The organism is Veillonella intestinalis, assembly GCF_943192895.1.
Classification (GTDB): domain Bacteria; phylum Bacillota; class Negativicutes; order Veillonellales; family Veillonellaceae; genus Veillonella_A; species Veillonella_A intestinalis.
In genome coordinates this window covers 115,343-173,013 of the sequence record NZ_CALPCB010000002.1, presented here as the reverse complement: position 1 = coordinate 173,013, position 57,671 = coordinate 115,343, and the positions used below count along the sequence as shown (strand labels likewise).

Here is a 57,671-nt window from a genome sequence, read left to right as displayed (position 1 = left end):
AGAGGCACTAAAAAAATAAGTACTCCTAATCCCGTAGCTACACCACGGCCTCCTTTAAAGCCCAAAAATACAGACCAATTATGACCAACCATTGCTAAAATACCACCTAAGAGCATTAAGTTTGGCTCTGGTGAAAAAATCGCTACCCCTGCCATACCTTTAGCCGCGTCACAAAGGAATACCGGTAAGGCTGCTTTCATGCCTAATACGCGATACGTATTAGTGGCACCAATATTCTTACTTCCATACTGACGCACATCAGTATTAAAAAATAACTTACCAATAATTAACCCACTAGGAATAGAGCCTAATAGATAGGCAACTAAAGCCAATAAAACCGTATACATTGTAAACATTAGTCGTCATCATTTCCCTTCTTGCCACGTAAAATTAAACGAATTGGCGTACCTTCAAAACCAAAGGATTCACGAAGACGATTTTCTAAGAATCGCATATAAGAGAAATGAATTAATTCTGGTTCATTAACAAATAATATAAATGTTGGCGGTTTTACGGAAGCTTGCGTCATATAATAAATCTTAGGCAAGCGTCCACTGCGAGATGGCACAGGATTTACATTTTGCGCATCAGATAACACTTGGTTGAGCACACTTGTAGAAATGCGCATATGCTGCTGTTCTGATACAAATTTAATCAAATCAGATAAGCGATGAATTCGTTGTTTAGTCAAAGCTGAAGCAAATAAAATAGGTGCATAACGCAAAAAGCCCATTTCATCATAAATATCTTCAGTATAGCGAATCGTAGTTTTATCATCTTTTTCAACTAAATCCCATTTATTGACTACGATAACAATACCTTTACCAGCTTCATGAGCATAACCAGCAATTTTTTTATCTTGCTCAGTCACTCCATCTACACCATCGAGTACAAGCACTACAATGTCAGCTCGATCAACAGAGCGCAAAGAACGTACAATACTATAGCGCTCTACTGGTGCATCAATTTTTGCTTTACGACGCATACCGGCTGTATCAATCAAAATAAATTTCTGACCATCATGTGTCCAATGTGTATCAATAGAGTCTCGTGTAGTACCGGCTACATCACTTACAATAACACGATCTTGCCCTAATAAGGCATTTGTTAAAGAAGATTTACCCACATTTGGTCGGCCAATCAAAGCAACGTGAATGGTATCTTCTTCTGATACTGCTGTGGCACCATCAGGAAAATGCTTAACTACATCATCTAGCAAATCCCCAAGATTCATTAAGTTTTTTGCAGAAATGCCAATAGGATCACCAATGCCTAAATTATAAAACTCATAAATATTTGCTTCTTGTGTTACACTATCAATCTTATTAACTACTAGAATAACAGGCTTGCCACTGGCTCGTAAAATATTGGCTACTTCTTCGTCTGCTGGTACTACCCCTTGTTTACCATCTACAACAAATAGAATAACATCAGCTTCTTCAATAGCCAATTGTGCCTGTAAACGCATCATTTTAGGAATTTCATGACTATCAGCGGTAATAAACTCTATTCCCCCTGTATCAATCATAGTAAATTCTCTATTTAGCCATTCTGCGTCAAAATAAATTCTATCCCGTGTTACACCGGGAATATCCTCTACAATGGAAATACGTTTATTTACTATGGCGTTAAACAACGTAGATTTTCCCACATTAGGACGCCCTACTACTGCTACTAATGGTTTTGCCATATTGTCACCTCAATCAAACATAAAATATCACTTTACATTGTAACATATTCAACGTAATCCATAAAGAACTTAGCCTTCACTATAAGCGTAAAAAACAAACTAATTGCTTTACTTCATCATAAAATAGACAAAAGGAGCTGTAAAGTGGAAATTCCACCTACAGCTCCTTTATAAAAGCACTATGTGCTAATTGCTAAAATTATTCAGCGTCAGAATCAGCAGATTCTACTGGTTCCATTAATTCAGTTAAAGCTAAACCCAATTTCTTTTCATCTTTGTTAAGAGAAATAACTTTAACTTCTACTTCACGACCACGAGTTAAGTAGTCTTCTACTTTAGCATTACGTTGTTTAGTAATTTGAGAAATGTGAAGTAAACCTTGGATGTCGTCGTTAACAGCTACGAATGCACCGTAAGCTACTAAACGAACAACTTTACCAGTTAATACATCACCCACGTTGATAGTTTCTTCAGCTACATCCCAAGGGCTCTTAGTTAATGCTTTTAAGGATAAGGAAAGTTTGTTGCTTTCTTCATCAAAGGATTGCAATTTAACTTCAATTTCTTGACCAACGGATAACACGTCTTCTACGCGTTTAATTTTGTGCCAAGAAATATCGGAGATGTGAAGCAAACCTTCAATACCACCGATATCAACGAACGCACCATAAGGCATAATTTTACGTACAATACCTTTATAGTTGTCGCCAACATTAATATTTTTCAAGGCTTCTTCTAATTTAGCCTGACGAGCTACTTCTAATACTGCACGACGGGAAAGAACCAAACGGTTTTTCTTTTCGTCGATTTCTAATACCTTAGCTTCAAATTCAGTACCTACTAAGCTATCAAGAGATTTAACGAAGTGTACATCCCCTTGGGAAAGTGGAATAAAACCACGAAGGGATTTTACAGTTACTACAAGACCAGCTGGAATTGCGTCCACACCTTTACAGATGATAGGTTCGTCTTTTTCCTGAGCTTCTTGTACATACTGCCAATCTTCGTCTTTAGCCAAACGAGTGATGGACAAGTAGATAGGATTATCTTCCTTGATGTGGTTCATGATTACGGCTTTGATGTGATCGCCATTTTTTAGCACGTCTTTTGCAGAGGCAGGTGCTGGATAAGCGATTTCAGTACGGTTCAAAGTTGCTTCTGTTTTATAACCGAAGGAAACGTACGCTTTGTCGTCGTCAACTTCTACTACAGTACCTTCTACTACAGTGCCTTTCTTAAAGTCTTCTGCCCAGTCAGCTTCTTTGGCTAACAATTCTTCAAATTCATTCATTGTGTCAATGACCTCCTTAATTATCCAGTCGGGTGTCGATGCACCGGCTGTAACCCCTACCGTGTTGACTTCGTTAAACCAAGCCAGTTCTAATTCAGCAGCGGTCTCTATATGATAAGTAGTACATCCAACGTCACGACAGACCTCTGCTAATCTGTTCGTATTACCGCTGTTTTTACCACCTACCACAATCATAAGGTCCACCGTTTTTGCCAAGTCTACTGCCGAATTTTGACGTTCTTGAGTAGCTGTGCAAATCGTTTTGAAAACCTTTAGATTTTGAGTTTTTTTCTCTAATATATCTATTATACTTTGAAATTTAAATTGTGAAAAGGTAGTTTGTACAACTACACCCCTATTTTCCACGAAAGGCAGAATTTCAGCTTCTTCTTCCGATTCTATGACTATGCCTTTGTTTTGCGCCCATAAATTGATACTAATTACTTCAGGATGCTTTTTTTCGCCCAAAATAACAAGTGACATTTCAGAGTCAATTACCGATTTAGCATCTTGTTGCGCTTTTTTTACATGCGGACAAGTAGCATCTACTACATGAAGGCCTTTATTAGTAGCTTCATCATAAATAGCAGGCCCTACCCCATGAGAACGAATAATGACAGTGCCTTTAGGAATTTCTTCCAAGGAATCCACAGCATATACACCATGATTTTCTAAATTGGCAACTACCTGAGGGTTATGAATAATAGGACCTAATGTATAACTACGGTCTAAATGGTTTGAGGTATCTTGTGCCATGCTTACAGCACGCTTTACACCATAACAAAAGCCACAATTTTCTGCAATACGTATTTCCACGTTTGTCTCCTTTATCGTTTAAAGTCAGGATGACTAGCTCTATACTCTTCCATTAGGCTTTCTAAGGCTGATTTAATTTCTTCATTTAAAGCAGCAATAGCTTCTGCTGTGGGCTTTGCTTTTTCTACAGGAATAGGCTTACCAATTATAGCCGCTACTTGTCCCCGTTGTATTGCATAGGAGCCCATAATTGCTACTGGCACTACTGGTACACCCGTGCGAAGAGCCATAGAAGCAACACCATCATGAAAACGGCCTAACATTTTATCTTTTTTTTGCCGTGTACCTTCTGGAAAAATACCTAATACCAAATTTTCTTTTAGCAAATTCATAGCATGTCGAATTGCGATTTTATCTACACCACCCCGTTTAAGCGGAAAAGCGCCTAACCAGCGGCAAAGAAAATTGGATATAGGATTTTTAAATAATTCTTCCTTAGCCATGAAACTTACATGTCTAGGCAAGGCATGCCCCACAATACAAGGATCATTATTGCTTTTATGATTTGGCGCTACTATTACAGGGCCTTCCTTAGGAAAATTCTCACGCCCTACTACATCTGTTTTGTATATCCAACCATATACAATTTGAAAGGCAGAACGCCATAAACATTCTGAAAATTTATCCATAAAGCAATACTCCTTTACTGTTCAGCTGCTGTTATTAATTGTACCATACGGTCTACAGTTTCATCAAAAGTTAAATTATCTGAATTCACCACAATCGCTTCTGGTACACAAACTAATGGAGACTCTTTACGATTGGTATCCATCTCATCACGCGCCATTACACTAGCTTTAATAGTTTCTAAGGAAATAGATTCTTTCTCTTTAGTTTCTAGCCAACGACGCTTAGCCCGCGCATCTACTGAGGCTGTCAAATAAATTTTTAATTCCGCCTGAGGCAACACAACCGAACCAATATCACGACCATCTAAAATAACGCCACCACCAGCAGCCATAGCACGTTGCTGAGCCACTAAAAATTGGCGTACCGTTTTAATGGATGCAATTTGAGATACAGAGTTATTGACCATTTGACTGCGAATAGCATCAGTCACATCTTCGCCATTAACAAATACTTTAAAAGCCTCAACAGTTGGTTCCAAACGCAAAGTTAAATTATCTAACAAAGTTGTTACAGCACTTTCATCAGTTGGATCAATTCCCTGCTGTAAAACTGCCCAAGTAACTGCGCGATACATAGCACCTGTATCAATATATAAATAGCCTAATTTTTTTGCTACTACTTTAGAGATACTACTTTTGCCTGCCCCAGCAGGTCCATCAACAGCTACAGCAATCCGCTTATTACTCATAATGCAAAACTCCTTGCCATGCAGTAAGCATGGACTTAAAAATACTATATTTCATCACTATACACAGCATGTTGAGCCGCCACATACGCAGTAGCAAAAGCGGCTTGTAAATTATAGCCTCCTGTAAAAGCATCAATATCTAATACCTCGCCAGCTGCATATAAGCCTTTTATTTTCTTTGACTCCATTGTCTTAGGCACAAACTCTTTAACGGAAATACCACCAGCCGTTACTATAGCTTCCGCAATCGGACGCATTTGTTTAAATGTTAATGGCATATGTTGTAAAACATGAACTAAGCGTAACCGTTCTTCCCGACTGATTTGATTGATAAATTTATCTGATTCTAGTTCCGCCAATTCTATTATGACAGGTATTAACCGCTGTGGTAATAAATCTTTCAAACCATTAGCTAATTGCTTCTTGGAATAGGTTACAAAATCACGTTGTATACGCTGATCTAATTGTTCTACTGTCAAAGCTGGTTTTAAATTAATCTCTAACAAAATCGTGCCTATATTCTTTTTCTTTAATAGCTTCCCTACGGTATGACTCAACGATAACACAATAGGGCCTGTAATACCGAAATGAGTAAACATCATTTCGCCAAATTGCTTACTCTGCACCTTGTCTTTAGCTACTACAGAAAGTTCAACATTACGTAAACTTAAACCCATTAAATCCTTTACCCATAGCTCTTTGGTTTCTAGAGGCACTAAAGATGGTCGCAAATCTGTAATCGTATGACCTACCGCTTCTGCCATTTTATAACCATCACCAGTAGAACCTGTCAAAGGATAGGATAAACCACCAGTAGCTAAAATAACAGCATCACCATAATAAGTCTCCTTATCGGTTACAACACCTTTTACTTCACCAGCTTCTACGATTATTTTTTTTACTGCTTCGTTCAAATGAAGTATACCGCCATACCCTTTAAAAACACGCATAAACATATTGCGTACTTCTAAGGCTGAGTCAGACTCTGGAAACACTCGGCCACCTCGTTCTACTTTAGTTGCTAGTTTCCAGCTATGTAATAAATCCAATAAATCACGATTATCAAATTGTTGATAGGCACTCATTAAAAACTTGCCATTACCAGGCGTTTTACCAATAAAATCAGCAATAGGTGCATCATTAGTAATATTACAACGCCCTTTGCCAGTAATACCCATTTTTTTGCCTACCATATTCATCTTCTCAATAAGCGTAACTTTGGCTCCTTCACGGGCTGCAATAGTTGCCGCCATGAGTCCTGCTGCGCCAGCACCTATCACAAGGATATGTTTCATTAACGGCCTCCTCTACTATGGCGTTGACTGCCACGATTAGCGCCACTACGACCAAATTGCTTTTTATTGTCTTTAGTTAATACACGTTTACCATTTGCATCATTATTACTAGTCTTGCCAAACGGTAATTTGCAAAAAGCTTTTAGTTGTCTTACTTCTTCGCCTTGTAATTTGCGATAAGCACCACGTTTTAAACCAGATAGAGTTAAACCACCATAAGCTATGCGTTTTAAATTGTACACACTGTATTTAAAATGTTCAAACATTCGACGCACTTGACGATTACGACCTTCATGAATAGTAATTTCTACCGTCGTAGTATTAGTTTTGCCATCAAATCCATAATCAACTAAATCTGCCGGCGAAGTTATACCATCTTCCAATGTAATCCCTTTACTCAAAGCCTCAAGATGTTCATCCAGAACTCGACCTTTTAGTTTAACTTCATAAGTCTTTGTAATACCTCGAGAAGGATGCATTAAAGCCTGTGCTAGGGCCCCATCATTAGTAAAAAGCAATAAGCCTTCTGTATTATAATCAAGTCGACCTACAGGATAAATTCGAGTTTTTATATCTTTTAAATAATCCATAACTGTCGCTCGGCCTTGAGGGTCACCTACTGAAGTGATACTTCCCTTTGGTTTATTAAAAATATAGTATTCCAATGCTTCAGGTTCAATCCGCTGCCCTTCAATCTTTACTCTATCAATGGCAGGATTAATTTTAACACCCAATTCTGTAACTAAGCGCCCATTAACTTGCACTTTGCCCGCTACAATTAGTTCTTCTGCTTTACGTCGGGATACATATCCACAACGGCTAATATATTTTTGCAAACGTTCTGTTTCCATCAGTATATCTTTACGCCTCCTTATGCTCAATTGCTATATCTTCAATTACTTCTTGCTTCAATGTCTCTACAGACTCAATCCCTACACTACGTAAGAAAGTATCCGTAGTGCCATATATAACAGGACGTCCTATACTTTCCTTCCGTCCTAATTCCATGACTAAATCCCGCGTGACTAGCTGTTTTAACACTTTTTCACAATTTACACCACGTATTTCTTCTATTTCACTCTTTGTCACAGGCTGCTTAAATGCAATCACTGCTAAAGTCTCCATTGCGGCTGGAGACAAACGATCTTCGCGCTGTCGAATTTGACTCACATAAGCGCTACTTTCAGGTGCACTTACCAATTCAGCACCTACACCGCTAATCTTAAGTCGCAGCCCGCGTTGATTCTTTACTAATTGCTCATTATAGAGTTGTAATAAGTGATCTAATTCATCTTCAGAGAGATTAAATAATTCACTTAAAAGAGCGAGTGGTACTGGTTTGGCCGCTGAAAATAAAACGGCCTCTACATGGGCCAATAACATCGCTTCCGTAGGCTGATTCACATCTGTCATACTCTATTTTCATACCTTTCTTTATACATAAACTGATTCAAAGGCTTAAATAACTTCACTAATTAGTGTTACATCTTGCAAAGAACCATCATTATTTCCCTCATTAGGAGCACTAATGCTAAAAATCTGTCGTTTCAGCAATTCGAGTACAGCAATAAACATAGTTACTTTCGCAGCTCTTACTGTAGTTTCTTCCAACAATGCGACAAAACTAAAACGACGTGTTTGTTTAGCTCGTAACAATAGGGAATCAATCATCTCCTCTAAACTATACGCTTCTTTTTCCACTTTAACCTTAGGCGGTTCAGGTACTACTTCTTGTGCCCGTTCATAGCAAGATTTAAAGATTGTATATAATTGAGCAATATCAAAACGAAATACAGATTCTTGTCCCCATTGACTTAACGCATCAGGACGACTAAAACTTTGACTACTTATTTCTGTCTTTGCAGTCAATGCATCGGTCAACTCTTTAATTTGTTTATACTCTAATAAATTAGCCACCAATTCATCACGAGGATCTTCCGTTTCCTCTGGATTTAAAGGGGCTGTTCGTGGCAATAGCATGCGAGATTTAATCTGTAATAAAGTCGCTGCCATGACTAAGAACTCACTACTATATTGAATATCAAAAGTTTGCCATAATTCAAGTTGTGCCATGTATTGTGAAGTAATTTCTACAATAGGAATATCATATATATCTATTTTATGCTTTTCAATTAAATGGAGTAATAAATCCAAAGGCCCTTCAAATACAGCCAACTTATATTCGTAGGATTTCATCCTGTCTCCTCACCTTATAGTCAAACAAATAAGAGGGGTTATAGGCCCCTCTTATTGCTATCACGAAGTCTCGATAACCTTTTTCTCATTGTATCATAGAAATTTACTATTTAACAACCTAAAGTATAGGTAAAATCCTATTATCTCCTTGTAATTTTGCCCTAATTCTGCTATCGTATTGATGATATTATATTACAAAGGACTTGACTATGAAACCACTTACTTTTTGGTGGCGCAACGCCATCTTACAGGCAGCCTTGTGGTGTATCCTCATCTTTGCCGTCTTTTACTATATTTACGAACCTATTACCTTGGGTTTTGATTGGGAAGATATAACTTTACTGGCTATCCCTTCCATCTTAGGTCTAGCTTTATTTCAGCAATTAATTCGTAGTACCTTGTGGCATCGTGTATTTTTAGGCCATGGTCTATTGGGCTTTAGCTGGGCCCTTACATATCCACTACTATATCACTGGTCGTATACAAAACCATTTTACTTTTATGAATTCTTTTCAGATTTCTTATTTGGCGCCTTGCTCTTTATGGGACTTAGCTTAATCCATTACTTTATAGCCTATCACTTACCCTATCGACGTAGGGTAAGCCTTATTATAGCGCTAATACAATGGAGCCTTTCTATAATACCTATAATTCAGATTGGCTACTACATAAAGACTTGGCATTGTTTAACGCCAGCAACCCTTATGGCATTATATCAAACGAATCCAGAAGAAGCATTTGGTTTCTTAAAAAGTGCTGGAGGAATCTGGGGCCTCATGGCTATGACCTTAGGAGCCATTCTTCTATTTTTATTCTACTACTGGTCAAATGAGGGCATGAGTAAACTTGCCCGCCGTCAAGCGATGAGTAAATTCCGCCTTGGTGGTTTAAGTATTATTTGTTTAAGTTGTGCTATCTATCTGCCCTTTGGCTTTTATCAAACTGATATAGTAAAAAACTGGTGTGATGTAGCCACATATATGAAAGAATTACAACAATATAGTGATAAACATCAGGCCATATATAATGAGTTACAATTAACAAATACAGATACAGCAGCGCAAAAAGTACCAGGTACCGTAATCTTAGTCATCGGTGAATCTTCTTCAAAAAATTATATGAAAGTATACAATCCTAATTTCGAATATGAAGATACCCCATGGCAAAGTGAAATGGCTGCCAATAATCCTAACTTTATCTTTTTCCGCAATGCCTATTCTTCATATGTGCAAACAGTGCCTACATTAGAAAGAGCACTTACAGAACGTAATCAATATGACGATAAGCCATTTTTAGAATCAGCCAGCATTTTGGATGTAGCTAAAAAAGCTGGTTACTTTACAAGTTGGTTTAGTAATCAAGGCGTATATGGCGAATATGATACGGCTATTTCACTGATTGCTAAAACAGCTGATCGCCCTCTCTGGGCCCATGAAGCATATATGTTCTCTGACAAATATGATGGCGTATTATTACCATTACTTGATCAAATAGAGCCTTATAAAAATAACTTTATTGTAATTCATATTATGGGCAGTCACATTTATTATAATGATCGCTATCCGCATGAATTCAGTAAATGGAAAGTTGGCGAAGTACCTCGTGGCAAAGAAGCCTATGCCAATAGTCAACTATACACAGATTGGCTCTTACAGCAAATCTATACCTATGGTAAAAACAAATTAAATTTACAAGCTATGATTTATTTCTCCGACCATGGTGAAAGTTTACATCATTCTCACAATCCAGATATTTTTGATTTTGATATGACACGTATCCCGCTCTGGGTATATGTATCCCCAGAATATGAAGCGGCCTTCCCTGAAACTACTTCAATTCTACGAGATCATGAACACAAATATTTTACTAATGATTTACTCTATGATTTTATATCAGGCATTCTACAAGCGCCTTCCAATCGATATGATCGAAGTCGTGACTTCTCCAATCCAAATTATCGCTTTGACAAGTATAATTTGACAACCTTATTGGGACAAGAGCCTTTGACGAATGATCCAGAAGCAGTAGATCCATAAACCACAAAAGCGAAGTAAGCTATAACAGCCTACTTCGCTTTTTTATTTCAAATTATAGACAACCCTCACTAGTAATGAATATACCAAGACTTCAGATTGAAAATTTTATGCCAATGGCAAGGATAAATGAACAACCGTACGTACAGGCTTTTTCACGTTTCTATCAGTACTCTTAAAACCTAATGCTTTATATAATTCCTTAGCGCTTTCTATGCTAGGCAAACTATCCAATAATAAAGTCTTGTAGCCTTTTTCTTTAGCTTCTTCTACAATAATATGAGCAATATTCATACCAAGGCCCGTACGACGAAATTCTGGACGTACATACAAGCGTTTCATTTCAGCTGTTTCATAGTTCACATGACGTAATGCTACACAACCAGCTGGTACATTGTCTACAAAGGCAATATATAAAGCTTCGCGTTCCCCTTTGTACTTATCTTCTAATCCTTCAAATTCCTTTATATCGGCCGCTACACCAAGGGACCGAACATAATCGACAAATAATTTTTTTACTTCATCAATATACTTGTGACCATCCCGAAGTTCAAAGTTCATACAAAATCCTCCTTTAGCTAGGCCTTACAGCTACTAAGCAATCCATTCCTAGCAATTACCTTTTAAAACTAACAGCTAAAGACTTAGCTGCTAAAATAATCATTTTATGGCTATGATTAATTCTTCATTTATATAGTTCGCTATGGAGGATTAAAACTCCTTCTTTTGAATTAAAACTTCTTAAAATAAAAATAGACTGAACACGAATGTTCAGTCTAAATGGTGCCGAGGACCGGAATCGAACCGGTACGGTTGTCTCCAACCGACGGATTTTAAGTCCGTTGCGTCTGCCTGTTCCGCCACCCCGGCATGGGTGGAATATATATGGAGGCGGCACCCAGAATCGAACTGGGGAATAAAGGTTTTGCAGACCTCTGCCTTACCGCTTGGCTATGCCGCCAAAAAAGTGGAGCGGAAAACGAGATTCGAACTCGCGACCCCCGCCTTGGCAAGGCGGTGCTCTACCACTGAGCTATTTCCGCACACATGGTGCCCCAGGACAGAATCGAACTGTCGACACAAGGATTTTCAGTCCTTTGCTCTACCGACTGAGCTACCGGGGCAAACGTGGCGACCCCGATCAGATTTGAACTGACGATCTTCGCCGTGACAGGGCGACATGTTAACCGCTACACCACGGGGCCGTTTACGTTACTTTGTTATTATAGGGGTTTCAGCAGTAAATGTCAAGCAACTTTTTTAAAAGATTTTTAAGCTTCTTTTTCCTACTTACATAAGCCTTAACAACGAAAATAATTCTACCATTTTTCTAACCACTTTGTCTAGTGCAAATTTAAAATTTTATTTCAAATCTTTAATTTGCACTAGTCATCCACATTCTATTCCCTCTTATTCAGATTTTCCGCCCAAATAAGCATCCATTACTCTTGGATTATTAGCAATCTCTTGGGCAGTACCATGAAGCACAATTTTACCTGTTTCTAATACATAAGCATAGTCAGAAATTTTTAAAGCTTGCCGTGCATTCTGTTCTACCAACAACACAGTAGTACCAGCCTCATTAATCTCTTTTATGGTTTTAAAAATATCATTAACTACTAAAGGTGCGAGTCCCATAGATGGTTCATCCAATAGCAATAACTTAGGCCGTGCCATTAGGGCTCGACCAATCGCCAGCATTTGCTGCTGTCCGCCCGACAAAGTGCCACCAAGCTGATAACTGCGTTCATCTAAAATAGGAAATCTTTGAAACACAGCTTTAATATCTTGCTCTATTTCCTTATCTTTGCGTGTATAAGCCCCCATTTCTAAGTTTTCATACACAGACATATCTTGCAATATTTGACGGCCTTCTGGAACTAAAGAAATCCCTTGTTTTACTATATCGTGAGTCTTCTTATAACAGATATTCACGCCATCAAAGGTAATAGCCCCTTCAGAAGGATTTAATAACCCCATAATGGTACGCATCGTTGTAGATTTACCAGCCCCATTAGCACCAATAAGTGAAACAATAGAACCTTCAGGCACTTCAAAGCTAATATTCTTTATAGCGGTTATATTGCCATAACCAGCTACAACACCTTCTAACTTTAGCATCTTATGCCTCCTTCCCTAAATACGCTTCAATAACTAATGGATTGGCTTGAATTTCAGCTGGCGTTCCTTCTGCAATTTTTTTACCAAAATTAAACACCACTAATCGATCACAAATATTCATCATTAATGACATATCATGTTCAATAACAATAACAGTAATTCCTAAATCGCGAATTTTACCAATCAATTGACGCAATAATTCCGTTTCACTATCATTCATACCCGCTGCAGGTTCATCCAACAAAATTAATTGCGGATGTGTTGCTAAAGCCCTCGCTATTTCAAGTCTTCGCTGTTTGCCATAGGGCAAAGAAGTAGCCACTGTATTAGCATCTTCAGCTAAACCTACAAATTCAAGAAATTCATAGGCAATTCCACGACAGCGTTCTTCTTCAATGCGCTGCCGTTTAGTTCGTAAAAAACTACTTAAAAAGCCAGAACCCGTTCGACAATGCATACCAGTAAATACGGTGTCCAAAGCTGTCATATTGCCAAAAAGCCGAATGTTTTGAAAGGTGCGCGCAATCCCCATTTCTACCGTACGATGAGGCTTAATACCAACAATGGATAAACCATCAAATACAATTTCACCGTCTGATACAGGAAATACACCAGTAATTAAATTAAATAAGGTTGTTTTACCGGCTCCATTAGGACCAATTACACCATATACTTCACCTTGTTCAACACCAAAGGATATGCCTGTCAAAGCAGCAATACCGCCAAAGCGTTTACTTACGTCATTTAGTTCTAATAACATGGCTATCCTCCTATCGTTTATGTTCTTTAGGCTGCTCTAAATGTTCAGCCCTCATACGTTGAAAACGTTCTGTTAAAACCTGCTGCTCACCAGTTGGTTGATAATCTTTAATCCAACCAAATTTTCTACCGATACGATCAACCACTTGTTCGGTAATCAAACCATCGGGGCGAACAGCCATAAGCACGACTAACAAAATACCATAAATTACATCTCGGTAATCAGCCATAAAGCGTAATACTTCAGGTAATAAGGTTAAGACAAAAGAACCTAATAATGAACCCCACACTACATTTGAACCGCCAAAGACTGGATATAATAGTATTTGTACTACTTTGTGATAGCTAAAATCAGTAGGATTAATAAAGAATGTAATATGCGCGTACAAACCGCCACCAATACCAGCGATAAATGCGCCAATCATAAAGGCTGCCATTTTATAATACACTACATTAATCCCCATCAATTCGGCTGCATGAGCATCCGCCTTAATGGCGGCAAATGCACGACCAATTCGGCTGTTATTAATGCGTACACAGAAGAAAATTAATAAAGCGAGTAAAACAAGCAATATAATGACTAAACCAATATTGCCTAATGTTTGTGCATCTAAATCGCCTATACCATCAAGTCCTATTTCATAAAAAAAGACAGTTATTTCTTGTGCAATTGATGGAATACCTGATAAGCCCAAAGCACCATTAGTAATTTCTAAATTAAGGAAAATAACGCGTACTACTTCACCAAACCCTAATGTGGCAATCGCTAAATATAAACCCTGTAAACGTGTAGTTGGTAAGCCAATAACGAAGGCTACTAACATGGCACATAGGCCTCCAATTAAAATAGCCAAACTAATCGGTAAAGATAGCTTTAATGTTAACAATGCCGCTACATAAGCTCCTACACTCATAAAACCTGCTGCGCCAAGACTAAGCTGTCCGGTAGCCAATGTAATATAAATTGAAATGCCCATAATAGCATTTATAATCATAAACATAAAAATTTGTAGATAATAGGGATTAAAAATATCCATTATGGTCGACCCCCTTTATCTTTAGCGCCAAAAAGCCCTTGTGGACGCCAGAATAATAATACAATAATAAGACCAAATGCGACTGCATCTCGATACGATGAATCACCATAAGCAACTGTTAATACTTCAGCAAGGCCTAAAATAAAGCCCCCTGCCATAGCCCCTGGTATATTTCCTAAGCCACCTAAAATCAGTACAGCTAGACCTTTAAAGCCAATAACGACACCCATCATAGGTTCAATCGCATCAAAGGTAAGACCTACTAATACCCCTGCGGCAGCGCCTAACGCAGAGGCTACCATAACCGTTAAGGAAATAATAAAATTAGTATTTACACCTAATAAAGAAGCTGTTTCCGTGCTTAAAGACGTGGCACGAATTGCTTTACCAATTTTAGTGCGTTTTAACCAAATATTTAAGGCCACCATCAATAAAATCGCCGTTCCTAAACTAATGATTTGAACCGTAGAAATTTTAAATAATTGAAAATCAATAACACTACCAGTAAATTCTGTAGGGAAAGAACGTGTCTGTGGACCCCAGATTAGTAAGGCCATACTTTCTAAAAAAATAGACACCCCTATAGTGCTAATAAGAGGTGCCAAATGAGATACTTTTTTGCGTCGTAAAGGTCGTAAAGCACATACTTCGAGTATATACCCTAAAACAGCACCGCCAAGCATAGCACCAAGAATAGCGACAAAAATATTAACATGAAATTCAGTTACCAGTAAAAGTCCAATAAAAGCTCCGAGCATAAAAATGCCACCATGAGCCATATTAATAATATTTAAAACCCCAAAAACTAGGGTTAAACCCAACGCTATAACCGCATATGAGCTGCCGAGGGTCAAGCCATTGATTAATTGTTGTATAAGCACTCTCTTTCGCTCCTTTTTCTCAATTCCTATACATCTATAATAGGTAGAATAGGTAGCGGTGAACTAGAATCGTTCACCGCACCTACAAGATTTAAATTTTAAAAATTCTACTTACCTTTAAGGGCATCATATTGACCATTTACAACTTCCAATACTTGCACTTCCATTTTTGGATTGCGTTTTTCATCAAATACAAATTTACCAGTTACACCAATGAAATCTTTAAGATTGGCTAATGCATTTCTAAACTTTTCACGATCCGTAGTGCTACCAGAATCTTTTAATGCTTTTTCTACCATGTACATACCATCATAAGCTTGGGCTGCAAATTGATCTGGTTCCGTACCATATTTAGCTTTATAAGCGGCTCTAAAGTCACGAACTTTTTGATCATCTTTATTAGGGAACCAAGGTGTACCTACAATAGCCCCATCCGCAGCAGCGCCAGCACCTTTAATAAATACCGGTGTATTGAAGCCATTAGAACCAATAACTTTTTGAGTCATACCCATTTCGCGCATTTTTTTAACAATTAAAATCCCTTCTTGGTACAAAGAAGCTACGATGACAATATCTGGATTAGCTCGCTGAATTTTAGTTAATTGAGCTGAAAAATCTGTATCTTTATCTGCAAATGTTTCAGAATCGACAACTTGTACCCCTAAGGATTGTAAAGTCGCTTCTGCTGTCTTATTAACAGATACCATTTGGTCATTATTATTAGAATACATAATAGCAGCTGTTTTAAAACCAAGTTTTTCATGAGACTGTTTAATTGCTTCTGCTACAGCAATTGATTCAGGCACAGCATTTCTAAATGCATAATCGCCAATTTCTGTAATCCCTTCGGCTGTAGAAGTTGTAGTAAATACTACGGTTTTATTTTTATTGGCAATAGGTCCTGCCGCAAACATGTCACCAGATAGCATAGGACCAACAACGGCCACTACATTATCCTTATGAATTACTTTGTTCATAGCATTAATTGCTTCATTCTTATCACCTTTTGTATCTTCCACTTGAAGTTTAATTTTAATGCTATTAGCATCTTTATTAATTTCTTCAACGGCTAACTCTGCCCCATTTTTTACAGATTCACCATAAGCAGCAGCCCCACCAGAAGTAACCGTCAGCAAAGCTACTTTTGCTTCATCACTACTACCAGAACCTCCGCTAGAGCTACCACAGCCAGCTACCCCAATTGCTAAGGCTGTCACTAAAGAAAGACCAATCATATTGCGCATCATACGCTTACTCATCCGCCCCATTTGTTTCATACCCATCATTTTCATACATCTCGTCCTCTCTCGCAAAACTATAACATTATAAATTAACAACTCATAACACAACACAGATATACAATGTAGAAAGACAATATTTAGTAAAAAAATATAGCCCCATTCTATTAAAACTTTTACTAAAAAACGCTCCTACTTGCTAGTTGCAAATAGGGGCGTGAAAACGCGGTACCACCCTACATTATACTTTAGTAACCAAAAATATAACTATTGAAGTTGGTTTATGTAACTTGTACTCATAGAGAAAAAAATCGCCCCCATTCACAATTGTGAATAGGGGCGTTAAATACGCGGTACCACCCTACATTATACTTTGGTTATCACCCATAACGTGGGCTAGACGTCTTTTACTACCTGTCGCAAAAGAAACTCTCGAGTGAGTATTTCATATCCGTGTGTATTGGCTCACACCAACCGCCAATTCTCTGTATCAGTGACGCATATCTTTATCTCGGTCATCGTTTGTATCTATGTTATGAACGTTATTATGCCTCATATAGACATTTTTGTCAACAGGTATTATACATTTTTCTTTATATCAAAAACACATATAACCTATGCTTTTAAGTAGGGATTATGAATTAGCTCTATTTCTAAGGTTGTATCCTCTGCATGACCGGGATGAATAATCAACTTTGGATCCCAACCCATAATTCGTTGCAAAGACTTAGCTAACACCTGAGCATCCCCATTATAGTTATTCGTAGCACCTACAGAATTTTTAAATAGTGTGTCGCCTGTAAAAATATGATTCTCCCATTGAATAACTACACTGCCCTTACTATGACCTGGCGTTTCAAAAATAGATAGTTCAAATGGTCCTATTTCTAATTTCCCTTCTGAAAGTGGTATATAAGGCGATTGACATAATCCCTTATACGCCGATGGCATGCGACGCTTTGTGTGCAATAATTCGTCATCTCCTGGATGCATATATACTGGTACTGGCTTTACTTGTCGTACCCCATCAACAGCACATATATGATCACAATGGCCATGAGTTAGTACAATAGCCAATAACTCATCATTACCAACCATGTCCAATACTTTGGGTGCATGAAACCCTGGATCAATAACTATAGCCTGCCCCGCCTCTTTTAACACATAACAATTCGCCTTATACAGACCTAATGGTTGTTTTACTATTTGTGTCATCAAGAAGCTCCTTTCTATGATAGTAAAAATTATAAACGGCGATGAGTCCCTGTAGGTTGCCATACTTTATAACTACGTTTACGACGTTTTAAGAAATATCCCTGCCAAAAATCAGGATGCAATAATACTAATAAAGTAAATAACTCCAAACGACCTAATAACATATCTACAATACAAATGACTTTAGCTATAGGATGCAATATAGTAAAGGAGCCTTCTGGTCCTAATGCACCAAAAGCAAGCCCTACATTGCCTAAAATGCCCGCTACACATTGTAAAGACTCACCAAAACTAAGTCCTGTAGCCGAAATACCTAAGGCGGAAATAGCAAATACTGTCATATATAAGAAAAAGAACTCCTGAGTCATTTGCACCCATTTTTGTGGCATCCGCTTGCCATTAATGGTAATGGATTGCACAATATCTGGATGAATCGCTTTACGTAAATAGATAATCACACTTTTTATTAAAATAATAATTCGAATAATTTTAATACCACCCGTTGTAGATCCACTACAACCACCAAAAAAGGTCGCTGTAAATAACATCATTTGTGCTAATGGTGGCCAAATATCATAATTACCTAAAGCCAAGCCAGAACCTGTCTGCATAGATACAAGCATAAAGGAAGCATTATTAATCGCGTCATTAATACTTTGACCACCAGCGAAAAATAAAGCTAAGGTGACAATAAAAATACCAATTCCTAAAATAAGTAAATACATACGATACTCAAAATCTTGCCATACTGCTTTCAATCCCCGTTGAAAAACAGCATAATATACCGTAAAATTACCACCTGCTAAAATCATAAAAAACATCAATAAACCTCTGATAATTCCATTTTCAGCATAAATCTCTGCCACCCCTGTATTCGGAGTATATCCACCGGTAGCAATAGTAGTAAAAGTCATATTTACAGCATCAAAATAACTCATACCAGCCAAACAAAGCGATATAAAGCAAACAGCGGTAAATAATAGATAAATAGTCCATAACTTAAAAGCCATAGAACGAATTCGCGGTAATACAACGCCCGGTCTTGGAACGGAGGCTTCTGCATTAAACAAATGAGCCGAGTCAGCTCCTAAATTCTTTAGAAATGCAAGGACTAAAACCACAATCCCCATGCCGCCTAACCAGTGTGTCAAACTGCGCCAAAGAACGTAACTTGGTGGCAAACTGTCGATATCAGAAACTACGGAAGCACCTGTAGCAGTAATACCTGATACAGATTCAAATAAGGCATCAACAAAGTTAGGCAAAATCCCACCAAAATAAAAAGGCAAGGCTGCAAAAAAAGAAACAAATATCCAAATAGAACTTACAGTTAGAAAGCCATCTCTCAAGCTGTAAGTTGAACTGGACTCACCATAACGATAAAGTAGTCCCCCCGTAATAGCGGCCAACACAGAGCTTATCAAGAAAGATGCATAAATTTCTTCAAATACCAAGCCATAGCAGAATGGCACAAGCAGAATGGCGGCTACAACTAGAATTAGTTGCCCCACTAAGTGCATTACAATTTGTATACGCATATAGCACCTCTACTACATTGGTTTTAAATAAGTCAACAATTTATTAACATGATTCGGTAAAGTAAAGAATACTATGTGATCCTCTGCTCGAAGCACCGTATTCCCTGTTGGCACGATAGTAGAACCATCACGCACAATAGCACCTACTAAGGCTTTACCTGGCAGTTTTAAATCTTTTAACGCACAGTTTACAATAGGTGACACGGGGCTTAATACGACTTCAACCGCTTCGGCCTTTGAACCTTCAAAGGTAGAGATACTCACTACATTTTCGCCTTTACGAACCATACGTAAAATTTCCCCCGAAGTAAGTAAACGCGGTGAAAATACAATATCAATCCCCACTTGTTCCATAAGAACAATATATTCAGGACGACCTACACGAACAATAGTCTTAGGCACACCCAGATGCTTTGCTAATAAAGCCACTAAAAGATTTAGTTTGTCATCGTCGGTTAAACAAATAATAGCATCACAGTCAGAAATTTCTTCAGCCTCTAACAATTCCATATTAGTGCCATCACCATTGATAATCATGGCATTATCTACCATAGCGGCTAAATGCTCACACCGTTCCATATCCTTTTCTATAACTTTTACTATATAACCTGCTTTTTCTAGTAATATAGCTAAGTTACAGCCAATAAGACCAGCTCCCACTAACACAATGCGTTTCGTTTGTTCTAACATGGCATCTTCATGGAAATCTTCAGCAATTTTTAAAATAGCTTCACGGGCTCCCAGAATAAAGACTTTATCCATAAGTAATAAACGACTTTCCCCATGAGGTATAATCATTTCACCATTACGCAAGATACCTACAATAATAACGCCTTCTGGAAAGCGAATATCTCGTAATCGCTTGCCTACATACTGCACATCTTCATGCATTTTAAATTCCATCAAACGAACAGCACCACTAGCAAAATCTTCTACATCAAGCGCTGCTGGAGTCTGCAAAACTTGAACAATTTCTTGGGCTGATACCATTTCTGGATTAATAAATAAATCCACCCCTAATTGTTCTTGCAATTCACGGTTTTCTTCTTTTAGATAATCATTATCTCGAACGCGCGCAATTGTACGAGGAATGCCCCCAATTTTAGCTACTGAACAAGCTAACATATTCACTTCATCGGAATCAGTTACGGCAATTAACATGCCCACATCATCCATGCCAATCTCTTTAAGCAGTTGCAAACTACTACCATTACCTTGCACTAAGCTAACATCTAAGCTATTTTCTAAATTACGAATACGCTCAGCTGATTTTTCAATAATATATACATCATGTTCATCTTGCACTAGACGCTGTGCTACTGAATAGCCTACTTTACCAGCGCCTACAACAATAATTTTCATAATTAATCCCTCATACACATTTACAGAAAAGCAAAGAAAGGCGTAATTCTATTACGCCTCACTTGTTTTACTGGTGGATTGACTCACCTGCATAGACGCGTTCGGCGCTTCTAAGCCATCTGCGACTTCACTAATTGCTTCTGCTGCTAGGCGACCTGTTTCCGTCAACAGAGTCCACCCATCTTCTTGTACCACTTTATTGGCTTTCATTAAATGGCCTATTGCCCGCTTAAAAGCAGCTTTACTAAAACCAAATTTTTCTTTAATAATTTCAGCCGATGTTTTATCACTATAAGGCATGCGACCATTACGTTGTAACAAATACTGTAATAGACGATCCCCATCAATAGTAAGGGCTGTTTCTTTTACGGGACGCATAGAAACATTAATTCGCCCATCATCTCGTTTGTAAGTGACCCGTGCTTTAATCAATTCCCCAACTTTTAAATGACGTGTCATTTCACTGCGATGCAAAAAGGCAATCCACCGTTCAGGTGTAATAAAGAAAGCCCCATCAGGTGTAAAGTTATATATAGCACCACGCACAATTTGTCCTACAGTAGCTTCAATAGCTGGCTTAGCCGCACGACGCATCGCATCATCAACATCCATTGACACTGCTAAACGACCTGATTTATCCGTATATAAACGGACCCAAACCTTTTCCCCTAATTGTGGTCGGCCACGCATTTCTGCATGGGGCATAAAGATACCACGTTCTGTTCCTACTTCTACGAAACAGCCAAATTGAGTTGTATTGATAACTTCAACATAGCCAATTTGACCTTCTTTAATCGCAGGTAAACGCATGCTAGCTGTCAAACGACCTTTAGGATCGCGATACAAAAAGACAGATACTTCATCACCAATAGCCACTGGTTCAGTTTGTTGCTCCTTATGCAATAAAATATCATCATTTGTATTACCTGTACCACCGTCTAAAAAAGCACCTTGATCGCTTTCACGTAGCACTTTTAAAGTGGCTAAGGTATTTTCTGATAATTGTGTTGCCATATTAAGCCCCTACAAATTCTACGCGTGTTGCATCGTTCCAAAGTTGTTCTAAACCATAGAAAGTACGCGTTTCTGTACCACCAAAAATGTGGCAAATGATATCACCAAAATCAAGTAAAATCCATTCACCTTCATGATAGCCTTCACGGTGTAATACGGTAACACCTTCTTCGGCCCCTTTATCTTCAATTTCATCAGCAATACTTTGGGCCTGTTTTACATTAGAAGCACTAACAAGAACAAAATAGTCCGCTAAACTAGATAGTCCTTCTAAATCCATAATTTCAATGTCAGTCCCCTTTTTATCAAAACCAGCCTGTGCTAATGCTAAGGTAATTTGTTTAATTTCTTGTTTCTCTTTCATGTATACTCCTTTATCGCTTACAATATATCCTGCTCTAACCTTACGATTATTAGCCTTCTTTCGCCTTACTTTCACTATTTCCTTTAGAATCAGCGGTACTGCCATCGCCACCACCTTCAATTGGTGTATTTCCCATGGTTATACCTAATAACTGCTGCGCTTCTACAGGATCATAATTCCAGTAAATCTCATTATTAATTGTTTCTTTTGTACCAGGCAAAATATAATATTGAATTTGTTCTGCTGATAAACTTCCTAAATTCATAACTAATTTAATGGCATCAGAAGTAGCTATATTACTTGTAAAGTGACTCCAAATACGCCAAATATGCCACATTCTCGAAATAGTAAATGTATCCTCTTGACTACCTAATAACTGCTTCAAAAATCGTTCTTGCCGTTGTGTACGACTGAATGCATTTTTGTCACTATCTACATAGCGCACATACTGCAAGGCTTTATCAGCATCCAATGTTTGATAGCCACGAGCTAAATTAACATCAGCATTACCAGTCGTACTATCTACATGAACCATTTCTTTTTCCACATACATATCCTGTGAGCCTATAACTTCCATTGTCTTTTTAAAAGCGGCCTCATCTACAACAATGTAATAAGGAATAGGGATGTGAAATAAATCTTCCACTACAGCTTTAGTCAATTCAATATTACCAGAGCTGTACATAGTATTAATCATAGCTACAGACTTTTTATCACGGCTATCAATTTTAGTATTTGAAGGAATGCCTATAACATCAATGTTCCGCTGTTGTTCATTAACAGACAATAAAAATAATGCATCCCCTTGTGCCGGATTGGAACTATCTTTACCAACCAATAAAATATACATAGGTTTATCTAAAGATTTTTGTTCTAACGGAACGGTCGGTTCTTTAGGATTATCCGCTGGTGGTGCCGCCTCTGTACTTACACTCGTTGTTTCAGTAGCACTCCCTGTAAAATAACCTTTAGCAGCTTCATATCCTTTCATAATGCCAAATATGAGCCCCCCTATTATGGCTGCAACCAAAAGCAGAGCTATAATAACTCGCCCCCAACGGACATTATTCTTTTTTCGTACGCGCCGTTTAGGCCTTTTTTGTTCTTGTTCCATCACAATTCATCCTATCGACTTTTAATGCGACGTACTATATCATTGCGTCCTAAAATTGTTTTAAAATAAATACTTAGCCCTTGATCTAGCAAATGACGAATCGTATTATCATAACCAGCTAGTACAGCTTTTTCTAAATCTTCAAAAGCAATTAAGCGTAATTCTTCCACGCCAGGAAAATTACGTGTTTCTTCGATATAATCAGCTAAAAATATAATCATATCAAGGGTTGTCATACCAACACGACCCGTTGTATGATAACGAATTGCTTCTAAAATATGTGTACTGGTCACGCCATAGCGAGAGCGTGCTAAAATAGCACCACTTACACCATGTAATAAAGCCCCATTTACATACATATCTACATCAATTGTTAAGCCACTATTATCTACCAATGCTTGCATCTGTGATAAGGGAATCTCTTTAGCACAATCATGTAATAAACCTGCTAAATAAGCTTCCTCTGGATCTTCCCCATATCGTTCGGCCAAAGCTACAGCAGCTCGTGCTACACCTAAGGTATGAGCGAAACGTTTTGAACTTAAACAATTTTTTAAATCTTCGATTATTTCTTCATACATGCGTAAAATCTTGCCTCACTTTTTATAAATGTCATGTTTTGCAATATATTGAACTACTGCTTTAGGAATCATATAGCGAACACTGCGTTTTGTACGCAAACGGGCCCTCAAATCAGTAGCCGACAATTGCATTAAAGGAACTTCCAATAAGTGAATTCGTTCTTTCCCTAATTCGCCAAAATGCTGGATTACTGGCTCAATAGCAGCTGACCCATCTGGTCTGACTGCCCCTATAAAATGACAAAGTTCTAATAATTCTTGAATGTATTTCCAATTGGGTAAATCCTGAATGGTATCTGTCCCGGCAATAAAATAGTATTCTTTGTCATCACCATATAATTCTTTAAAATATTTAATTGTGTCCACGGTGTACGAAGGACCTTCTCGTTTAAATTCAACATCAGAGATGGTAAATTTAGGATTATCCATAACAGCAACGGCTGTCATTTCATAGCGGTAATGTGCTTCAATCACATCATCATGTTTATGAGGCGGATGATACGCAGGAACGAAAATTACACGCTCAAGTTCATACGCCTCTTGAGCCATTTCAGCAATCATTAAATGGCCTAAATGAATGGGATTAAAGGTACCTCCTATAATACCAATCTTACCTGTCACTTTCATAAACTATCCATTATCCTCATAGCTAGTATTGATAATATAATCCACAATATAAGTGCTATGCCATATGAGCGCCACTCATAGCGTCCTTTAGGACTTTTCATGTACTGCCAATAGGCCTGCACTTTATAAAACCATTGTTTACTCATGACCTAATTTGGCCATCCCCTTCAACATAATATTTATACGATGTTAAAGCTAATAGGCCCATAGGTCCACGAGCATGTAACTTCTGTGTACTGATGCCGATTTCTGCACCCAAGCCAAATTCAAAACCATCAGTAAAGCGAGTAGATACATTCACATATACAGTCGAAGCATCTACCTGTTGTAAAAAAGTTTGTGCGGTTGTTTTGTTTTCAGTAATAATACATTCAGAATGCTTAGTGCCATACTGATTAATATGATGAATAGCCTCGGCCACATCTGACACGACTTTAACATTCATAATTAAATCATTGTACTCTGTACTCCACGCCTCGCTATCAGCCTCGTGAATAGCAGGCACAATAGCACGACTAGTAGCATCCCCACGTAATTCTACTTGCTTAGCAAATAGAGCCTGCGCTACTTCAGGTAAGAGCTTAGGTGCTACTTCCTCATGAATAAGTAGTGTTTCTGCAGAATTACACACAGATGGTCTTTGTACTTTTGCATTAATAACAATTGGTACAATCTTATTAGTGTCACAATCTTTATCAATATAAACGTGAACAACACCACTGCCCGTTTCAATAACAGGAATACGGCTTTCTTCTACAATGCGCTTGATAAGTCCAGCCCCACCACGTGGAATAACGACATCAATATACTCTCGCTGTTTTAATAAATCTGAAACAGCTGCTCTATCAGTTACAGTCACTAATTGTACTGCATCTGCTGGCAGATTATTTTCTGTTAATGCCTGACGAATTAAAGTTACTAAGCACTGATTGGAATTAAATGCTTCTTTACCACCACGCAAAATAACTGCATTGCCAGTTTTTAAAGATAAAGCCGCTGCATCTACCGTTACATTAGGGCGTGCCTCATAAAACATAGCAATTACACCTAAAGGGACACGAACTTTAGTAATAGCCATCCCATTAGGTCGTGTACTAGATTCTATAACCTCACCAATAGGGTCCGATAAATCTACTAATTGCCGTACGCCTAAGGCCATTTGTTTAATTCTATCTTCGGTAAGACGTAAACGATCTAACATCATAGCAGGTAAACCATAGGAGTCAGCCTGTTTCATATCTTCATCATTTGCTGTTAATATAGCCGCTATATTAGCTTCTAAAATATCAGCAATGGATACCAATAGTGAGTTTTTTGTTTCTGTTGTAGCTACTTGAAGTTGAGTTGATGCCATACGAGCTTGCTGCCCCATGGTTTCAAATAGTGTCGCATAATCGGTCATAAGAACCTCCTATCTGAGGATAACTAAATTATCACGATGAATAGCTTCTGCATGGGCTGTTTGAACCTGTAAACGTTCTGCTATTTCGTGAGAGTTACAGCCTTTAATCTGCTCAATATCTTGTGACGAAAAATTAACCATCCCACGGGCAATTTCTTCGCCATCATACATAATACTAATTGTTTCCCCTTCAAAAAAATCACCCGACACTGCAATAATCCCTACTGGCAGCAAACTTGAGCCATTTTTCAAAATCGCCTTAGCACAACCAGCATCTACAGTAACTGATCCTTTAAGACGAGAACCAAAAGCTACCCAACGTTTACGCATATGTGGTTTTGTTTGGCGCGCTACAAAATGAGTCCCCCGTAAACCACCATTAGCCACAACTTGAATAGAGTCACTGTGTTCACCAGAAGCAATGACCATATGAACCCCAGAATTAACAGCAATATTAGCAGCCTCTATTTTAGTAAACATACCACCCGTACCTCGAGCTGTACCAGCTCCACCAGCAATTTCATAAATATGTGGTGTTATAGTTGCTACTTCAGTAATCAAGGTAGCTGTCGTATCAGTTTGCGGATTCGCTGTATATAGACCTTCAATATCAGACAATATAATCAACAAATCAGCTTCTACGATACTGGCCACAGTAGCTGATAAAGTATCATTATCACCAATTTTAACTTCATCAATAGCCACTACGTCATTTTCATTAATAATAGGAATAACCCCTAAGTCGATAAGTGAAAATAAAGTATTCCGCAAATTAACATAACGAGAACGATGAGTACTATCTTCACGTGTTAATAAAATTTGGCCCACTGTATGTCCATATTCGCGAAATAATTTTTCATACATATGCAGTAAAATGCCTTGTCCGACAGCAGCGGCTGCTTGTTTCATAGCAATATCCTTAGGTTTTTCTTTAAAACCTAAGGGTGCTAAGCCTGCCCCAACTGCACCAGAACTGACTAAAAACATTTCTTTGCCTTGATTGGCTAAATCTGCCAATTGCTTTACAATAGCTTCAATACGATTCAAATTCAAACGACCATTAGCATAGGTAAGCGTACTGGTCCCCACTTTTACAACAATACGCTTAGCATTCGCCAATTCTTGGCGTCCTACTACATTTCCAACTTGCTCTCTTTCACTCATAGGCGTCTCCTTCTGCCTCATTAACGAGGCAAAATAATTTTAGGTTCTTTTTTAGCCTTATAAAGAACTCCATTATGACCGATAACTTGAACTAATTCTGCACCTAACATATCTGCTAGATCTTCAAATGTTTCTGCTGGATCTACCGGTGAATTATTCAGCACTTTGACCTTAATTAATTCTCGTGCTGTAATAGCTGCTCTAGCACTATCAATCACAGAATCTTCTAAGCCTCCCTTGCCAATCATAACTACAGCTGGCATCGTACTGGCTAAGGCTCTTAAAAATCGTTTTTGTTTCCCTGTCATACTATCTCCTACCCTTATAAATCATGGAATGTAAAACGTTGATCCCCAATGACTACTTCATCGCCATCTTTACAGCCACGTTCTTTCAAGCGACGATCTAAATCCATATAAGACCAAATTTTTTGGAAACGGCGAAGTGCTTGTTCATCATCTAAATTAGTCATAGCAACTAATTTTTCTATGCGAGCACCACTAATAATAAAGGAAGCATCATCACCTCGAGTAATCGTAAAGTCTGTATCTGGTTTTGCTTCGTATAAAACAGTATCGTCTACAGCTTCTGGCTCTGGTACATAATTTTCTACATAATACCAAGCTCGTGCAACCAAATCTGGTAAACCTTCACCAGTCAATGCATTGACTGGAAAAACTTCATAACCCTTTTCTGTGAAATAGGCGCTTACACGAGGCAATGTGTCTTCATCTTGTAACATATCTATTTTATTTAGTGCAATTAATTGTGGCTTTTTACTTAATTTTTCACTATATTTAGCTAATTCTGCATTAATCGTATGGAAATCTTCAATCGGATCACGCCCTTCCATACCAGACACATCTAGAACATGAATTAAAATATTACTTCGTTCTACATGGCGTAAGAAAGAGTGCCCTAAACCGACCCCTTCACTAGCCCCTTCAATAAGGCCCGGAATATCAGCCATAACAAAACTATGACCTTCTCCTACAGATACTACACCTAATACAGGTGTTAATGTAGTAAAATGATAAGCTGCTACTTCTGGTTTAGCAGAGGATACTTTACGAATAATACTAGACTTACCAACACTTGGATAGCCTAACAAACCTACATCAGCTAATACTTTCAATTCTAATTGTAGCCAACGTTCCTCTCCAGGCTCACCTTTTTCTGCAAACGTAGGTGCTCGGTTAGCACTTGTATGGAAATGAGCATTGCCACGACCACCACGACCACCTTTAGCCACTACATAAGTCTGGCCATCTTCAATAAGATCTGCCATTAATTTGCCACTTTCTTCGTCTTTTACAGTAGTTCCTAATGGCACGGGAATAATCATATTCTCTGCACCGCGACCATATTTATTACTGCTTTGCCCGCCTTCACCAGCGGGCCCTTTAAATTGGCGTTTATATCTAAAATCAACAAGAGTATTGATATTTCTGTCTGCTTTTAAAATGATGTCTGCTCCTTTACCGCCATCGCCGCCGTTTGGGCCGCCGTTAGGAACATACTTTTCGCGTCGGAAACTACTCATCCCGTTGCCGCCGTCACCGGCTTTCACAAAAATTCGTGCACGATCGATAAACATAGTTTTCATCCTTTACTAATACTAATATGGGCGGTAACTGCTGTTAGCTACCGCCACCTATTATTTTGTCATTAAAATCTCAATTGCCTTTTTAAGTTGCGTATCATCAGCTTCTGATGAAGCACCTTCAGGAAGGCTTACTTCTACATCTGGTTTAATACCAGTACCATCAATAACACGGTCATTTGGAGTATGATATTTGGCAATGGTAATTTTTATACCTTCATCACCTAACATACTTAATACAGTCTGAACTGTACCTTTACCATAACTATTAGTACCTACAATGGTACCTACTTTTTCATCCTGCACCGCCCCTGCAATAATTTCAGAAGCACTAGCAGAACCTTGATTAATTAAAACAACTAAAGGAATAGTTGGCATTAAGCCTTTTGAATCATAAGATTCTATACGACCAGACCGATCTTGAATCGTTACTATTGGTCCAGCCGGTAAAATATAGTCCGACACTTCTTGTGCCGTCGTTAATAATCCACCAGGATTATCACGCAAATCAAGGACAAGTTTAGTCATGCCCTTTTCTTTTAATTCATTATAAATGTTAGCAAAATCAGGACCTGTAGGTTCAGCAAACTGACTGATTCGGATATAGCCAATATGATTGTCTAACATCTTACCTTTTACTGTAGGAAGGCTAATTTGTTGTCTTGTAATCGTAAACTCTTTAATTTCATTATCACGCATTACACTTAGTACAACTTGGGTGCCTTCTTCACCACGAATCATTTTAGAGGCATCTTCCATGGCTAAGGTACTGGTTTTAATCCCATCAATAGCCACTATGATATCCCCTGATTTAATACCCGCCGTTGCTGCTGGCTGACCTTCTATGGCCGTAGCCACCTTCATAAGCCCTTCTTTATCTTGACCTAACACAATACCGACACCACTATAGCTGCCAGACGTTTGCATATAAATATCGTTAAAGGCTTTTTCATTTAAGAATTGGCTATGAGGCTCCCCTAAGGAGTCAACCATACCGGCCAGACTACCTTCAAACAAGGTCGTTTTAGCTACCGGCTCCATATAAAAATGACTGGCTACAAAATAGGTAAAAAAGAATTTAATAGCCCCTGCTGGAGACCCTGAAATATACCAAAATACAAGCCACAAAAATACAAGACCAGCCACTGTAAATTTAATGGCAAATTGGATACCAGACTTTAAAGAGCCTGGCAACCAACCTTTAAGAAAATTATTTTTCATCTTATAAATACCCTTGAGGATCTACAGGATCACCATTAATACGTACTTCAAAATGTACATGAGGTCCTGTAGAGTTCCCTGTACTACCAGCATAGGCAATAACAGAACCTTTGCTTACTGTTTCGCCTTCGGATACAGCTAAATCTGAATTATGACCATATAAAGTAGACATACCATTACCATGATCAATAACTACAACATAACCATAACCATCCATCCACCCGGAGTATTCTACATAACCACCATCAGCAGCATGTACTGGTGTCCCTTCATCAACACCTATATCCATGCCGGAATGAAGGATTTGACGACCGAAAATAGGATGCTCACGCCAACCAAAATCAGAAGTGATAACCCCTGATACAGGCCAACTTAATACACCAGATCCTTGTACATATGTATAGCCGCCACTGCTACCGCCACTACTTTGTGCAGCCGCGGCTGCCGCTGCGGCACGTTCTGCCGCTCGTTGCTGTAACATAGCTTTAATAGCATTTGAAGATGCTTGTAAATCGGCTTGCATCTGTTCTGCTACAGCTTTATCATTTTGTGCTTGGGCCAAAATAGCCGACTGTTCATCCTTTTTCTTCTGAATAACAGCCTGAGCTTCCCGTGCTTTATTTTCTAATTCAACAACTTTAGCACGATCAGCCTCTAATTCAGCTTTACGCTGAGCAATTTCTTCTCGCTCAGTTTTAATACTGCTAATTAATTTAATATCAGCATCAATAATGCGTTTAAGCATTTCTAAACGATTGGCAAAATCACTAAAATCCTTAGCACCAATAATAACTTCTAAATAGCTAAGACGCCCATTGATATAAATATCACGAACGCGTTTATTAAAAACTCCTTCACGAGTAGCTAAACGAGCTTGTGCTTCTGCTAATAGTTTTTCATTTTTTACAATTTCATTTTCTACAGCCATGCGCTGCTGTTCGTAATTTTTTAAATTCGCTGTTGCCTCATCTAATTCCACCTGAATCTGATGTAATTGTTCAGATACATTGATAATAGTAATCTCTGCATTGGCTTTCTTGTTACTTGCTTCTTCCATTTGCTGTTGAATGCCACTTAGCTGATTAGTTAAATCTTCATCTTCCGCTCTCATAGTGCCAAACGGAATTGAGGCTAATACAGTAGTACTTAAAAGAACGGCTGCTACACGCATGGATAATTTATTATTTGCCATACATACCCTTCTTTACTATACTTTCATATATTGTTTCAACGAAATAGTAGAACCAATAGCCCCTACTAAGACACCAACGCCCAATAGAATAGCACTTAAATCATAGAAGAATGGCAACATAGGCACTAATGGTAAAAAGGCTAAGGAATTTTCTACTTCCACCGTAATGAAATGATAGAACTCCCATACACAAGCGGTAGCGATTGCACCACCAATAAACCCTAAGAGCATACCTTCAATAAGAAATGGCCAACGAATAAACCAGTTAGTAGCCCCTACATATTTCATAATGCCAATTTCTTTACGACGAGCGAACACTGTTAAGCGAATCGTATTGGAAATAATAAACAAAGTAGCACCGGCCAAGAAGGCAATTAAAGCAATGCCACCAATGCGAATAATTTGGGTCATTTTGAAAATTTGTTCAATAATATCCTGACCATAATGTGCACTTTCAACTTCTGGGAAAGTAGACACTAATTTTGCTGTATTTTTTACTTCTTCTGGATCTTCGAAAGTAAGTACATATGCCGATGGCAATGGATTGTTACCATCTAACGCTTCTACTAAACCTTGTTGATCTCCTAAGCGCTCTTTAAAGCGTTTCATAGCTTCATCTTTATTGACAAATTCAATATTTTTAACTTTTGGTAAGGCTTTTAACTTTTTACCAACTTCCATAACTTGATTAGTAGTCAAACCGTCTTTCATATAAATACTGATTTCAACTTGACTTTCTAAATTAGATGCTAGGTTGTTTAAATTTACTACACCGCATGTAAAAACACCTAGGATAAAAAGCGATAAAGCCACTGTTGATATGGACGCTAATGTCATTAGACCATTGCGGGTCATAGACTTAAGCGCTTCTTTCACAAAGTATCTAAACGTTCTAAGCTTCATTGAATTCAGCACCTCGCATTCTATCACTCGTCACGCGGCCATCTTCCAATGCAATAACCCGCTTATTCAAATACTTAACCATTTCCATATCATGCGTTACCATAACAATAGTTGTACCTGAATTATTAATTGTCTTAAATAATTCTACAATTCCCTTACTTGTTGCAGGGTCTAAGTTACCAGTTGGTTCGTCAGCAATCAATACTAATGGCTTATTAACAATAGCTCGCGCAATAGCTACGCGTTGTTGTTCACCACCACTTAGGTCTTGTGGTAAATCATTCGCCTTATGACTAAGCCCAACCATCTCAAGAACTGAAGCTACACGTTCTTTAATAACTTTTGGTTTTTCTTCAATAACTTCAAGCGCAAAGGCAATATTTTCAGATACCGTTTTATTCGGTAACAAACGGAAATCTTGGAATACAATGCCTAAGCGACGACGTAAATAGGGAATTTTACGTTTTTTCAAATGAGAAACTTCCATGTCATTTACGACAACCGTTCCTGAATCAGGCACTACTTCATGTGACAATAGTTTAATAAATGTGGATTTCCCAGCACCACTAGGCCCACAAATGAGTACAAACTCACCCTTCTCAATGTGTATAGATACGTCATCCAAAGCTAATGATCCATTGTCGTACACTTTGTTGACATGGTTAAATTCAATCATTGATAACTTCCTTTACTATTTTCGTTCAATTGCAGTCTTAACAGCTTCCATAATATGTTCTGCTGTTAGGCCATATTTTGCCATTAATTCTTTAGGCGTACCAGATTCACCAAAAGTATCTTTTGTACCTACGCGAATTACTGGCACAGGCGCTAATTCAGTAACTACTTCAGCTACAGCAGCACCTAAACCACCAAGAATATTATGCTCTTCTGCCGTTACAATAGCGCCTGTTTCTTTAGCCGCTTTAACAATAGCGTCAGCATCAATCGGCTTAATAGACGCCATATTTAATACACGAGCTTTTACACCAGTATCAGCTAATTGTTTTGCTGCTTGTACTGCAGGACCTACTAAAGCACCACAGGCAATAATAGTAACATCAGTACCAGATACTAATTCTACCGCTTTACCTGGAGTAAACGTATAACCTTCAGGAGTTACATCATCCACACCAGCACGACCTAATCGAACATATACAGGTCCTTCATAATCAGCAGCCCATTTTACAACAGCGGTAGTTTCAGCTTCATCAGCAGGCACAACAACTGTTAGATTAGGAATAGCACGCATACAAGCAATATCTTCTAAACTTTGATGCGTAGCACCATCTTCACCTACAGTAATCCCTGCATGAGTAGCACAAATTTTTACATTTAATTTAGGATAGCATACAGCATTACGCACCTGTTCAAAAGCACGACCTGTAGCAAACATGGAGAAAGAAGATACAAATGGAATTTTACCAGTTGCTGCTAAACCAGCACCAACACTAATTAAATTCTGTTCTGCAATCCCTACGTTAAAGAAACGATCAGGATATGCTTTTTTAAAATTATCAGTCTTTGTAGATTTAGATAAATCCGCATCTAATACGACTACGTTTTCATGTGTAGCCCCTACTGCTACTAAGGCATTACCATATGCTTCACGAGTTGCTTTTCCCATCTTATACCTCCAAAAGTTCGGCTACAAATTTTTCACATTCTTCAGCGGATGGTGCTTTACCATGCCAACCAGCTTGGCCTTCCATCTCTTTAACACCTTTACCTTTAACTGTATTCATTACGACTACAGTAGGTTTATCCGTGCAAGTCTTAGCAGCTTCAATGGCATTGTGAAGTTCATCTAAATTATGACCATCTACTTCAATTACATTCCAATTAAACGCTTCAAATTTTGAACCGATTGGCAATGGAGACATAACTTCACGAATATCACCATCAATTTGAAGTCCGTTAAAATCAACGAAAGCTGTTAAATTATTTAATTTGTAATGACCGGCAAACATAGCGGCTTCCCATACTTGCCCTTCTTCCAATTCACCATCACCAAGTACAGCATATACTCGATAATCTTTTTTGTCGATTCGACCAGCTAATGCCATACCACAGGCAGCACTAATGCCTTGGCCCAAAGAGCCAGTGGACATGTCAACGCCCGGGGTGTGTTTCATATCAGGATGACCTTGCAAAATGCAATCTATCTTACGTAAATTGGTAAGCTCATCTTTAGAGAAAAAGCCTTTCTCTGCCAAGGTAGCATATAATGCTGGTGCCGCATGCCCTTTAGACAATACAAAACGGTCACGATTAGGATCTTTTGGGTCCTCTGGATTTACATTCATTTCTACAAAATACAACAGCGACATAAGGTCTGTAATCGATAAAGAACCACCTGGATGCCCTGATTTTGCAGCGGTTACAGCTTTTAAAATACTTACGCGAATCGCTGTCGCTTTTTCCTGAACTAAAGAAGTTTGTTCAGCTGTTAATGTTGTCATAAAGACCCTCCATTCCTAGTTGGAAAATAAGTAAACAGATTATATAAAATCGTATACAAAAAAAGATAGGAATCAATTCTTATTCTACCCCTTTATCTTAGTAAAATCTAGTTTTACGAATCTAAGAGGGATAAAGCAATGTGAGCATTTTTAAGAGATTCTTCCCTTAATTTAATAATTCGTTGCACTACCTGCTGTTGCAACGCTGTATTTTCTAAGAAATTAGCTGTTGCTTCATAAATAGTATCAGCCCTAATTTCATCAAGAGTACCTACTGGCGCTTGACCAATCATATGCAAGAAATTAGTAATTTTAGGGTCATAGGAAATACCTACTACCGGCTTTTCCATGAGAGAAGCAAATACTAAAGCATGCAAGCGCACCCCTATCAATACATCCATACAGCCTTCAAGGGAAAGGAGCTCTGTCGTATTATACATACGCTCTAATACAACTGGTTCACTTTTCATAAGGGCTTTAATCGCCAATGCCTCTTTAGTATCAGCAGGATGTTGCATTGGAATGAACACAACTTGCGCCCCTAATTCATCATGAAGCTGATCAAGGGCTTGCGCCAATTCACTGCGATATGCAGTGGATTGTTTCCAATTACGCACTGATACACCTACACGATAACGGACTCCCGATAATTGATACGGTTTCAATAGGCGTTTACCAATAGTTAAATCGACAGGATGCATAGCTAATACTGCATCAGCAGTAACTTCAATAGGAACTTGCGTAACTCCCATATCAAGTAACTCAGCTTTTGACCGCTCGTCACGAACTGTAATCATAGTTACTTTATTTAATACTTGACCTACAATACGACGAGCTCGTTTACGCCGTAAAGGTCCAATACCTTGGGCATATAACATTACGCGCTTCCCAAAAGTAGTTGCTAACGTAATGATACTTAAATAATAGTATAAACTCCGCTTACTAGTTACATCTTGTAGCAGACTACCGCCACCACTGATGAGTAAATCACAACGACCAATGGCATTTAATATACCAAACATATCAAAGCGACCTACTGCTTTAACGCCATGATTAGCTGCTGTTTGTTTAGGATTCCCTGAAATAACCGTAATATCAGCATCAGGCACTACTTCTAAAATAGCTTCTAGAATAGCAGCTAACATAGCTTCATCACCGGCATTACCAAAGCCATAATACCCAGAAATGACAAGTCTAGTCATTAGACACCTCCCCACGACGGGCCCAGGCAATAGTATATGCTAAAAAGCGGAATACTAAAATAGCAACTACCCCAGCAACAACACCTATAAATAAGCCATCATAACCTCGTGCGATTGACATTAACACAGGTGTTCGCAAATGACAGAAGGTTTCCACCATTGAACCAATACCAATAACACCTGCTATGGTGCAAAGGAAATGGAATACCATAGGCCAACGGCGCAATACCGCAAAAGATGCTAACATAAGTGCCGGATGACCAATCAAAAATTCTTTTTCACGTGGACGCGCATATAATGTGTTTTCTAAGAAACGACGCAAGGCAATTTCAAAACTAGGTACTGGTACACCTGCTGTATGACCACTACGACCAACAAATATCCAGCCTACAATTCCCAAGAACGCAAACACAATAATCATGTATAGTTTCACATCTAGCGTGAGGAAAGAACGCAAAAAACTACGACATTCAAGCCAAGAATCAACTGTGCGACCTTGCCATAATGGAAAACGTTGTAAATAAGCAATTGCTGTTAAAATAATTGGTGCAACAAACACTAATTTTACGCCACGGAATAAAGAAAATTCCATAAAGAACCGTGTGTTGCCAAGCATAGCAGCAATTAATATGCCCCCTATAGCAGCTATAATAGCAGCCCCTACCAAATAAACAGCAGCTTCCAAAGTAGCTCGCCATGAACCTACCATAGGGCCTTCAGCACGACGTACCCAACAATCCATAATCAATATAATAGCAACTACAGGCGCACAAATCGCTGCACTTAAGGCCCAAATTTGAGTAATTAAAGTGCCCCCAGTTACAGCATATAAAACGACTGTAATAAGCAATAAAGTAAAGTTAACTACTAACTGACTATACTTACGCATTGGGTAGAATAAATTCAGCATAAACGTGAACAAAGCCACAGAACCTGCCATCGTTAATACTACTGCCAATGGGCTTGGCATATAGGCAGGATAAATAGAAGCACGCCCAAAAGTAAAACCTCGATTCGTTAATTTCTCTTTTAACGAATTCATATAAGTTATACTAGTTGCTAACGCTGTTTTGTTATCGCTACCTTCTTCATAGATTGGCAATAGATTAAAGCGTATATTTCGTTCAATATCACTGATAAAGAAACGCTGCGATACTTCTTCAGGACTTAATTTTTTAAGTTCTTCTTTTGAAATCGTATATAAACGTCCAATACTGTAGTTATCGGCTACAGCTAAGTCATTATTAAAACCGACTTGATTTTCATACTGTAGTTGATTTACGGCCTCTATACCAACAACAGGAATTCTTAAATTATGTAAATATTCATTAGTAAGACCTATAAACTCAGGATATCCTAAGGCTTCTTTGCCTACAAAAACCATGCCAGTTACATTGGGGATACCATCAATACGACTAAATACATGATCTACATTATCCCGCGTTACATGCTTAAAATTAGTTGGTCTCACAATAACGTTAAAGCCTAAATTACTAACCTCTTGAGCTTGTAAGCGTGAAATGCTTAATTTCATATCCATAAGGGCTTCAAACGGTTGTGCTAACGCGATGACGGGCCCCCGATTAGAGTATAAAATAGTTACTTTATCTTTACCTAGTCGTTGCACTAAATCATCTTGAATTTCTTTGAAATACCCTTCTTTACCATGAGCAGCTACTAAATATGTATATCCAGCAGTGGGTTGTGTACCATAAAACTGAAGTGCATTAGCGTCTAACCCTTGATATACAATAATTTCTCCAGCATCACGGGCCTTCTCTAGAGTGCGATCATAAATAGCCATAGCCGTTACGCCCGCTTCTTTTAAGGCTTGCAAGGCCTCAGCTGTACTGCGTTTCTCAAAGGAAGCCGCTCGTAGCGCTGCATCATAATCAACAATGTTTTCTACCTGATGCTGAGCTGATTCAATTTGATGCCGTTGCTGCACTAAATACAAACCAGCCAGTAAGCCAATAATAATAATGGCTATAAGTATTAACGAATGTTTTCTTTTCTTTCTAATAGCTTCCTTCACAATAACACCTTTCTTACTTTGCTATAGGGTTCACAAATAAATGAATTTCATCATTCATTGTTTCAATGCGATCCGCTTTTACAGGAATTGGGAATTCTGCAAAATCATAAATAGTAATTGGTTTTAATACAGAGGCATTTAAACCGCCAATACCAGCACCATTGATTTCAAATCGCTGTGGTGAAAATACAAGAGCATTATTTTTAATTTCTAATAAGCCTTTAATATTAGCTGTCCCTTTAACAAAACCCATGTCAACGGACCCAATAACTTCGATACCGTTAGAATTGATTACTACATCTTTAATGGATAAACCTTTAACTGATTGCTCCATAAAATTCTGCAAATCACTGGCTGTTACCGTTCCTTCAATCTCCCCATTCCCTAATTGATTAATCTCCATAGTTTGATTCATCAACAAAGCAATTGGATTGAACTCTAAATTGGTTACATCCATATGAATATCAGCAAAATTTAAGTGGCCTAACTTAACATTTTCTAACACACCACGCATAGTATCAACATGGCCACCTAGCATTGTAATTGCTGGTGACGATTCAATGCGTAAAGCAATCGTTTCTGGATTTAATTTATTACTAATTTCACGCTCTAATTGTTTAGCCACAAAACTAGGTAAGAAAAATTGAGCCGCTACAACAAGAGCTACTATAACAACAACAATGAAAGCGATAAACTTTTTCATAAGTCTAAACTCTCCTAAACTTTTAAATTAGCTTCTTTTTTTAAGAAACCTTCCATAAATGAATCTAAATTACCATCCATAACGGACTGAACATTCCCAGTTTCCACACCCGTACGATGATCTTTTACTAAATTATAGGGATGGAATACATAGGAACGAATTTGGCTCCCCCATTCAATAGCTTGATAGGTACCACCAATTTGTTCTTTTAATTCAGCTTGTTTTTCTAATTCCAATTCAAATAATTTAGCGCGCAATAACTTCAAAGCCTGTTCACGGTTTTGAATCTGAGAGCGTTCGCTTTGACACTGTACAACAATGCCAGTTGGAATATGAGTCATACGAATAGCTGAGTCAGTCTTATTAATATGCTGTCCCCCTGCACCGCTAGCACGATATGTATCAACGCGGACATCCTTCATATCCAACTGAATTTCCACTGTATCATCAATTTCAGGCATAACATCAACAGCGCCGAATGAAGTATGACGACGTGCATTAGCATCAAATGGCGAAATACGAACTAACCGATGAACACCTTTTTCAGATTTTAAATAGCCAAAAGCATTTTCGCCTTTAATAAGAAAGGTCGCACTCTTAATACCAGCTTCATCACCTGGTTGTTCATCCATCATCGTAATAGTAAAACCATGTTGCTCAGCCCAACGCAAGTACATGCGAATCAGCATAGACACCCAATCCTGTGCCTCTGTACCGCCAGCACCAGCATGAAATGTTAAAATGGCATTGTTTTTATCATATTCACCACTTAACAACAATAATACTTCACGACGTTCTACATCTTCTTGAATTTTCTCAATAGAAGCTGCTAATTCGCTTTCTAATGATGTATCCTGCTCTTCGATTGCCATATCTAGCATTAATTTTACATCTTCGATTTCACCAACAAGTGCTTTATAGCCTTCTACCACATCTTTTAACTGTGTGGCTTCTTGGGAAATTTCTTTCGCTTTGTCCGGATCATTCCAAAATTCTGGATCACTCATTTTAACATCTAGTGTAAAAATTCTATCTTCTTTCTGAGCAATGTTAAAGTGAATCCCTCATTCCATAAATTCGCTCCTCTAAATTGTCAATAGGGCCTTTTAAATCCTCTAACAATTTATTCACCTCTTTCTAATTTTACAGCAATAAAAACAGAAAATGGCCGTGCCGAAAATACTCTCCCGGCAACGAACCATTCTGCGTTATCTAATCTACATTTTGTGGTTCCAACACATCATCATGATGGGTTTGCGCATTGGCCAGGGGATCTGCTGTTGCTTCTTCTTCAATCACTTCATCATTTAATTCAATGCGAATGCGATAGAGATACATAATAGTATCTTCTTGAATAGCTTCAATCATAGCTTCAAACATGTCATATGCTTCAAATTTGTATTCCACAAGTGGGTTCTTTTGGCCATATGCACGAAGGCCAATCCCTTCGCGGAGCATATCCATAGAATCTAAATGTTCCATCCACTTGCTATCTACAACTTTTAGCATAACAGCTTTTTCGAGTTCACGCATATTAGCTTCGCCAATAAGTTTTTCTCGTTTTTCATATTCTTCATGCGCAATAGAAAGTAATTTTTCTTGTAATTCACCGCGGCCATATTCTTCCATTTCAGCCACAGTAAATTGTCCAGGTTCTAGGAAGAATAACTCTAAATGTTTGAGTAAACCTTCATAATCCCATTCTTCTGGATACAATTTTTCATCCGCATATTGATCCATTGCTTTAACAACTAAAGAATCTACCATGTCTAAAATCGTTTCTTTTAAGGAATCATTGCCTAAAATCTTACGACGTTGATCATAGAGAACTTCACGTTGCTGATTCATTACATCATCATATTCAAGGATATATTTACGAATGTTAAAGTTGTGGTTTTCCACTTTTTTCTGAGCTCGTTCAATGGATTTAGTAATTAAGGAATGCTCAATTGGTTCATCCTCTTCCATTCCCAATTTATCCATCATGCCAGAAATATTATCAGCACCAAAAATACGCATCAAATCATCTTCTAAAGACAAGAAGAATTGACTAGAGCCAGGGTCCCCCTGACGTCCTGACCGACCGCGTAGCTGATTATCAATACGACGACTTTCATGACGTTCTGTACCTAAAATATGTAAGCCCCCTAAGTCGGCTACGCCTTCTCCTAAGGAAATATCGGTACCACGACCAGCCATATTCGTGGCAATTGTTACCATGCCACGTTGACCTGCATTGGCAACGATTTCAGCTTCTTTTTCATGGTGTTTAGCATTCAATACATTATGCGGTACACCACTTTTAAGTAACATGTCACTTAATTCTTCAGACTGTGTAATCGAAGTTGTACCCACCAAAACTGGTTGTCCATTTTTATGGCGTTCTACTACATCTTTTACAACCGCTTTATATTTTGCCTTTTTAGTTTTAAAAATTAAGTCTGGCAAATCTTTACGTAATAAAGGACGATTTGGCGGAATTTCATAAACTTCAAGACCATAAATATTATTAAACTCTTGTTCTTCCGTTTTAGCAGTCCCTGTCATACCCGCCAATTTTTCATACATACGGAAATAGTTCTGGAATGTAATAGCCGCTAGAGTTTGACTTTCACGTTCAACTTTGAGGCCTTCTTTAGCTTCAATAGCTTGATGTAAGCCATCAGAATAACGACGCCCAAACATCAAACGACCAGTAAATTCGTCAACAATAACAACTTGACCATCTTTCACTACATAGTCTTTATCACGATGCATCATTGCATAGGCACGTAAGGATGCATTTAATAAGTGATTAAGCTCTAAATTAGCAGAATCATACAAGTTTTCAATTTTAAGCAATTTTTCAACTTTAGCAATCCCAGATTCAGTAGGTGCAATTGTTTTTTGCTTTTCATCAATAGTATAGTCTTCACCAGCCACTAATTGAGGTACTACTTTAGCTAAGGTATAGTAACTATCCGTAGAACGTTCCCCTGGGCCAGAAATAATTAATGGTGTACGGGCTTCGTCAATAAGAATCGAGTCTACTTCGTCGACAATCGCATAATTCAATGGACGTTGTACCATTTGCTCAGCATGGATTACCATATTATCACGCAAATAGTCAAAACCAAATTCATTATTAGTACCGTAGGTAATATCTGCAGCATAAGCCATCTTACGTTGATTATAATCAAGATTAGCTACAATTAAACCTACTGATAAGCCTAACGCACGATATAATTTACCCATCCACTCACTGTCACGAGTTGCTAAATAATCATTAACTGTAACGACGTGAACACCTTTACCAGTTAATGCATTTAGATATACAGGCAAAGTGGCTACCAAAGTTTTACCTTCACCAGTACGCATTTCAGCAATATTGCCTCGATGTAAAGTGATACCACCAATAATCTGTACATCAAAATGGCGCATGCCTAGCACGCGCTTTGACGCTTCACGAACAACTGCAAACGCTTCTGGCAAAATATCATCTAGTGTTTCACCTTCAGCTAAACGCTTTTTAAATTCCTGCGTTTTCCCTGCTAACGAACTATCACTAAGACTGCTTAAACTAGCTTCTAAGCCATTAATTTCGTCTACAATAGCACCCATTTTTTTTATTTCACGAGCACTGTTATTACCAATTAAACGTTGTATAAAACCGAACAAATAAATCAACTCCTTAAGTCTGTATATTCTCATATATACATATTCAATTTATTATATCACAAAGTCTATAAAAAACAAAAAAATAGCAACCCGAAGGTCGCTATTTTTATTGCATTCTTGCAAGTTATTATTTAGTTTCTGGTACATACCATAAACCATTATTATGTGTTTTCATATATTCTTTGAATTCTGGAGAGTTATAAGCTTCTTTAAGGTCTTTTGCCCATTGTGTATCTTTATATTTATCCAATACTACTAATTGTAATAAAAGATGTGGTAAAATGTCTTCTTTTACTAAGGCTGTAGCAGGATCAATTTTCGCATTATACACAATAGAACCAGTAATTACAATGAAGGCAAAATCAGTTCGAACTGATGGAATTGTTAAGGATTTCATTTCAACAAAATTTAAATTGTGTGGATTGTCAACAATATCAGCTTTCGTTACCGTCGAAAGATCTTTGCTTGGATCTAATTTAATAAGACCTGCTTTTTGTAATAATGCATAGGCCCGCGCTGTATTGGATGCATCATTAGGCACAGCAATAGTATCACCATTAGCAATTTGATTCAATTGAGTTTTTGCGCCTGGATAAATACCCGCTGGTACTGTTGGTATAGCTGTTAAAGCCACTAAATGACCACCTTGTTTATTATTAAAGTTTTCCATATAAGCTGTGTGTTGTTCTACATTAAAATCAACTTCACCATCATTCAAGGCCACATCAGCTTGTACTAAATCAGACATGTCACGAGCTGTAATTTTGTAACCTTTCTTTTCTAATATAGGCTGAACCCCTTGTTCAAATAATTCAGAATAAGGGCCTTGCGATTTACTAAATACTAATTCTTTTTTATCAGCCGAGCCTGAATCATTACCACAACCAGCTAGCAATACCGCCCCTAACGCAACTGACAATGCTAAAGCTCCTAATTTTTTAAAACGTTTCATACTCATAATATGCCTTCTTTCTCTTTCTCAAAATAATTTTTTAATTAATGGTTTCTCATTTTAAAAGCAAAGTGATTACCTACAGATTGTATAATCTGCACAAAAATAACTAGAATTACTACCGTAAATAACATTAAAGGAAAGTTCAATCGCTCATACCCATAAGTAAGCGCTAAATCACCGATACCACCAGCGCCAATAGCACCAGCCATAGCTGTGGCTCCAATTAAGCCAATCGTGCCAGTAGTCACGGACAAGATTAAAGACGCTTTAGCCTCTGGCAAAATGAAATTCCATACAATTTCAAAATGGGAGGCTCCCATAGCTTGAGCTGCTTCTATGATTCCTTTGTCCACATCTAATAAGGAGTTTTCAAATAAACGTGTTAGATACGGCGCAATAAAAATCACCAATGGCACTAAAGCTGCTGTAGTACCAATACGTGTACCTACTAATAATTTTGTAAGTGGCAAAATAAATACCATCAAAATGATGAAAGGTACACTTCTGATAATATTAACAATCGTATTAATAACGTTAAATACATAATCATGACGTAATATACCGTCTTTATTTGTCAGTACTAATACAACCGCTAATATAAGACCTATAAGTGAACCAATAATCAAAGACACAAACACCATATATAAGGTTTCTTGTGCGGCCAAGATTATTTGCTCATTAGGCACACCTAAATCTGGCATCATATATTCACCGCCTCCCATTCTAAACCACTATCTGTTATGTATTTTTTCACAGTGGCAATCGTATCTTCAGCGCCCACGATCTGTAAAATAAATATGCCCAATGCAGAATCTTGGAGTTGATTGACTGAAGCAAATACAATATTCGTTTCTACTGACAAATTTTTATTAATTTCATAAATTACATTCTTAGTGACTGCACCCCCTAAAAAACGAACCTTTATTAATTCATACAGCCTTGTTTCAGCCTGTAAGCTAGTCACTACCGTATCTGGAATACGCTCTGGAATAACCGTCTGCACAAAACGCTTAGTAATACTTTCTTTTGGTTTACTAAATACATCGAGTACAGAGCCAGTTTCAACAACGCGCCCATGTTCCATAACAGCAACACGATTACAAATTTCTTTGATTACATGAATTTCATGAGTAACTACTAAAACAGTAATATTAAATTCTCTATTAATTCGCTTCAACAATTCCAAAATAGCTTCTGTAGTTTCTGGATCCAAAGCACTTGTTGCTTCATCACATAATAAAATGGATGGATTCGTAGCTAATGCACGAGCAATCCCTACACGCTGTTTCTGCCCACCTGACAATTGAGTTGGATATGCATTAGCTTTGTCTGGTAAATTAACAAATTCCAATAATTCTTTAACCCGTTTATCAATAACATCAGATGCTACTTTATTTAATCGTAATGGAATTGCAATATTGTCATATACTGTCTTTGAATTTAGCAAGTTAAAAGACTGAAACACCATACCAATTCCCTTACGAACTTGTCGAAGCTCATTATGACTCAATGAATTAATATTCACATCATCAATAAGGACTTCACCACTCGTAGGAGTTTCCAGTGCATTAACCATGCGCAATAAAGTTGACTTACCAGCACCACTAAAACCGATAATGCCAAAAATATCGCCATCATTAATCGTTAATGACACGTCTTGGAGGGCTTGAACTCGTTGCTTTTTAACTACGAACTCTTTATTGATATGCCTTAGTTCTATCATAATTCACCTCCTAAAAATTAACAAAAAAAGACCATCCGCCCCTATACAGAGACGGTGGCCCGTGGTTCCACTCTGCTTGCAACTCAAAAGTTGCACTCAAATCCCATAACGGTGGATAACCGTGAGAACCTACTTACATTCAGCTCTCCCGCTCACAAAGGCATTCCTCCTAAATCTACTATAACGAGCTTCCAGCCATGACTCGTCTCTCTGTATAGTTCATCAAAAGTACTTGTTTTGTTCATAGCGTTTTAATTTAAAACATACTAATATAATAGGTTTTAAATTCTCATTTGTCAAGTAACAAATAAAAATATTCATAATTTCAGCTAAATATGAACAAGAAAAAAGCAAGGACAGGTTATACTCAACCTGCCCTTGCTTACACTATTCAATTATATAAACGTCCTATGTTTAATCTCCCTCTGGAGTTGCCTCTAATTCTCAGGCTCAATCAACCCATAGGAACCGTTTTTACGACGATACACAACATTCATAACTTCAGTTTCTGCATTATAGAACATAAAGAAGTCATGACCTACTAAATTCATTTGCATAATCGCTTCTTCCACATTCATAGGTCGTACTGCAAAATGTTTGCGACGAACTACATCAATTTCTTCTTCTTGTACTGGTACTTCCGGTACATATGCATCTGGTTTGAAACCAGCTTCCTTCTTGAAGCGACGTGCTAGACGTGTTTTATATTTGTGAATTTGACGAACTATTTTATCTACTACCAAATCAATAGCTGCGTACATGTCAGCGTTCGATGCTACACCACGAAGTACAACACCTTCTACAAAACAAGTTAATTCAACTACTCGATTTTCTTTTTCTACGGAAAGAACGGCTTGTACATCAAATGGTGCATCAAAATAACGAGCAAGTTTATCCACACGTTTTTCTAAATATTCCCGAAGTGCTGTAGTGACTTCTAAATTCTTACCTCTTACTGTTACTTTCATATGCAAACATCCTTTCTTCCAAGTTCCAATTAAGAACTTGTTTGTCTATATTATACTAATTCTCCAGAGAGTTACAAAAGTCCTTTTTATTTTTTAAAAATTTTTTAATTTTTTTCAACTTTTTTAAATTAAACAAATCTAGCTGTGCTTAATTCTTATTTTTCAGTAATATATCCAAATCCAAATTGTAATTACAGTATATATACAAGTCTGTTATATGATAATTAATAATTATCATACCTCTATAGATTTTTAGGCAAAATAAAAAAGACCAGCCTAGGCTGGTCTTTCAGTGTAGTTATTTATGCATTAGTGACATTCGTAGCCTGTGGGCCGCGTTCACCATCAACGATTTCAAAGTTTACTTCTTGACCTTCATTCAAGGATTTGAAACCATCTTCTTGAATCGCGGAGAAATGTACGAATACATCGCCACCGTCTTCTCTTTCAATAAATCCATAACCTTTTTCTGCACTGAACCACTTAACTTTACCGAGCATAAAAAATTCCTCCTAAAAAATCCCTGCATTAGAGTACCTATAGTACCCTTCAACTATGTTAGCATAGTAAGTGTTAAAAAACAAGGATATTATACCGTATATGCATTATAAGTATACATACAATTATTTATGGCACTATTATGCAAAATTAAACATCTTGTTGATTCTCAATTTGACTTTATCATTTTATAAAGTCCTACAAATGTTGAAACTATAAGGTTCTTGCGACTAACCTCAGATTTTCAAATCAAAAATTCATAGGCTATACTAATAACAATTTAACATGTAATTTTAAATCAAAACAGTTATAAATTATTACTATTTATTCATCTTAATTCAGTGAACCAAAAGTTCGCTTTATTCTTTTTATACGCACACTTTATCTTATTCATAAAATAAAAATTTTAATAACTTTTATTTATAAATTTTAAAAATGACGTCTTTCAAAAAGAAAGACGTCATCATATACTTTATAAAATTTTAGACAAAAACAATTGTGTACGCTCATTTTTTGGATGCTCAAATACATCAACTGGCGTTCCTTCTTCTAAAATCTTACCTTCATCAACAAAAAGAACACCTGTTCCTACTTCTTTCGCAAAACCCATTTCATGAGTTACTACGACCATTGTCATACCTTCGTTAGCCAATTCCTTCATTACATCTAGTACTTCACTAACCATTTCAGGATCAAGCGCCGAGGTTGGTTCATCAAAGAGCATAACTTTAGGTTTCATAGCTAAAGCACGAGCAATAGCCACACGTTGTTGTTGTCCCCCAGATAGCTGTTCTGGATAAGCTTGCGCTTTATCTTTTAGACCTACTTTTTCAAGCAATTCTAAAGCAACGGCTTCTGCTTCCTCCTTAGAACTATTACGAATTTTTTGCGGTGCGAGCGTAATATTATCTAAAACCGTCATATGAGGGAATAAATTAAAGCGTTGGAATACCATCCCCACTTCAGCGCGTACATGATTGATGTTTTCTTTATTATTCAAATTCATGCCATCAACAATAACATCACCAGTCGTAGGTTCTTCTAAATAATTCATACAGCGTAATACTGTACTTTTACCAGATCCAGAAGGACCGATAATAACAACCACTTCTCCGCGCTCAACATGAAGATTAATCCCTTTTAATACTTCATTTTTGCCAAAGCTTTTATGTACATCTATCATCTTAATCATTTGATATTATATCTCCTTTCAAGGAAGGCTACTAACTGTGAAATACTCAATGTCATTACTAAGTAAATGATTGCCACAGCTGTCCAAATCTCAAAAGAGCCATAGGTACGAGCAATGATAAGCTGACCACGACGAGTTAATTCTTCAAAACCAATAACAGATACTAAGGAAGTATCTTTCATCATAGCAATAAATTCATTACCAAGTGGTGGAATAATTGCTTTAAAAGCTTGTGGCATTACAATATACCGCATTGTTTGGGCCCAAGTTAAACCTAAGGAGCGACCAGCTTCCATTTGACCTTTATCAATAGATTGAATACCAGCACGGAAAATTTCAGATACATACGCACCAGAGTTAATACTACATGCTGTAACAGCTGCTACATAAGGATTGATAGATTGACCGATTACCATAGGCAAGGCAAAATAAATCATAAAAATTTGCACTAATAATGGTGTTCCACGGAATAATTCTACATAGCATTTGACTAGCATACGAATAACTTTAAAACGTGATAAATTAGCTAATGCAGCAATCATACCAATAAAAAAGCCACAACCTACAGCCATTACTGTAATCTGAATTGTAATGACGGCCCCTTGTAATAATATGGGAATATTATCCCAAATTAAACTCCAATCAAAACTCATAATTAACCCTTTCCTTTGTATGCATAATAATTGCAATCCTAAATAAATAACCTAACAGTTCTATTTAAATTAATAACAAGTAATGCATAGAATTTCATTTCTATGCTTACGTAATTATAATTGTATTTTTATACAATGTCAATAGTTATTTAATCATAGATTGATATGCTTTGCCTAATCGTTTTACAGCTTCTTGTAATTTTTCCGGTTCTAGACCAGTAAAATTAAGTCTTACAAAGCTTGCAGAAGGTGAATTTACAAAGAATGGCGTCCCCGGAATAACTAACACATTTTCTTTTATAGCCGCTTGAAAAAAAGCATATTCATTAATAGTCGCTGGCAATTTTAGCCACAAGAAAAAACCTCCTTCTGGTACAGTAAAGGTAAATTCAGGTAATTCCTCTTGTAAGGTAGCCACTAAGGTATTACGCCGCTCTTTATAAACTGTATTCATAGAAGCAACATGGTCATCATAAGAATATATATTCATAAATTCTGCCGCAATGGCATGATCTGGCAATGAACTATGAATATCACAACATTCTTTTACTAAATTAAGATTAGTAATGAGTGTTTCATCACCACTCAACCAGCCAATTCGTAGGCCAGGACTTAATGTCTTGGACAAACTGCCCATAAATAAGACTTGCCCTTTTTTATCATACGCTGCCAAAGCACGTCGATAAGTATTAGTATAAGTAATCTCACCGTATGGATTATCTTCTAATATAATAATATTATATTCATTGACTAAATCAATGAAAGCTTGTCGTCGCTCATCACTCCAACAAAGACCAGTAGGATTTTGATAATCAGGGATTACATAAATAGCTTTAATAGAATTATCTGCTTCTAAAGTTTCTTTTAATAGCCCTAGATTCATCCCTTGTGAATCACAAGGAATTCCTTTTACAGTAGCTCCTGTCATAGCTAAACAATTCTTAGCATCAATAAAGGTAGGATCTTCTACAAGTACAGTATCACCTACATCTAATAATAATCTTGCCGCAATATCTAAGGATTGCATAGAACCACTAGTAATTTGAATACATGCTGGTGATGTAGTAACGCCATATTTACTCATAATATCAACGAGCTTTGCTCGTAAAGCCAGCCACCCCTTAGTGTCACCATATTGTAATACATCTTGACCAACTTCAGCAAAAACTTTACTAGCAACATGACTTAGCGCTTGAGTAGGAAATAATTCAGCCGCTGGTACCCCTTCGCCCAGCGATAATATATCCCCTATACCGGCTGCTTCATCTTTTAAGGCAGCTATAGCTGAACGCTCTAACTCTTTTGCTCGTTTTGCATATAAATCCTTATATTCCATATATATTAGTTCCTTACACTGTAATCCAATAATAATTTAAAATGTAGTAATGACACTTTTATTGAATATCGCCAAACCATTTTTGTTGTAACTTATCGTATTCACCATTAGCTTTTAATGTTTCAAACGCTGCATTCATTTTATCCAATAATTCCTTATCCTCTTTGCGAACTGCAATAGCAATCGTATGATCCTGCAAGCCTACTGGCACAATTCGTAAGTCTTTCATATTTAATTTAGTAATATAGTATTTAGCCACAGGCTCATCTAACATTACAATATCAACACTATTATTACTCAAGTCTTGTAACATATTAGGAATCGCATCAAATTCTTTCACCGTAGTTCCTGGTTTACTCTGTGCTAACATAGCCCCAGTAGTACCAATTTGAGCTGCCACTCGCTTGCCGGCAATATCCTCTTCACCATTAATATTAGTTTCATTATTACGAACTACCATGACTAATTTCACGTGATAATACGGATTCGTAAAATTAACTTTCGCTTCCCGTTCTTTCGTTACTACTAAACCAGAGGCAATAGCATCAATTTGTTTACTTTGTAAAGCCGGAATTAATCCATCAAAGCCCATACTCACAAATTTTGCTTCATAGCCCATTTCTTTTGCCAAGGCATTACTTAAATCTACATCAAAGCCTTTATATGTCTCACCTTCAGCAAATTCAAACGGCGGATAGGTAGTTTCTGCAGCAAAAGTAATGACTTTTTTATCACTACTACCTGTATCACTTCCACAACCTACAACTAATGCACTAAATGCCATCACAGTACCTACAATCGCTAACCCTTTTTTCCAATTCATATGATTACCACCTATCTTTTTAACACGTATACAAATACCACTCATAAAAGAAACAGTACTACACTAAAACTGACTTAAGTATAGTACTGTTTATCTGTTACTATGGTATCAAATTTATTTTAATTTTACAATGAAACCCCTATAGCTTTACTGCAATCATTAATTGCCAGACCATTCTGTTGGCATATCTGCAGGTGCATCTGTTTTAAACCATTTTTGATAAATAGCATTTAATTCACCATCTTGTTTCATGTCAGCAATGGCTTTATTTACAGCAGCTTGTAATTCTTTATTATCTTTAGCAAAAGCAAAACCGAAATATTCTTTAGTATTAGGATATGGAATTACTTTTACATCTTCATTAGTGTGTTTAGATGCATAGTATTGAGCTACTGGTAAATCTAACACAGCAGCATCAACACTGCCTTTATTTAATTCTAATAAAGCATCACTACTGTGGTCAAACTGTTTTAATGTAGTATTCGCAATTTTGGCCGCTAAATCAGCGCCGGTAGTCCCCATTTGAACAGAAATATTTTTACCTTCTAAATCTTGTAGTGTATTAATATTCGAAGATCCTTTAACCACTACAGCCATACCAGATTCATAGTATGGAGAAGCAAACAATACTTTACCTGCTCTTGCTTTGGTGATTGTCATACCAGAAGCAGCCATATCAATGTCTTTATTACCTAGACTAGGAATCAAAGCATCAAAGGATACATTTTTAAATTCCACATCTGCATTCATTCTTTTTGCAATAGCTTTAACCATCTCAATGTCAAAGCCTGTCAAATCCTGTGATTTTTCATCTTTAAATTCAAATGGCACGAAAGTAGCATTAGTCCCAACTTTAATTACTTTTTTGCCATTGTCAGCTTGTGTGCTTGCTGTATCACTACCACAACCTGCTACTAAAGCCCCCATGGCCAAAACTGCCATACCGGTAATCATAAGTTTCTTCATCTTCTGTGTAAACATAACTCCATCTCCTACTCTTTACTGTATAATAATAAGTTCAAACTCTCTCTTTATCTGAGTTTCTCTAATTGGTATGACATGATTATACATAACAATGTATAATCATGTCAATAGGTAAATGAATAAAAATTCAGAAAAATTTGCATAAAAATAAAAGACAGCTAAAAAGCTGTCTTTTATATACGGCTGACCTGGTCTTTGCCCCCACACTCGCCTACTGGAAGGTTCGCTCCTAAGCCTCTCGCTCCCCACTACTACTTCTCTCGATTTTATCGGTAGGTCTTACATCTAAGCCGCACCATGCTCATAATGTCGTTGCATTACTTACGTGGATCGTTTTGCCTGCGACTGGCCTCGACTTTCAACCACAGACCCGTATGAAGAAATTATACGCAAAGAATTTTACTTTGTCTATACAAAAATTATATGACAAATTTATATTTTACACTTGCTACTTTCGTTAGTTAAAGGATTCAATCTTTATAAAGCCCTTGTTCAGTGTATTCTCTTTTAGTTTCTCAAAATCCTTTCATCTTTGCCATAACTAACTATACTTAGATAGCAACATAGACCTATACCCAAAAGTGCAATAATATTGTATAATGTGTTTACTTGTTAAATGGGGACACAAAGGGAAGGACTCAGTATTATGTTTATGTTATCTTTAATGCAGCCATCAGGCTTATATGAATTGGAGCAAGATAGCTTAGAAGCCATTAGCGCCCAATTACTTCAGATGATTCGCATGAAAAGCTATGAGCTTTATACACATTCCATCAATGTAGCCAATTATTCTGTCAGTATTGCCGCTAAACTAGGGCTACCAGCCAACGAAATAGAACAAATTAGACATGGTGCATTACTGCATGACGTGGGATTACTTATGATGCCTTCTACAGTTTTAAAAAAAGCACCATTCTTCAATCGGCAAGAAATGTCTAAATATCGTCAACATCCTGCGAATGGGGCAAACATGATTGAAAACTATCCATGTTGCCAACCAATAATTCCTTATATTCGCTATCACCATGAACGTTGGGATGGTTCTGGTTTTCCAAAACATCTTTGCGGTAGTAATATTCCATTGGGGGCCCGTATTATTGGTATAGCTGATTATTATGACTCTGCAATCAATCCATCTACAGAGTCCTGGTCTAAAAGTAAGAAAACAGCGAAGCAAGAATTATTCAGCGGATCTGGCATCTATTTCGATCCTGATTTAGTTAAAGCTTTCATTGAAATTATCGGTTAAAGTATATACAAACATATAAATATCCAATTCATACATAAGCAGTCTACAAAAGTAGACTGCTTTTTTAATGCCCCCCTGCTAAGGCTAGTCCCATAACTTCTGCCGCCCCATATTCAGTCACTAATATTTTAGCAGCGGCTTCTAAGGTAGCACCTGTTGTAAATATATCATCAACTATCATTATTCGTTTATCTTTTAAACACTTTGATTTTTCTACCTCTGGTATAGCTGTAAAAGCATGTTTCATATTTTCATGGCGCTCAGTTCGCCCTAAAGAAAACATAGCCTGTGTAGAATCTACTTTATGTAAAGCCTCTAACCATTGCCAATGACATGGCGGCTTTGTTATTTGTTTAGACACTGCCTGAACCCATTTCTTAAATAATATATCCACTTGATTATATCCTCTTATTCGGCGCTTAGAGTCACTAACAGGTATAGGCACTACATAATCAGCAGTCAATATGTCCTCATCTAAGGCAAGCATAAATGAATACAAAAAAGGAGCGGCCCCTATGGCTCGCTCCTTTTTTCCTTGAAACTTTATATCTCGTAATATACTTTTAAGACCCTTATCATAATGTCCTATTACATATGCATACGCCAAATCCTCTCCAGCGAGATCTGTAACTTTACGAACATCATATAATTCTTCAAAACAAATTTTACACCACTCACCCTCATGCCACACATCTACACCACAACTAGGACAAGTTGGTGGATATAAAAAATCACGCCACTGCACTTATATCACTCCCTGCAAGCGCTCTTTAAAAAGACTATAACGAGCTATACCGCTTTGAGTCCCTACAGCCTTTTGAATAGCCCCCTTTGTACCAATCACAATTACTTTATTACGTGCTCGTGTCACAGCTGTATATAAAAGGTTTCGCTGTAACATTTGATGATACGTAGGAATAAAAGGAATAATTACTGTTCCATATTCACTGCCTTGACTTTTATGTACTGTAATAGCATAGGCTAACATAAAAGATACCATATCTTCCATAGGCACTTTTACTTCTTTGTCCAAAAAGCGAATAGATACTTCTGTCTTAGAAATAGCAAAAATAACACCTATTTCTCCATTAAAAACTTCCAGCTCATAATTATTTAATACTTGAATTACTTTGTCACCCACACGATACACTTGACCATTAATTTTAACTTCACTACGCAAGGTTGATTTTTTATTTAAAGCCTCTTGAATGTTTTTGGAAATAGCTACACTCCCTGCTACACCACGTCTCATGGGGGAAATAATTTGCACATCTAATTCATCTTCTGTACTAGCTAAGGATTCTTTATAAGTACTTACAAGGCGGTGCATCATATCTGTCACACTGCGCACTTCTATAAAAGTAAACTCGCCCGCTGATGTCAACTCAGGCATTTTTCCATGGTTAATATCATGTGCATTTGTTACTATCCGATTCCCTTCTTTTTGGCGAAATATAGTATTTAATCGCACATAAGGAATTACTTCACTATCCAACAAATCACGTAATACAAAGCCAGCGCCAATAGGTGGCAACTGATCTACGTCACCAACTATAATTACATACGCTGACTCTGGAATAGCTGCTAGCAAAGAATAATAAAGCTGTACATTTAACATAGATGCTTCATCTACAATGACTACATCAGCTTCAAGCAAATTATCTTCATTCTTGGTAAAATCATAAGAATCACTTCCTTGAACTGGCATTAAAAGGCGATGAATCGTAGTCGCTTCATATCCAGTGGCCTCAGTCAATCGCTTAGCCGCACGCCCTGTAGGTGCACAAAGTAAAATACGATTTTGCGAAGTTTGTTGAAACGCTTCTACAAGCGCCTGTATAATCGTCGTTTTGCCTGTACCTGGCCCCCCCGTAATCAGTGCCATTTTATTTTGAAGCGCCAATTGAATAGCTTCTTTTTGAGCATCACCTAATTGAATTTGCTTATGCAACTCAAATTGCTCAATAAAACTTGTTAGGTCCAAAGAAATAACAGCCCCATCAGCCATTAATTGTTGCGTCAAATAGGCAGCTTCTGACTCAGCATGATAAATATTAGGACTATATACATACAGTAATCCCTCATGTTCTACACCAATAATTTGCCCATACTCTAACAATTCTTCAATGCGGGCAGCAGTTTCTTCCGCATAACCACTTAACATATCAAAGACTAGGCCAATTAATTCATCTACTGGCATACAACTATGTCCATTATCACTAATATTACGTAACGTATAGATAACGGCAGCTTCAATTCGTCGCTCATCATCAGGTGCTACATCAAGGGCTGATCGTAAAGTATCTGCCATAGAAAAAGAAATTGTACTATCAATATCCATTAATCTAAATGGATTATCTTCTAATACTTGTATGGCTGCACCGCCATAGGTAGTATACAATGTACGGCTCCAGCGTGAACTGAGGCCTGCCCCTTCTAAAAATCGATTAATTTCTTGCAAAACACCTTCGCCGCGCAACGAATTATACAAGTCGTCCTTTACACTTTTTCGCAAACCAGGAACAGCTAATAATTCTACAGGATCCTCAGCTCGCAGTACCTCGAGTAATGCTTCATCAAAATACGCTACAATCTTGTCAATTGACTTCTCGCCTAGGCCACGTACACCTAAGTTAATTAAATACTGTTTGGCCCCATACAAAGTATCAGGTTTTAGTCGTTCAATTGTATTGGTTTCAAATTGGCGACCATATTTTTTATGGGTAATATAACGACCGGTTAATTCTAAATCGTCCCCTTCTTTAGGAGCTTCTAAATTAGCAGTACAAACGATTCGTTCTTCATTATAATCTTCTATAAGAAATACACAATAGGAATTTGTTTCATTGTGATAAATTAATCGTTGCACAATGCCCCGAATTGTTTCCATTACCGTACCACATTAGGCAATGCTGCTACAATTTCCTCTACGGAATCAGCAATTGTACTCGCATTTTGTACCTTTACATGGCAAACTTTCTCATATAAAGGATATCGCTCTTCATATAAACGGAAAATATATTCAATGCTTTCTTTTAATAAAGGACGAATTTCCATGTCTAAATCATCAAGAATTTGAGTTACATCACGATGAATAAACACTACAAAGCCAGATTCACGCATTAAATTAACAGTGTCTTCAGATAATACGGTGCCACCACCAGTAGCGATAACAGCTGGCATCTTATGATTTACAATATCAGTAATGGCTTCAAATTCATCTTTACGGAAAGCATCTTCGCCATCATAGATAATGATATTTTGAATGGACTTACCTGTCTTTTCTTGGATAACAGCATCCAAATCATAAAATTCCATTCCTTGATGTTGAGCTAATGCTTTACCTACTGTTGTCTTACCAGCGCCTGGCATACCAATCAAGAAAATATGTTGTTGCATATGCTGTTTCTGACAAGTTTTGCTAATATCTAAAATCGATTCTACAAATTGATTAACATATCCTTTTAGATCACTAGCTTCTACATAGCTTAATGTCTTAGCCAACACTTCTTGTTCTCTTTGAGGCTCATATATACTAATATTTTCAGCTTCTTTTATACGAGCAATCTCTAAAATAACCTGTAAACGTTCTTCAAAGGTTTTAACTAATTCTTTATCTATAGCATCAATTTTTTGACGTGCTTCTTGTAAATTCATACTTACCTCGCTCCTACATAGCTATACGGTACCATTAATAGAGAAGAACATTTGTATCTTCTCATGCCCTTATATTTTACCATATTCCCTAATTTTCTTGTAGCATTAAGAGGGAATTTCCTAACAAGGCAAAATAAAATGACCCTTACGCATATCCTCATGGACTCTGTAAAGGTCATTAACAATTATTTGCTACAGCTTTAAGGTAAACCTATTTATTTAAATTCTCATTCAAAACATCAGCAATTCGCTTAATACCATCACGAATAGTCGCTTCATCATTACAAGAATAATTTAAGCGGAAGAAATTCGTATTACCTTCTGATGTAAAGAAAGCTTCCCCAGGAACAAAGGCAACTTTACGCTCGATACATTGCTGTAAAATATCACGGGATTTTAAATGCTCTGGCAACGTACACCAAATGAATAAGCCTCCTTCTGGATAGGTGTGAGTGACCTCCTTAGGAAAGAATTCATCAATGGCTTGTAACATAGCATCACGACGAGAGCGATATAATTTTATAATACTTTGTACATGAGCATCAAAATCAAAATTTTGTAACCAAGCTTCGCAAATACGTTGTGAAAATGGTGCTGTAGATAAATCCATATTTTGTTTTAACAAGTCACACTTTTCAATAAATAATGGATTCCCCGCAATCCAGCCTAAGCGGAAACCAGGAGCGAACGTTTTTGAAAAAGTCCCCAAAGAACAAACTAAGCCCTTCGTATCAAAGGTATTAAGAGATGGTAAATACTCCCCTTCATAACGAAGTTCACCATATGGATTATCTTCAATAACGGGTACTTCAAATTCATCCACAACTTTCATGAATTCTTCCCGTCGTTCACGCGACCAAGTAATGCCAGTTGGGTTCTGAAAATCTGTTACCACATAAATTAAACGTACCGTATGTGTTTCCAAAGCTTTACGTAGCTCCGAAATAATCATACCTTGTCCATCGCCTGGAATTTCAACATAATTAACCCCACTTAAATTAAAAGCGGTAATAGCCCCTAAATAAGATGGTTTTTCCACAAGTACAGTATCACCTGTATTGCAGAATAAGCGACATAACATATCTAATCCCTGTTGCGAGCCACAAGTAATTAAAATATTGTCTTTAGTAAAATTAGTTTTAACAATGCGATTCATACGCTTTGCAATACTGTCCCTAAGAGGTTCATAACCAAGTGAAGGGCCATACTGCAAGGCTTTACCAGCATCACCATTTAAGACGATTTCCGTAGCCTTTCTAATCTCTTCAGCTGGAAATGATTCTTCCGCTGGCAACCCTCCAGCAAATGAAATCATATCTGGCTGCGCAATAAGCTTTAAAATATCTCCTGTATCTGAGTGCTTAATTGCATTAACTGCATCTGAAAAACGTATAGCCATAATGATAACCTCCTTAAATTATTGTAGTTTTTATCATACTCTTATCATAGGTAAATGTCAACTAAAAATATACAACTGTGTATAAAGAATGGACATATTTTATTATGCACTTTATAAGATTTTTTTATGATAAAAATCAAAAGCGCCTGTAAAGATTCAATTCTTTAACAGACGCTTAACTGCTTTTTCATTACTTTCAGAAA

Annotated in this window: 53 protein-coding genes, 5 tRNA genes, 1 pseudogene and 2 other annotated features (1 of these 61 cut by a window edge); of the genes and pseudogenes, 2 read left to right on the top strand and 57 right to left on the bottom strand. The window is 37.4% G+C overall.

Annotated features, from left to right (window positions below; genetic code table 11):
* From plsY to NFR27_RS02145, 9 genes and pseudogenes are all read right to left on the bottom strand, one after another.
* Positions 1–347 carry the 5' portion of a glycerol-3-phosphate 1-O-acyltransferase PlsY gene (gene plsY / locus NFR27_RS02185; RefSeq protein WP_371875157.1) on the bottom strand. It extends 247 nt beyond the left edge of the window, so 347 of the gene's 594 nt are visible here — the first part of the coding sequence; its start codon is at positions 345–347; its stop codon lies beyond the left edge, outside the window.
* 8 nt (positions 348–355) lie between these two features.
* Entirely contained in the window at positions 356–1,690 is a 1,335-nt protein-coding gene (gene der / locus NFR27_RS02180) for a ribosome biogenesis GTPase Der (RefSeq protein WP_251440538.1), read from the bottom strand.
* Positions 1,691–1,889: 199 nt separating this feature from the next.
* Positions 1,890–3,797 (bottom strand): bifunctional 4-hydroxy-3-methylbut-2-enyl diphosphate reductase/30S ribosomal protein S1, encoded by a 1,908-nt coding sequence (locus NFR27_RS02175; protein WP_251440540.1) that lies wholly within the window; start codon positions 3,795–3,797, stop codon positions 1,890–1,892.
* Positions 3,798–3,808: 11 nt separating this feature from the next.
* Positions 3,809–4,426: a lysophospholipid acyltransferase family protein gene (locus NFR27_RS02170; RefSeq protein ID WP_251440541.1), complete on the bottom strand. Its 618-nt coding sequence runs from the start codon at positions 4,424–4,426 to the stop codon at positions 3,809–3,811.
* Between the two features lie 14 nt (positions 4,427–4,440).
* Positions 4,441–5,115, bottom strand: coding sequence for a (d)CMP kinase (gene cmk, locus NFR27_RS02165; RefSeq protein WP_251440543.1), 675 nt, complete (start codon positions 5,113–5,115; stop codon positions 4,441–4,443).
* 44 nt (positions 5,116–5,159) lie between these two features.
* Positions 5,160–6,410 carry a BaiN/RdsA family NAD(P)/FAD-dependent oxidoreductase gene (locus tag NFR27_RS02160; RefSeq protein WP_251440545.1) on the bottom strand — a complete coding sequence of 417 codons (1,251 nt, stop codon included), beginning with the start codon at positions 6,408–6,410 and terminating at the stop codon, positions 5,160–5,162.
* 137 nt (positions 6,411–6,547) lie between these two features.
* A pseudogene (locus tag NFR27_RS02155) lies at positions 6,548–7,261 on the bottom strand (pseudouridine synthase); the annotation flags it as partial.
* A 10-nt stretch (positions 7,262–7,271) separates the two neighbouring features.
* Complete coding sequence (scpB, locus tag NFR27_RS02150; protein WP_251440548.1) at positions 7,272–7,823, bottom strand: SMC-Scp complex subunit ScpB; 552 nt, start codon at positions 7,821–7,823, stop codon at positions 7,272–7,274.
* A gap of 45 nt (positions 7,824–7,868) precedes the next feature.
* Positions 7,869–8,606, bottom strand: a complete 738-nt coding sequence (locus NFR27_RS02145; protein ID WP_251440550.1) for a segregation and condensation protein A — start codon at positions 8,604–8,606, stop codon at positions 7,869–7,871.
* Positions 8,607–8,815: 209 nt separating this feature from the next.
* Between NFR27_RS02145 and NFR27_RS02140 the strand changes: the two genes are divergently transcribed.
* Positions 8,816–10,642 carry a phosphoethanolamine transferase gene (locus NFR27_RS02140; protein ID WP_251440552.1) on the top strand — a complete coding sequence of 609 codons (1,827 nt, stop codon included), beginning with the start codon at positions 8,816–8,818 and terminating at the stop codon, positions 10,640–10,642.
* A gap of 105 nt (positions 10,643–10,747) precedes the next feature.
* Here the strand turns inward: NFR27_RS02140 and NFR27_RS02135 are convergent, their stop codons facing one another.
* From NFR27_RS02135 to NFR27_RS01920, 44 genes are all read right to left on the bottom strand, one after another.
* A complete protein-coding gene (locus NFR27_RS02135) occupies positions 10,748–11,200 on the bottom strand; it encodes a GNAT family N-acetyltransferase (protein WP_251453910.1) in 453 nt (150 codons plus the stop codon).
* 220 nt (positions 11,201–11,420) lie between these two features.
* A tRNA-Leu gene (locus NFR27_RS02130) sits at positions 11,421–11,509 on the bottom strand.
* A 16-nt stretch (positions 11,510–11,525) separates the two neighbouring features.
* Positions 11,526–11,600 (bottom strand) — tRNA-Cys (locus tag NFR27_RS02125).
* A 7-nt stretch (positions 11,601–11,607) separates the two neighbouring features.
* A tRNA-Gly gene (locus tag NFR27_RS02120) sits at positions 11,608–11,682 on the bottom strand.
* Positions 11,683–11,687: 5 nt separating this feature from the next.
* Positions 11,688–11,763, bottom strand: a tRNA-Phe gene (locus NFR27_RS02115).
* A gap of 5 nt (positions 11,764–11,768) precedes the next feature.
* A tRNA-Asp gene (locus NFR27_RS02110) sits at positions 11,769–11,844 on the bottom strand.
* A 205-nt stretch (positions 11,845–12,049) separates the two neighbouring features.
* The gene (locus NFR27_RS02105) at positions 12,050–12,760 is read right to left on the bottom strand and encodes an ABC transporter ATP-binding protein (RefSeq protein WP_251440555.1); all 711 of its coding nucleotides are present in this window, start codon (positions 12,758–12,760) and stop codon (positions 12,050–12,052) included.
* A 1-nt stretch (position 12,761) separates the two neighbouring features.
* Positions 12,762–13,520: an ABC transporter ATP-binding protein gene (locus NFR27_RS02100; protein ID WP_251440557.1), complete on the bottom strand. Its 759-nt coding sequence runs from the start codon at positions 13,518–13,520 to the stop codon at positions 12,762–12,764.
* Positions 13,521–13,530: 10 nt separating this feature from the next.
* Complete coding sequence (locus NFR27_RS02095; protein ID WP_251440560.1) at positions 13,531–14,556, bottom strand: branched-chain amino acid ABC transporter permease; 1,026 nt, start codon at positions 14,554–14,556, stop codon at positions 13,531–13,533.
* A complete protein-coding gene (locus NFR27_RS02090; RefSeq protein ID WP_251440562.1) occupies positions 14,556–15,437 on the bottom strand; it encodes a branched-chain amino acid ABC transporter permease in 882 nt (293 codons plus the stop codon). The genes NFR27_RS02095 and NFR27_RS02090 overlap by 1 nt, the downstream gene beginning before the upstream one ends.
* A gap of 107 nt (positions 15,438–15,544) precedes the next feature.
* On the bottom strand, positions 15,545–16,684 hold the full coding sequence (locus tag NFR27_RS02085) for an ABC transporter substrate-binding protein (RefSeq protein ID WP_371875162.1): 1,140 nt from the start codon (positions 16,682–16,684) through the stop codon (positions 15,545–15,547).
* A 323-nt stretch (positions 16,685–17,007) separates the two neighbouring features.
* Positions 17,008–17,203, bottom strand: a binding site (T-box leader).
* Between the two features lie 87 nt (positions 17,204–17,290).
* Positions 17,291–17,890 carry an MBL fold metallo-hydrolase gene (locus NFR27_RS02080; protein ID WP_251440566.1) on the bottom strand — a complete coding sequence of 200 codons (600 nt, stop codon included), beginning with the start codon at positions 17,888–17,890 and terminating at the stop codon, positions 17,291–17,293.
* 29 nt (positions 17,891–17,919) lie between these two features.
* On the bottom strand, positions 17,920–19,428 hold the full coding sequence (locus NFR27_RS02075) for a TrkH family potassium uptake protein (protein ID WP_251453907.1): 1,509 nt from the start codon (positions 19,426–19,428) through the stop codon (positions 17,920–17,922).
* Between the two features lie 12 nt (positions 19,429–19,440).
* Complete coding sequence (trkA, locus tag NFR27_RS02070; protein ID WP_251440570.1) at positions 19,441–20,790, bottom strand: Trk system potassium transporter TrkA; 1,350 nt, start codon at positions 20,788–20,790, stop codon at positions 19,441–19,443.
* A gap of 51 nt (positions 20,791–20,841) precedes the next feature.
* Entirely contained in the window at positions 20,842–21,804 is a 963-nt protein-coding gene (locus NFR27_RS02065) for a CvfB family protein (protein ID WP_251440572.1), read from the bottom strand.
* A gap of 1 nt (position 21,805) precedes the next feature.
* On the bottom strand, positions 21,806–22,168 hold the full coding sequence (rsfS, locus tag NFR27_RS02060; RefSeq protein ID WP_251440575.1) for a ribosome silencing factor: 363 nt from the start codon (positions 22,166–22,168) through the stop codon (positions 21,806–21,808).
* A 49-nt stretch (positions 22,169–22,217) separates the two neighbouring features.
* The gene (locus NFR27_RS02055) at positions 22,218–23,282 is read right to left on the bottom strand and encodes an LCP family protein (protein ID WP_251440578.1); all 1,065 of its coding nucleotides are present in this window, start codon (positions 23,280–23,282) and stop codon (positions 22,218–22,220) included.
* Positions 23,283–23,293: 11 nt separating this feature from the next.
* Entirely contained in the window at positions 23,294–23,863 is a 570-nt protein-coding gene (gene yqeK / locus NFR27_RS02050) for a bis(5'-nucleosyl)-tetraphosphatase (symmetrical) YqeK (protein WP_251440581.1), read from the bottom strand.
* A gap of 15 nt (positions 23,864–23,878) precedes the next feature.
* The gene (gene nadD / locus NFR27_RS02045; protein WP_251440584.1) at positions 23,879–24,490 is read right to left on the bottom strand and encodes a nicotinate-nucleotide adenylyltransferase; all 612 of its coding nucleotides are present in this window, start codon (positions 24,488–24,490) and stop codon (positions 23,879–23,881) included.
* A 142-nt stretch (positions 24,491–24,632) separates the two neighbouring features.
* Positions 24,633–25,892: a glutamate-5-semialdehyde dehydrogenase gene (locus NFR27_RS02040; protein ID WP_251453904.1), complete on the bottom strand. Its 1,260-nt coding sequence runs from the start codon at positions 25,890–25,892 to the stop codon at positions 24,633–24,635.
* A gap of 9 nt (positions 25,893–25,901) precedes the next feature.
* Positions 25,902–27,056, bottom strand: coding sequence for a glutamate 5-kinase (gene proB, locus NFR27_RS02035; protein ID WP_251453901.1), 1,155 nt, complete (start codon positions 27,054–27,056; stop codon positions 25,902–25,904).
* Between the two features lie 20 nt (positions 27,057–27,076).
* Entirely contained in the window at positions 27,077–27,364 is a 288-nt protein-coding gene (gene yhbY / locus NFR27_RS02030; RefSeq protein WP_251440591.1) for a ribosome assembly RNA-binding protein YhbY, read from the bottom strand.
* A gap of 14 nt (positions 27,365–27,378) precedes the next feature.
* On the bottom strand, positions 27,379–28,653 hold the full coding sequence (gene obgE, locus NFR27_RS02025; protein WP_251440593.1) for a GTPase ObgE: 1,275 nt from the start codon (positions 28,651–28,653) through the stop codon (positions 27,379–27,381).
* Between the two features lie 60 nt (positions 28,654–28,713).
* On the bottom strand, positions 28,714–29,880 hold the full coding sequence (locus NFR27_RS02020; protein WP_251440596.1) for a S41 family peptidase: 1,167 nt from the start codon (positions 29,878–29,880) through the stop codon (positions 28,714–28,716).
* Between the two features lies 1 nt (position 29,881).
* A complete protein-coding gene (locus tag NFR27_RS02015; protein ID WP_371875159.1) occupies positions 29,882–31,072 on the bottom strand; it encodes a murein hydrolase activator EnvC family protein in 1,191 nt (396 codons plus the stop codon).
* A gap of 15 nt (positions 31,073–31,087) precedes the next feature.
* Positions 31,088–31,975 carry a permease-like cell division protein FtsX gene (gene ftsX / locus NFR27_RS02010; RefSeq protein ID WP_251440598.1) on the bottom strand — a complete coding sequence of 296 codons (888 nt, stop codon included), beginning with the start codon at positions 31,973–31,975 and terminating at the stop codon, positions 31,088–31,090.
* On the bottom strand, positions 31,965–32,651 hold the full coding sequence (gene ftsE / locus NFR27_RS02005; RefSeq protein WP_251440600.1) for a cell division ATP-binding protein FtsE: 687 nt from the start codon (positions 32,649–32,651) through the stop codon (positions 31,965–31,967). The genes ftsX and ftsE overlap by 11 nt, the downstream gene beginning before the upstream one ends.
* A 15-nt stretch (positions 32,652–32,666) precedes the next feature.
* Positions 32,667–33,599 carry a transketolase family protein gene (locus tag NFR27_RS02000; RefSeq protein WP_251440602.1) on the bottom strand — a complete coding sequence of 311 codons (933 nt, stop codon included), beginning with the start codon at positions 33,597–33,599 and terminating at the stop codon, positions 32,667–32,669.
* 1 nt (position 33,600) lies between these two features.
* Positions 33,601–34,434, bottom strand: coding sequence for a transketolase (locus tag NFR27_RS01995; RefSeq protein WP_251440604.1), 834 nt, complete (start codon positions 34,432–34,434; stop codon positions 33,601–33,603).
* A gap of 113 nt (positions 34,435–34,547) precedes the next feature.
* Entirely contained in the window at positions 34,548–35,636 is a 1,089-nt protein-coding gene (gene csaB, locus NFR27_RS01990; protein ID WP_251440606.1) for a polysaccharide pyruvyl transferase CsaB, read from the bottom strand.
* Positions 35,629–37,671, bottom strand: coding sequence for a DUF5693 family protein (locus tag NFR27_RS01985; protein WP_251440609.1), 2,043 nt, complete (start codon positions 37,669–37,671; stop codon positions 35,629–35,631). The genes csaB and NFR27_RS01985 overlap by 8 nt, the downstream gene beginning before the upstream one ends.
* A gap of 13 nt (positions 37,672–37,684) precedes the next feature.
* A complete protein-coding gene (locus NFR27_RS01980; protein ID WP_251440611.1) occupies positions 37,685–38,374 on the bottom strand; it encodes an LmeA family phospholipid-binding protein in 690 nt (229 codons plus the stop codon).
* Between the two features lie 14 nt (positions 38,375–38,388).
* Positions 38,389–39,496 (bottom strand): peptide chain release factor 2 gene (prfB, locus tag NFR27_RS01975; protein ID WP_251440613.1). Its coding sequence is split into 2 segments (ribosomal slippage): positions 38,389–39,438 and positions 39,440–39,496, totalling 1,107 coding nucleotides; the frame shifts between segments, so codons are not numbered across the junction.
* Between the two features lie 90 nt (positions 39,497–39,586).
* Positions 39,587–42,031: a preprotein translocase subunit SecA gene (secA, locus tag NFR27_RS01970; RefSeq protein WP_251440615.1), complete on the bottom strand. Its 2,445-nt coding sequence runs from the start codon at positions 42,029–42,031 to the stop codon at positions 39,587–39,589.
* Positions 42,032–42,158: 127 nt separating this feature from the next.
* Positions 42,159–42,989, bottom strand: a complete 831-nt coding sequence (locus NFR27_RS01965) for a MetQ/NlpA family ABC transporter substrate-binding protein (RefSeq protein WP_251440617.1) — start codon at positions 42,987–42,989, stop codon at positions 42,159–42,161.
* Between the two features lie 38 nt (positions 42,990–43,027).
* Entirely contained in the window at positions 43,028–43,690 is a 663-nt protein-coding gene (locus tag NFR27_RS01960) for a methionine ABC transporter permease (RefSeq protein ID WP_251440619.1), read from the bottom strand.
* Complete coding sequence (locus NFR27_RS01955; RefSeq protein ID WP_251440621.1) at positions 43,687–44,709, bottom strand: methionine ABC transporter ATP-binding protein; 1,023 nt, start codon at positions 44,707–44,709, stop codon at positions 43,687–43,689. The genes NFR27_RS01960 and NFR27_RS01955 overlap by 4 nt, the downstream gene beginning before the upstream one ends.
* A 44-nt stretch (positions 44,710–44,753) precedes the next feature.
* Positions 44,754–44,963, bottom strand: a binding site (T-box leader).
* Between the two features lie 183 nt (positions 44,964–45,146).
* On the bottom strand, positions 45,147–45,677 hold the full coding sequence (gene hpf, locus NFR27_RS01950) for a ribosome hibernation-promoting factor, HPF/YfiA family (RefSeq protein WP_251440622.1): 531 nt from the start codon (positions 45,675–45,677) through the stop codon (positions 45,147–45,149).
* A 302-nt stretch (positions 45,678–45,979) separates the two neighbouring features.
* Positions 45,980–46,177 carry a cold-shock protein gene (locus NFR27_RS01945; protein ID WP_251440625.1) on the bottom strand — a complete coding sequence of 66 codons (198 nt, stop codon included), beginning with the start codon at positions 46,175–46,177 and terminating at the stop codon, positions 45,980–45,982.
* A 470-nt stretch (positions 46,178–46,647) separates the two neighbouring features.
* The gene (locus tag NFR27_RS01940; protein ID WP_251440628.1) at positions 46,648–47,367 is read right to left on the bottom strand and encodes an amino acid ABC transporter ATP-binding protein; all 720 of its coding nucleotides are present in this window, start codon (positions 47,365–47,367) and stop codon (positions 46,648–46,650) included.
* A complete protein-coding gene (locus NFR27_RS01935; protein ID WP_251440631.1) occupies positions 47,364–48,020 on the bottom strand; it encodes an amino acid ABC transporter permease in 657 nt (218 codons plus the stop codon). The genes NFR27_RS01940 and NFR27_RS01935 overlap by 4 nt, the downstream gene beginning before the upstream one ends.
* Before the next feature lie 145 nt (positions 48,021–48,165).
* Positions 48,166–49,356, bottom strand: a complete 1,191-nt coding sequence (locus NFR27_RS01930; protein WP_251440632.1) for an aminotransferase-like domain-containing protein — start codon at positions 49,354–49,356, stop codon at positions 48,166–48,168.
* Between the two features lie 58 nt (positions 49,357–49,414).
* Complete coding sequence (locus NFR27_RS01925) at positions 49,415–50,179, bottom strand: basic amino acid ABC transporter substrate-binding protein (RefSeq protein ID WP_251440633.1); 765 nt, start codon at positions 50,177–50,179, stop codon at positions 49,415–49,417.
* Between the two features lie 159 nt (positions 50,180–50,338).
* Positions 50,339–51,160 (bottom strand): basic amino acid ABC transporter substrate-binding protein, encoded by an 822-nt coding sequence (locus NFR27_RS01920; protein WP_251440634.1) that lies wholly within the window; start codon positions 51,158–51,160, stop codon positions 50,339–50,341.
* Between the two features lie 649 nt (positions 51,161–51,809).
* On the opposite strand from NFR27_RS01920, the gene NFR27_RS01915 reads away from it, so the two are divergent.
* The gene (locus NFR27_RS01915) at positions 51,810–52,412 is read left to right on the top strand and encodes an HD-GYP domain-containing protein (protein WP_251440635.1); all 603 of its coding nucleotides are present in this window, start codon (positions 51,810–51,812) and stop codon (positions 52,410–52,412) included.
* Between the two features lie 64 nt (positions 52,413–52,476).
* Here the strand turns inward: NFR27_RS01915 and NFR27_RS01910 are convergent, their stop codons facing one another.
* The 4 genes from NFR27_RS01910 to NFR27_RS01895 form a co-directional block, all read right to left on the bottom strand.
* Positions 52,477–53,157 carry a ComF family protein gene (locus tag NFR27_RS01910; protein ID WP_251440636.1) on the bottom strand — a complete coding sequence of 227 codons (681 nt, stop codon included), beginning with the start codon at positions 53,155–53,157 and terminating at the stop codon, positions 52,477–52,479.
* Positions 53,158–55,302, bottom strand: a complete 2,145-nt coding sequence (recD2, locus tag NFR27_RS01905) for an SF1B family DNA helicase RecD2 (protein ID WP_251440637.1) — start codon at positions 55,300–55,302, stop codon at positions 53,158–53,160.
* Positions 55,302–56,069 (bottom strand): chorismate mutase, encoded by a 768-nt coding sequence (locus NFR27_RS01900; RefSeq protein WP_251440639.1) that lies wholly within the window; start codon positions 56,067–56,069, stop codon positions 55,302–55,304. Before NFR27_RS01900 ends, recD2 begins: the two co-directional genes overlap by 1 nt.
* A gap of 211 nt (positions 56,070–56,280) precedes the next feature.
* Positions 56,281–57,468 (bottom strand): aminotransferase-like domain-containing protein, encoded by a 1,188-nt coding sequence (locus NFR27_RS01895; RefSeq protein ID WP_251440641.1) that lies wholly within the window; start codon positions 57,466–57,468, stop codon positions 56,281–56,283.
* Between the last annotated feature and the right edge of the window lie 203 nt (positions 57,469–57,671).

Excerpts from the sequence above, each read along its gene's own strand:
- csaB (WP_251440606.1), bottom strand. The coding sequence starts at position 35,636 with ATGACTAGACTTGTCATTTCTGGGTATTATGGCTTTGGTAATGCCGGT.
- cmk (WP_251440543.1), bottom strand. The coding sequence starts at position 5,115 with ATGAGTAATAAGCGGATTGCTGTAGCTGTTGATGGACCTGCTGGGGCA.
- NFR27_RS02170 (WP_251440541.1), bottom strand. The coding sequence starts at position 4,426 with ATGGATAAATTTTCAGAATGTTTATGGCGTTCTGCCTTTCAAATTGTA.
- trkA (WP_251440570.1), bottom strand. The coding sequence starts at position 20,790 with ATGAAAATTATTGTTGTAGGCGCTGGTAAAGTAGGCTATTCAGTAGCA.
- NFR27_RS02020 (WP_251440596.1), bottom strand. The coding sequence starts at position 29,880 with ATGAAAAATAATTTTCTTAAAGGTTGGTTGCCAGGCTCTTTAAAGTCT.
- NFR27_RS02000 (WP_251440602.1), bottom strand. The coding sequence starts at position 33,599 with ATGGGAAAAGCAACTCGTGAAGCATATGGTAATGCCTTAGTAGCAGTA.
- yhbY (WP_251440591.1), bottom strand. The coding sequence starts at position 27,364 with ATGACAGGGAAACAAAAACGATTTTTAAGAGCCTTAGCCAGTACGATG.
- NFR27_RS02105 (WP_251440555.1), bottom strand. The coding sequence starts at position 12,760 with ATGCTAAAGTTAGAAGGTGTTGTAGCTGGTTATGGCAATATAACCGCT.
- NFR27_RS02080 (WP_251440566.1), bottom strand. The coding sequence starts at position 17,890 with ATGACACAAATAGTAAAACAACCATTAGGTCTGTATAAGGCGAATTGT.
- NFR27_RS02160 (WP_251440545.1), bottom strand. The coding sequence starts at position 6,410 with ATGAAACATATCCTTGTGATAGGTGCTGGCGCAGCAGGACTCATGGCG.
- NFR27_RS01920 (WP_251440634.1), bottom strand. The coding sequence starts at position 51,160 with ATGTTTACACAGAAGATGAAGAAACTTATGATTACCGGTATGGCAGTT.
- NFR27_RS02145 (WP_251440550.1), bottom strand. The coding sequence starts at position 8,606 with ATGAAATCCTACGAATATAAGTTGGCTGTATTTGAAGGGCCTTTGGAT.
- NFR27_RS01940 (WP_251440628.1), bottom strand. The coding sequence starts at position 47,367 with ATGATTAAGATGATAGATGTACATAAAAGCTTTGGCAAAAATGAAGTA.
- NFR27_RS02100 (WP_251440557.1), bottom strand. The coding sequence starts at position 13,520 with ATGTTATTAGAACTAAATGACGTAAGTAAACGCTTTGGCGGTATTGCT.
- ftsX (WP_251440598.1), bottom strand. The coding sequence starts at position 31,975 with ATGAAGCTTAGAACGTTTAGATACTTTGTGAAAGAAGCGCTTAAGTCT.
- NFR27_RS01925 (WP_251440633.1), bottom strand. The coding sequence starts at position 50,179 with ATGAATTGGAAAAAAGGGTTAGCGATTGTAGGTACTGTGATGGCATTT.
- scpB (WP_251440548.1), bottom strand. The coding sequence starts at position 7,823 with ATGACAGATGTGAATCAGCCTACGGAAGCGATGTTATTGGCCCATGTA.
- obgE (WP_251440593.1), bottom strand. The coding sequence starts at position 28,653 with ATGTTTATCGATCGTGCACGAATTTTTGTGAAAGCCGGTGACGGCGGC.
- yqeK (WP_251440581.1), bottom strand. The coding sequence starts at position 23,863 with ATGTATGAAGAAATAATCGAAGATTTAAAAAATTGTTTAAGTTCAAAA.
- NFR27_RS02055 (WP_251440578.1), bottom strand. The coding sequence starts at position 23,282 with ATGGAACAAGAACAAAAAAGGCCTAAACGGCGCGTACGAAAAAAGAAT.
- proB (WP_251453901.1), bottom strand. The coding sequence starts at position 27,056 with ATGAGTGAAAGAGAGCAAGTTGGAAATGTAGTAGGACGCCAAGAATTG.
- NFR27_RS01915 (WP_251440635.1), top strand. The coding sequence starts at position 51,810 with ATGTTTATGTTATCTTTAATGCAGCCATCAGGCTTATATGAATTGGAG.
- recD2 (WP_251440637.1), bottom strand. The coding sequence starts at position 55,302 with ATGGAAACAATTCGGGGCATTGTGCAACGATTAATTTATCACAATGAA.
- NFR27_RS01895 (WP_251440641.1), bottom strand. The coding sequence starts at position 57,468 with ATGGCTATACGTTTTTCAGATGCAGTTAATGCAATTAAGCACTCAGAT.
- NFR27_RS01995 (WP_251440604.1), bottom strand. The coding sequence starts at position 34,434 with ATGACAACATTAACAGCTGAACAAACTTCTTTAGTTCAGGAAAAAGCG.
- NFR27_RS02075 (WP_251453907.1), bottom strand. The coding sequence starts at position 19,428 with ATGCGTATACAAATTGTAATGCACTTAGTGGGGCAACTAATTCTAGTT.
- der (WP_251440538.1), bottom strand. The coding sequence starts at position 1,690 with ATGGCAAAACCATTAGTAGCAGTAGTAGGGCGTCCTAATGTGGGAAAA.
- rsfS (WP_251440575.1), bottom strand. The coding sequence starts at position 22,168 with ATGAAAGAGAAACAAGAAATTAAACAAATTACCTTAGCATTAGCACAG.
- NFR27_RS02135 (WP_251453910.1), bottom strand. The coding sequence starts at position 11,200 with ATGAACTTTGAACTTCGGGATGGTCACAAGTATATTGATGAAGTAAAA.
- NFR27_RS01980 (WP_251440611.1), bottom strand. The coding sequence starts at position 38,374 with ATGAAAAAGTTTATCGCTTTCATTGTTGTTGTTATAGTAGCTCTTGTT.
- nadD (WP_251440584.1), bottom strand. The coding sequence starts at position 24,490 with ATGAAAGTGACAGGTAAGATTGGTATTATAGGAGGTACCTTTAATCCC.
- NFR27_RS02085 (WP_371875162.1), bottom strand. The coding sequence starts at position 16,684 with ATGATGCGCAATATGATTGGTCTTTCTTTAGTGACAGCCTTAGCAATT.
- ftsE (WP_251440600.1), bottom strand. The coding sequence starts at position 32,651 with ATGATTGAATTTAACCATGTCAACAAAGTGTACGACAATGGATCATTA.
- NFR27_RS02040 (WP_251453904.1), bottom strand. The coding sequence starts at position 25,892 with ATGACCGATTATGCGACACTATTTGAAACCATGGGGCAGCAAGCTCGT.
- NFR27_RS02140 (WP_251440552.1), top strand. The coding sequence starts at position 8,816 with ATGAAACCACTTACTTTTTGGTGGCGCAACGCCATCTTACAGGCAGCC.
- hpf (WP_251440622.1), bottom strand. The coding sequence starts at position 45,677 with ATGAAAGTAACAGTAAGAGGTAAGAATTTAGAAGTCACTACAGCACTT.
- NFR27_RS01935 (WP_251440631.1), bottom strand. The coding sequence starts at position 48,020 with ATGAGTTTTGATTGGAGTTTAATTTGGGATAATATTCCCATATTATTA.
- NFR27_RS02095 (WP_251440560.1), bottom strand. The coding sequence starts at position 14,556 with ATGGATATTTTTAATCCCTATTATCTACAAATTTTTATGTTTATGATT.
- NFR27_RS01965 (WP_251440617.1), bottom strand. The coding sequence starts at position 42,989 with ATGAGTATGAAACGTTTTAAAAAATTAGGAGCTTTAGCATTGTCAGTT.
- NFR27_RS01960 (WP_251440619.1), bottom strand. The coding sequence starts at position 43,690 with ATGATGCCAGATTTAGGTGTGCCTAATGAGCAAATAATCTTGGCCGCA.
- NFR27_RS01930 (WP_251440632.1), bottom strand. The coding sequence starts at position 49,356 with ATGGAATATAAGGATTTATATGCAAAACGAGCAAAAGAGTTAGAGCGT.
- NFR27_RS02065 (WP_251440572.1), bottom strand. The coding sequence starts at position 21,804 with ATGGCAACACAATTATCAGAAAATACCTTAGCCACTTTAAAAGTGCTA.
- NFR27_RS02015 (WP_371875159.1), bottom strand. The coding sequence starts at position 31,072 with ATGGCAAATAATAAATTATCCATGCGTGTAGCAGCCGTTCTTTTAAGT.
- NFR27_RS01955 (WP_251440621.1), bottom strand. The coding sequence starts at position 44,709 with ATGATAGAACTAAGGCATATCAATAAAGAGTTCGTAGTTAAAAAGCAA.
- NFR27_RS01945 (WP_251440625.1), bottom strand. The coding sequence starts at position 46,177 with ATGCTCGGTAAAGTTAAGTGGTTCAGTGCAGAAAAAGGTTATGGATTT.
- NFR27_RS01900 (WP_251440639.1), bottom strand. The coding sequence starts at position 56,069 with ATGAATTTACAAGAAGCACGTCAAAAAATTGATGCTATAGATAAAGAA.